General features: G+C 71.9%; 40 protein-coding genes and 3 pseudogenes (2 of these 43 cut by a window edge). 23 read left to right on the top strand and 20 right to left on the bottom strand.

The genetic code is table 11. The features are described 5' to 3' along the window. The 7 genes from OG252_RS14695 to fxsT all read left to right on the top strand — a co-directional run. Positions 1 to 445: the end of an NAD(P)-binding domain-containing protein gene (locus OG252_RS14695; RefSeq protein WP_329336521.1), read on the top strand. The gene continues 914 nt to the left of window position 1, outside the view; only the last 445 of its 1,359 coding nucleotides appear in the window; its start codon lies off the left edge, out of view; the stop codon is at positions 443 to 445. A 6-nt stretch (positions 446 to 451) separates the two neighbouring features. Next, complete coding sequence (locus OG252_RS14690) at positions 452 to 1,672, top strand: MFS transporter (RefSeq protein ID WP_329336519.1); 1,221 nt, start codon at positions 452 to 454, stop codon at positions 1,670 to 1,672. A gap of 128 nt (positions 1,673 to 1,800) precedes the next feature. After that, positions 1,801 to 3,285 (top strand): 3' terminal RNA ribose 2'-O-methyltransferase Hen1, encoded by a 1,485-nt coding sequence (locus OG252_RS14685; protein WP_266432663.1) that lies wholly within the window; start codon positions 1,801 to 1,803, stop codon positions 3,283 to 3,285. Next, positions 3,282 to 5,831 (top strand): polynucleotide kinase-phosphatase, encoded by a 2,550-nt coding sequence (locus tag OG252_RS14680; RefSeq protein WP_329336517.1) that lies wholly within the window; start codon positions 3,282 to 3,284, stop codon positions 5,829 to 5,831. The genes OG252_RS14685 and OG252_RS14680 overlap by 4 nt, the downstream gene beginning before the upstream one ends. 178 nt (positions 5,832 to 6,009) lie before the next feature. After that, complete coding sequence (locus OG252_RS14675; protein WP_266432658.1) at positions 6,010 to 7,557, top strand: VMAP-C domain-containing protein; 1,548 nt, start codon at positions 6,010 to 6,012, stop codon at positions 7,555 to 7,557. Further along, positions 7,554 to 8,660 (top strand): AAA family ATPase, encoded by a 1,107-nt coding sequence (locus tag OG252_RS14670; RefSeq protein WP_266432656.1) that lies wholly within the window; start codon positions 7,554 to 7,556, stop codon positions 8,658 to 8,660. Before OG252_RS14675 ends, OG252_RS14670 begins: the two co-directional genes overlap by 4 nt. Further along, positions 8,661 to 13,244 (top strand): FxSxx-COOH system tetratricopeptide repeat protein, encoded by a 4,584-nt coding sequence (gene fxsT, locus OG252_RS14665; protein ID WP_329336514.1) that lies wholly within the window; start codon positions 8,661 to 8,663, stop codon positions 13,242 to 13,244. A 104-nt stretch (positions 13,245 to 13,348) separates the two neighbouring features. Here the strand turns inward: fxsT and OG252_RS14660 are convergent, their stop codons facing one another. Next, positions 13,349 to 14,635, bottom strand: coding sequence for a cation:proton antiporter (locus tag OG252_RS14660; RefSeq protein ID WP_329336513.1), 1,287 nt, complete (start codon positions 14,633 to 14,635; stop codon positions 13,349 to 13,351). Positions 14,636 to 14,786: 151 nt separating this feature from the next. On the opposite strand from OG252_RS14660, the gene OG252_RS14655 reads away from it, so the two are divergent. The 4 genes from OG252_RS14655 (at position 14,787) to OG252_RS14640 (ending at position 19,447) form a co-directional block, all read left to right on the top strand. Beyond that, positions 14,787 to 15,977 (top strand): hypothetical protein, encoded by a 1,191-nt coding sequence (locus tag OG252_RS14655; RefSeq protein WP_329336511.1) that lies wholly within the window; start codon positions 14,787 to 14,789, stop codon positions 15,975 to 15,977. Continuing rightward, entirely contained in the window at positions 15,974 to 17,101 is a 1,128-nt protein-coding gene (locus tag OG252_RS14650) for an effector-associated domain 2-containing protein (protein ID WP_329336509.1), read from the top strand. Before OG252_RS14655 ends, OG252_RS14650 begins: the two co-directional genes overlap by 4 nt. Positions 17,102 to 17,207: 106 nt before the next feature. Next, on the top strand, positions 17,208 to 17,444 hold the full coding sequence (locus OG252_RS14645; RefSeq protein WP_266432645.1) for a hypothetical protein: 237 nt from the start codon (positions 17,208 to 17,210) through the stop codon (positions 17,442 to 17,444). Positions 17,445 to 17,536: 92 nt separating this feature from the next. Then, on the top strand, positions 17,537 to 19,447 hold the full coding sequence (locus tag OG252_RS14640; RefSeq protein ID WP_266432642.1) for an aKG-HExxH-type peptide beta-hydroxylase: 1,911 nt from the start codon (positions 17,537 to 17,539) through the stop codon (positions 19,445 to 19,447). A gap of 19 nt (positions 19,448 to 19,466) precedes the next feature. On the opposite strand, the gene OG252_RS14635 is transcribed toward OG252_RS14640, so the two are convergent. Both OG252_RS14635 and OG252_RS14630 read right to left on the bottom strand, forming a co-directional pair. Beyond that, complete coding sequence (locus OG252_RS14635; RefSeq protein WP_329336506.1) at positions 19,467 to 20,366, bottom strand: hypothetical protein; 900 nt, start codon at positions 20,364 to 20,366, stop codon at positions 19,467 to 19,469. Continuing rightward, the gene (locus OG252_RS14630; protein ID WP_266432640.1) at positions 20,363 to 21,400 is read right to left on the bottom strand and encodes an SPFH domain-containing protein; all 1,038 of its coding nucleotides are present in this window, start codon (positions 21,398 to 21,400) and stop codon (positions 20,363 to 20,365) included. Before OG252_RS14630 ends, OG252_RS14635 begins: the two co-directional genes overlap by 4 nt. Before the next feature lie 132 nt (positions 21,401 to 21,532). Here OG252_RS14630 and OG252_RS14625 point away from each other — a divergent pair, with 132 nt between their 5' ends. Further along, positions 21,533 to 22,756 (top strand): arginine deiminase, encoded by a 1,224-nt coding sequence (locus tag OG252_RS14625; RefSeq protein WP_329336503.1) that lies wholly within the window; start codon positions 21,533 to 21,535, stop codon positions 22,754 to 22,756. A gap of 85 nt (positions 22,757 to 22,841) precedes the next feature. Beyond that, complete coding sequence (gene argF, locus OG252_RS14620; protein ID WP_329336501.1) at positions 22,842 to 23,855, top strand: ornithine carbamoyltransferase; 1,014 nt, start codon at positions 22,842 to 22,844, stop codon at positions 23,853 to 23,855. 69 nt (positions 23,856 to 23,924) lie between these two features. On the opposite strand, the gene OG252_RS14615 is transcribed toward argF, so the two are convergent. After that, positions 23,925 to 24,377, bottom strand: coding sequence for an ATP-binding protein (locus OG252_RS14615; RefSeq protein WP_266432635.1), 453 nt, complete (start codon positions 24,375 to 24,377; stop codon positions 23,925 to 23,927). Between the two features lie 344 nt (positions 24,378 to 24,721). Here OG252_RS14615 and OG252_RS14610 point away from each other — a divergent pair, with 344 nt between their 5' ends. Then, positions 24,722 to 25,549, top strand: a complete 828-nt coding sequence (locus OG252_RS14610) for an enoyl-CoA hydratase family protein (RefSeq protein ID WP_329336498.1) — start codon at positions 24,722 to 24,724, stop codon at positions 25,547 to 25,549. A gap of 2 nt (positions 25,550 to 25,551) precedes the next feature. Next, positions 25,552 to 27,897: a bifunctional salicylyl-CoA 5-hydroxylase/oxidoreductase gene (locus OG252_RS14605; RefSeq protein ID WP_329336496.1), complete on the top strand. Its 2,346-nt coding sequence runs from the start codon at positions 25,552 to 25,554 to the stop codon at positions 27,895 to 27,897. Between the two features lie 31 nt (positions 27,898 to 27,928). Here the strand turns inward: OG252_RS14605 and OG252_RS14600 are convergent, their stop codons facing one another. The 5 genes from OG252_RS14600 to OG252_RS14580 form a co-directional block, all read right to left on the bottom strand. Next, positions 27,929 to 29,146, bottom strand: coding sequence for a sulfate adenylyltransferase subunit 1 (locus OG252_RS14600; RefSeq protein WP_329336494.1), 1,218 nt, complete (start codon positions 29,144 to 29,146; stop codon positions 27,929 to 27,931). Between the two features lie 2 nt (positions 29,147 to 29,148). Next, positions 29,149 to 30,057, bottom strand: a complete 909-nt coding sequence (cysD, locus tag OG252_RS14595; RefSeq protein WP_329336492.1) for a sulfate adenylyltransferase subunit CysD — start codon at positions 30,055 to 30,057, stop codon at positions 29,149 to 29,151. Beyond that, positions 30,054 to 30,605 (bottom strand): adenylyl-sulfate kinase, encoded by a 552-nt coding sequence (gene cysC / locus OG252_RS14590; RefSeq protein ID WP_266432626.1) that lies wholly within the window; start codon positions 30,603 to 30,605, stop codon positions 30,054 to 30,056. The genes cysD and cysC overlap by 4 nt, the downstream gene beginning before the upstream one ends. Before the next feature lie 133 nt (positions 30,606 to 30,738). Beyond that, entirely contained in the window at positions 30,739 to 31,551 is an 813-nt protein-coding gene (locus OG252_RS14585; protein ID WP_329336489.1) for a PaaX family transcriptional regulator, read from the bottom strand. A gap of 15 nt (positions 31,552 to 31,566) precedes the next feature. After that, on the bottom strand, positions 31,567 to 33,183 hold the full coding sequence (locus OG252_RS14580; protein WP_329336487.1) for an AMP-binding protein: 1,617 nt from the start codon (positions 33,181 to 33,183) through the stop codon (positions 31,567 to 31,569). Positions 33,184 to 33,353: 170 nt separating this feature from the next. Between OG252_RS14580 and OG252_RS14575 the strand changes: the two genes are divergently transcribed. Continuing rightward, a complete protein-coding gene (locus OG252_RS14575) occupies positions 33,354 to 34,598 on the top strand; it encodes an acyl-CoA dehydrogenase family protein (RefSeq protein ID WP_329336485.1) in 1,245 nt (414 codons plus the stop codon). Beyond that, a complete protein-coding gene (locus OG252_RS14570) occupies positions 34,595 to 34,993 on the top strand; it encodes a RidA family protein (RefSeq protein ID WP_329336483.1) in 399 nt (132 codons plus the stop codon). The genes OG252_RS14575 and OG252_RS14570 overlap by 4 nt, the downstream gene beginning before the upstream one ends. A gap of 42 nt (positions 34,994 to 35,035) precedes the next feature. Here the strand turns inward: OG252_RS14570 and OG252_RS14565 are convergent, their stop codons facing one another. Beyond that, a complete protein-coding gene (locus tag OG252_RS14565; RefSeq protein ID WP_266432615.1) occupies positions 35,036 to 35,230 on the bottom strand; it encodes a DUF5999 family protein in 195 nt (64 codons plus the stop codon). 236 nt (positions 35,231 to 35,466) lie between these two features. Here OG252_RS14565 and OG252_RS14560 point away from each other — a divergent pair, with 236 nt between their 5' ends. Continuing rightward, on the top strand, positions 35,467 to 35,895 hold the full coding sequence (locus OG252_RS14560; protein WP_329336480.1) for a DUF6299 family protein: 429 nt from the start codon (positions 35,467 to 35,469) through the stop codon (positions 35,893 to 35,895). Between the two features lie 8 nt (positions 35,896 to 35,903). On the opposite strand, the gene OG252_RS14555 is transcribed toward OG252_RS14560, so the two are convergent. Both OG252_RS14555 and OG252_RS14550 read right to left on the bottom strand, forming a co-directional pair. Continuing rightward, complete coding sequence (locus OG252_RS14555) at positions 35,904 to 36,356, bottom strand: flavodoxin family protein (protein ID WP_266448013.1); 453 nt, start codon at positions 36,354 to 36,356, stop codon at positions 35,904 to 35,906. Further along, positions 36,341 to 36,664, bottom strand: a pseudogene (locus OG252_RS14550) (IS200/IS605 family accessory protein TnpB-related protein); the annotation flags it as partial. The pseudogene OG252_RS14550 and the gene OG252_RS14555, both read right to left, overlap by 16 nt. Between OG252_RS14550 and OG252_RS14545 the strand changes: the two are divergent. After that, positions 36,608 to 36,979, top strand: coding sequence for a hypothetical protein (locus OG252_RS14545; RefSeq protein WP_329345442.1), 372 nt, complete (start codon positions 36,608 to 36,610; stop codon positions 36,977 to 36,979). The pseudogene OG252_RS14550 and the gene OG252_RS14545 sit on opposite strands and share 57 nt — an antisense overlap. Positions 36,980 to 37,056: 77 nt before the next feature. Here OG252_RS14545 and OG252_RS14540 read toward each other — a convergent pair whose 3' ends face one another. The 3 genes from OG252_RS14540 to OG252_RS14530 form a co-directional block, all read right to left on the bottom strand. Next, positions 37,057 to 38,586, bottom strand: coding sequence for a helix-turn-helix domain-containing protein (locus OG252_RS14540; RefSeq protein ID WP_329336478.1), 1,530 nt, complete (start codon positions 38,584 to 38,586; stop codon positions 37,057 to 37,059). A gap of 83 nt (positions 38,587 to 38,669) precedes the next feature. After that, entirely contained in the window at positions 38,670 to 38,870 is a 201-nt protein-coding gene (locus tag OG252_RS14535; protein WP_079164867.1) for a DUF4236 domain-containing protein, read from the bottom strand. 24 nt (positions 38,871 to 38,894) lie between these two features. Next, positions 38,895 to 39,716 (bottom strand): DUF6985 domain-containing protein, encoded by an 822-nt coding sequence (locus tag OG252_RS14530; RefSeq protein WP_329336474.1) that lies wholly within the window; start codon positions 39,714 to 39,716, stop codon positions 38,895 to 38,897. A 220-nt stretch (positions 39,717 to 39,936) separates the two neighbouring features. Here OG252_RS14530 and acnA point away from each other — a divergent pair, with 220 nt between their 5' ends. After that, positions 39,937 to 42,654, top strand: a complete 2,718-nt coding sequence (acnA, locus tag OG252_RS14525; protein ID WP_329336472.1) for an aconitate hydratase AcnA — start codon at positions 39,937 to 39,939, stop codon at positions 42,652 to 42,654. A gap of 73 nt (positions 42,655 to 42,727) precedes the next feature. On the opposite strand, the gene OG252_RS14520 is transcribed toward acnA, so the two are convergent. The 4 genes from OG252_RS14520 to OG252_RS14505 all read right to left on the bottom strand — a co-directional run bounded on the left by OG252_RS14520 (position 42,728) and on the right by OG252_RS14505 (position 52,372). Beyond that, complete coding sequence (locus OG252_RS14520; protein ID WP_329336470.1) at positions 42,728 to 43,747, bottom strand: response regulator transcription factor; 1,020 nt, start codon at positions 43,745 to 43,747, stop codon at positions 42,728 to 42,730. Positions 43,748 to 43,804: 57 nt separating this feature from the next. After that, complete coding sequence (locus tag OG252_RS14515; RefSeq protein WP_329336468.1) at positions 43,805 to 47,482, bottom strand: S8 family peptidase; 3,678 nt, start codon at positions 47,480 to 47,482, stop codon at positions 43,805 to 43,807. A 235-nt stretch (positions 47,483 to 47,717) separates the two neighbouring features. Next, the gene (locus OG252_RS14510) at positions 47,718 to 48,719 is read right to left on the bottom strand and encodes a response regulator transcription factor (RefSeq protein ID WP_329336466.1); all 1,002 of its coding nucleotides are present in this window, start codon (positions 48,717 to 48,719) and stop codon (positions 47,718 to 47,720) included. Positions 48,720 to 48,790: 71 nt separating this feature from the next. After that, entirely contained in the window at positions 48,791 to 52,372 is a 3,582-nt protein-coding gene (locus tag OG252_RS14505; RefSeq protein WP_329336464.1) for a S8 family peptidase, read from the bottom strand. A gap of 303 nt (positions 52,373 to 52,675) precedes the next feature. Between OG252_RS14505 and OG252_RS14500 the strand changes: the two are divergent. The 3 genes and pseudogenes from OG252_RS14500 to OG252_RS14485 all read left to right on the top strand — a co-directional run. Beyond that, positions 52,676 to 52,947: pseudogene (locus OG252_RS14500) on the top strand (ATP-binding protein); the annotation flags it as partial. A gap of 82 nt (positions 52,948 to 53,029) precedes the next feature. Further along, a pseudogene (locus OG252_RS14490) lies at positions 53,030 to 55,244 on the top strand (protein kinase domain-containing protein). A 207-nt stretch (positions 55,245 to 55,451) separates the two neighbouring features. After that, entirely contained in the window at positions 55,452 to 56,543 is a 1,092-nt protein-coding gene (locus OG252_RS14485; RefSeq protein ID WP_266432592.1) for a lytic polysaccharide monooxygenase auxiliary activity family 9 protein, read from the top strand. A gap of 187 nt (positions 56,544 to 56,730) precedes the next feature. Here OG252_RS14485 and OG252_RS14480 read toward each other — a convergent pair whose 3' ends face one another. Next, positions 56,731 to 57,671, bottom strand: the 3' portion of a protein-coding gene (locus OG252_RS14480; RefSeq protein ID WP_329336459.1) for an acetylxylan esterase. 58 nt of this gene lie beyond the right edge of the window; the window shows 941 of its 999 coding nt (coding positions 59–999); its start codon lies off the right edge, out of view; its stop codon occupies positions 56,731 to 56,733.

The raw sequence follows: 57,671 nt of genomic DNA, 5'->3' as shown, positions 1-57,671 counted from the left end.
GCTGACCGGCTTCCGCCCGGACCTGTCCTTCCTGTCCGAGGTCCGCCTCGGCCTGGACGAGCGCCTCCAGGCACCCACCGCGCTGGCGCCGCTCATCGACCCCAACCAGCACTCCTGCGGCACCGTCTACCCGCACGGCCACAAGGAGCTGTCCCACCCCGAGCAGGACATCTACCTGGTCGGCATGAAGTCCTACGGCCGCGCCCCCACCTTCCTCGCCATGACCGGGTACGAGCAGGTCCGCTCCGTCGCCGCGGCCATCGCCGGTGACCTCGAGTCCGCCGACCGAGTGGAGCTGACCCTGCCGGAGACCGGGGTGTGCGGCGGAGCCGGGCTCTTCGACGACCCGGCCGCCGGGCAGGCGGGCGGCGGAGGGTGCTGCGCCCCGGCGCCCGCTCTCGTGCAGATCGGTATCGGCGCCCCCGCCTCGTCCGGCGGTTGCTGACCCGCGGTGACGGACCTGCACGGCAGCGCGGTCGCGACCGGCACCGGGGACCGGTCGCGGCCGCGTGCCGCCCTTCCCGCCCTGTGCGCCACCCAGATCACCGGCTGGGGCATCGTCTACTACGCCTTCCCCGTCCTCAACGCGCGCATCACCGCCGACACCGGCTGGTCCACCACCGCCACGACCGGCGCCTTCTCCGGCGCCCTGGTCGTCTCCGCGCTCGCCGGAATACCGGTCGGCCGCATCCTGGACCGCCGGGGCCCACGTGCCGTGATGACCACCGGCTCACTGCTGGCCGTCGCCGCGGTGCTCACCCTCGCGTGGGCGCCCAACCTCGCGGTCTTCACAGCGGCCTGGCTGCTCGCCGGGACGGCGATGGCCGCCACCTTCTACCAGCCCGCGTTCGCCGCCGTCACCCGCTGGTTCGGAGAGGACCGCGTCCGCGCCCTCACGATCGTCACCCTCGCCGGCGGCCTCGCCTCCACCGCCTTCGCGCCCCTGACGGCCACCCTCGCCGAACACCTGAGCTGGCGCCTGACATACACCGTCCTGGCGGCGATCCTCGCGGCCGTCACCGTCCCCGCCCACGCCCTCGCCCTGCGCGGGCCCTGGCCGGCCGCACCGGCCCACCCCACGCACCAGCCGGGCGGCGGCAGCCGGTCGGTCGCCCGCAGCCGCCCCTTCCTCCTCCTCGCCGCCGCCTTCACCCTCAACGGCTTCGCGATGTACGCCGTCGTCGTCGCCCTCGTCCCGCTCCTCGCCGAACGCGGCGCGAGCCCCACCGCGGCGGCCTGGGCCCTGGGTCTCGGCGGCGTGGGCCAGACCCTGGGCCGAACGCTGTACCGAGGGCTCGCCCGCCGTACCGGCGTCACCACCCGCACCGTCGCCCTGATCGTCCTGGGCGGTGCGGCCACCGCGGCCCTCGCCGTCGTCCCGGGACCGTACCCGCTGCTCCTCCTCCTGGCCGTCGCCGCGGGCATGGTGCGCGGCAACCTCACCCTCCTCCAGGCCACCGCCGTGGCCGACCGCTGGGGAACGGCCGACTACGGCCGCCTGTCCGGGATCCTCGCAGCCCCCGCCGCCATCGCGGGGGCGCTCGCCCCCTTCGCCGGCGCCGCACTGGCGCACGCGTTGGGCGGCTACCCGCAGCTCTTCGTCCTGCTCGCCGGGGTGTCCCTGGCCGCCGCCGCCCTGGCCGCGGGATCGGGGATCCGGCGCGGCACGTGACGAACAGGGTCGCGTGAAAAATCCTGAGTGTGCGCAGGGAGCGGCCGATGTACGTTGTGCGGACGCGACCGCGAGGTCCGACACGACGAAACCCCCCAGCTCAGAAGGTATTTCGAGGTGTAACCACCGTGTTCCTGACGATCAGTACCACCGGCACCGCCGAACGCCCCGCCACCGACCTCGGCTTCCTGCTGCACAAGCATCCCGAGAAGGCGCAGGCGTTCTCCACGTCCTACGGCACGGCGCACGTCCTCTACCCCGAGGCGGATGCCGAGCGCTGCACCGCGGCGCTGCTGCTGGAGGTCGACGCGGTGGCACTGGTCAGGCGCGGCAAGGGCAAGGGACGCGGCGGCGCCCCCGACGCGGCACTCGCGCAGTACGTCAACGACCGCCCGTACGCCGCCTCCTCGCTGCTCGCCGTGGCGCTGAGCGGCGTCTTCTCCAGCGCGATGCGGGGCGTGTGCAACGCCAGGCCCGAAGCGGCCGAGCAGACCAGGCCGTTGCGCATCGAGGTGCCCGCCCTTCCGGCCAGAGGCGGCCCGGAACTCGTACGACGCCTCTTCGAGCCGCTCGGCTGGGCGGTGACCGTCGAACCGGTGGCGCTGGACGCCGAGTTCCCGGAGTGGGGCGACTCGCGGTACGTACGCCTCGTCCTGGAATCCTCGGAGCTCACTCTCGCCGCGGCCCTGCGTCACCTGTACGTCCTGCTGCCCGTCCTCGACGACGCCAAGCACTACTGGGTGGCCCCCGACGAGGTGGACAAGCTGCTGCGGGCCGGTGAGGGCTGGCTGCCCGAGCACCCGGAGCAGAAGCTGATCACCAGCCGCTATCTGTCGCGCCGCTGGTCGCTGACCCGGCAGGCGATGGAACGGCTGGAGCTCGTGCGGCTGGCCGAGACCGACGACAGCGAGGTCGAAGAGATCGACAACGCGGTCGAGGCGGAGGCCGAGACCGAGGAGAAGCCGACCCCGCTCGCCGTACAGCGCCGGGACGCGATCGTCGCCGCGCTCCAGGCGGCCGGCGCCGCCCGGGTGCTCGACCTCGGCTGCGGGCAGGGCCAGTTGGTGCAGGCGCTGCTCAAGGACCCGAAGTTCACCGAGATCGTCGGCACCGACGTGTCCATGCGGGCGCTGACCGTCGCCTCCCGGCGTCTCAAGCTGGACCGCATGGGGGAGCGGCAGGCCTCGCGCGTCCAGCTCTTCCAGAGCTCGCTGGCGTACACCGACAACCGGCTCAAGGGGTACGACGCCGCCGTGCTGAGCGAGGTGATCGAGCACCTCGACCTGCCGCGGCTGCCCGCCCTGGAGTACGCGGTGTTCGGCTCGGCCCGTCCGCGCACCGTGCTGGTGACGACCCCGAACGTCGAGTACAACGTGCGCTGGGAGAGCCTCCCAGCCGGACACGTCCGGCACGGCGACCACCGCTTCGAGTGGACGCGCGCGGAGTTCCGGGCATGGGCGGAGGCGGTGGGCGAACGGCACGGCTACGGCGTGGAGTTCATACCGGTCGGCCCCGACGACCCGGAGGTCGGACCGCCGACTCAGATGGCCATATTCGTACAGCAGAACGCGACCGACAAGAACGCGACCGAGAAGGAGGCGAAGGCAGCATGACCGATACGCAGCAGCAGACCAAGGGACGCGTCCTCCCCGTCACCGACCTCTCCCTCGTCGTTCTCGTCGGCGCCTCCGGCTCCGGCAAGTCCACCTTCGCCCATCGGCACTTCAAGCCGACCGAGATCATCTCCTCCGACTTCTGCCGCGGCCTGGTCTCCGACGACGAGAACGACCAGAGCGCGACGAGGGACGCCTTCGACGTCCTGCACTACATCGCGGGCAAGCGCCTCGCCGCGGGCCGCCGTACGGTCGTGGACGCCACCAGCGTGCAGCAGGACTCCCGCCGGCAGCTGATCGACCTCGCCAAGCAGTACGACGTGCTGCCCATCGCCATCGTGCTCGACGTGCCGGAGGAGGTGTGCGCCGAGCGCAACACGGCCCGCGTCGACCGCGCCGACATGCCGCGCCGGGTCATCGGACGCCACATCCGCGAACTGCGCCGGTCCGTCCGGCACTTGGAGCGCGAGGGCTTCCGGAAGGTGCACATCCTCCGGGGTGTCGAGGACATCGACAACGCCACCGTCGTCACCGAGAAGCGCTTCAACGACCTGACCCACCTCACCGGCCCCTTCGACATCGTCGGCGACATCCACGGCTGCGCCTCCGAACTGGAGACCCTGCTGGGCAAGTTGGGCTACACCGACGGCGTCCACCCCGAGGGCCGCACCGCGGTCTTCGTCGGCGACCTCGTCGACCGCGGCCCGGACAGCCCGGGCGTGCTGCGCCGCGTGATGTCGATGGTGAAGTCGGGCAACGCCCTGTGCGTACCGGGCAACCACGAGAACAAGTACGGCCGTTACCTCAAGGGCCGCAAGGTCCAGCACACCCACGGGCTCGCCGAGACCATCGAGCAGATGGAGGGCGAGAGCGAGGAGTTCGCCGCCGAGGTCCGTGAGTTCATCGACGGGCTCGTCAGCCACTACGTCCTCGACGGCGGCCGGCTGGTCGTCTGCCACGCCGGCCTGCCCGAGAAGTACCACGGCCGCACCTCCGGCCGGGTCCGCTCGCACGCCCTGTACGGCGACACCACCGGAGAGACCGACGAGTTCGGGCTGCCGGTGCGCTACCCGTGGGCGGAGGACTACCGGGGCCGGGCGGCCGTGGTCTACGGCCACACCCCGGTACCCGAGGCCACGTGGCTCAACAACACCATCTGCCTGGACACCGGCGCCGTCTTCGGCGGCAAGCTCACCGCGCTGCGCTGGCCGGAGCGCGAACTGGTCGACGTACCGGCGGAGCAGATGTGGTACGAGCCGACGAAACCGCTGCGCAGCGAGGCCCCGGGCGGGCACGACGGACGCCCGCTCGACCTCGCCGACGTGCACGGGCGCCGGGTCGTGGAGACACGGCACGCGGGCAGGGTGTCGGTCCGGGAGGAGAACGCGGCGGCGGCACTGGAGGTCATGAGCCGCTTCGCGGTGGACCCGCGGCTGCTGCCGTACCTCCCGCCGACCATGGCGCCCACCGCCACCTCGCACATCGAGGGCTACCTGGAGCACCCGGCCGAGGCGTTCGCCCAGTACCAGGAGGACGGCGTCGAGCGGGTCGTGTGCGAGGAGAAGCACATGGGCTCGCGGGCGGTGGCCCTGGTGTGCCGGGACGCGGACGCCGCGCGGAAGCACTTCGGGGTGGACGGGCCGACCGGGTCCCTCTACACCCGCACCGGCCGCCCGTTCTTCGACGACGAGTCCGTCACCGAGGAGATCCTCGGCCGCCTGCGCAAGGCGATCGACGAGGCCGGCGTGTGGATCGAACTCGACACAGATTGGCTCCTGTTGGACGCCGAGCTGATGCCGTGGTCGCTGAAGGCGTCCGGTCTGCTCCGCAGTCAGTACGCGGCTGTCGGCGCCGCCTCCGGCGCTGTCTTCCCGGGTGCGCTGACCGCCCTGGAGGGCGCGGCGGCCCGCGGCGTCGACGTGGCGGACCTGCTGGCCCGCCAGCGCGAACGCGCCGACGCCGCCTCGAAGTTCACGGACGCCTACCGGCGCTACTGCTGGACCACGGACGGCCTGGACGGCGTCCGCCTGGCACCGTTCCAGATCCTCGCCGTACAGGGCCGCAGCCTCGCCGCCCTGCCGCACGACGAGCAGCTGGCCCTGCTGGACCGGCTCGTGGAGCACGACAGCAGCGGCCTGCTCCAGACCACCCGACGCCTCTACGTCGACACCGGCGACCCGGAGTCGGTGCGGGCGGGCGTCGACTGGTGGCTGGAGATGACCGGACGCGGCGGCGAGGGCATGGTCGTCAAGCCGGTCGGCGCGGTGGTACGCAGTGAAGCGGGCCGTCTGGTGCAGCCCGGCATCAAGTGCCGCGGCCGCGAATACCTGCGGATCATCTACGGCCCGGAGTACACCCGTCCGGACCACCTCGCCCGGCTCCGCCACAGGTTCCTCAACCACAAGCGGTCGCTGGCGATCCGCGAGTACGCGCTCGGCCTCGAGGCGCTCGACCGGCTGGCCGAGGGCGAGCCGCTGTGGCGGGTGCACGAGGCCGTGTTCGGGGTGCTGGCGCTGGAGTCGGAGCCGGTGGACCCGAGGCTGTAGTCGACGACAGGGTCCGGTGGGACCCGTCAGGGTCGGTTTTCGGCCGAGTCTCCCAACTGGGGGGCGCTCGGCCGGACTTCGCCTCCGGCGGCCCCACTTGTCCCTGGTTAACCGCCAGTTGCCGTGCTAACTTCGCAGGTCGGTCAGGCAGGCGTACCGGCTTCATGGGGGACAGTCGGTGGAGACAGGCGCGGGGTTGGGCAAGCCCATCGACGATCGCGCGCGCCCGCGCGGACTTCAGCTCCTCCAGGACCTGACCGACGGCCTGTGCGAGCTGAGCTGCACGGAGGACTCCGAGAGCCGCCGCCAGTTCGCCGCGCTCCTCGGGCAGTACCTCGGCCGGCCGGTCGACGTACGCGGTGTCCGACAGCGTGATGACGTGGTGGCGCTGGTGCGGGTCGCGTTGAACGTGGCGGGCGGGGAGCGCGTACTCGTCGGGGTGGTCCGTCTCCTCGAAGGAAACCCCGCGGGCGACGAACTCGACCGGCTGATCGACCCCTTCCCGGCCGCCGCCCCCGAGACGCCGCTCGGCCCGCCCGGCCCGCTCAGCCGCGACGACGAGAGCAGCGCCCGTGCCGTCCTGGCCAAGGGCGAGATCTCCGCGAGCCGGCTGCGGGACGACCTGGTCGGGGAGCTCAACGGCCTCGACCTGCCCACCAGGCTCTTACCGGATCAGCTCTTCACCCACGTCCTGGAGTGGAACACCCAGCCGGACGGCCTGCCGCCCGCCGTGCTCCTCCTGGACCGGGCGGCCCGGCTCGCCCTCGCCCCCGGTCATCGCGCCGCCCTGTCCGGCTGGGCCGACGACTGGGCCCGCCGCGCCGGTCTGACCCAGGAGCTGGAGCGGCGCAGGGCCGCGCGCGCCGGCGTGGCGAGCGACCCCGACATCCCGCGCTGTCTGATCGTCGCCGTCGAACCCGCGCAGGACGGCTCCGGCGAGGTCGTCGTGCGCCCCTGGCTCAACACCGTCCCCGGTCACTGGAACCCCCAGCCCGGCGAACCGGCCGTCACCACCCTCGGCGGCCTCGGCAGCGCCGTCGAACAGGCCCTCGAGCAGGGCTCCCGGCTCTGGTCGGTGCCCCCCGAACCGGGCGCGGGCGGACGCGTGCAGCCGCCGCCGTACATCGAGTTCGTCCTGCCGTACGACCTCCTCAACCACGATGTGGCCGGGCTGACGCACCGGATCGGCGACGGGCGGCCGCTGCCGCTCGGGCTGAAGTACGGGGTTCACCTGCGCAGCCTGGAGCGCATGCGCAGCAACGACGTGCTGGTCAGGGAGCAGTGGCGGGAGCGCTGGCGCACCCTGCGGGAGCACGGGGTCACGGTGCACGGCTGGAGTGAACCGGATGGTGGGCGCCTGGACGCATGGCAGGCCGTGCTGGCTGGGGAGAACAGACATACGGCCGTGGTGCTGGACGCCCCGGCCGACCGCTTTGCCCTGGAGGCGCTCAAGGCCGCCATCGCGGAGGGGATCGGACTCGCGGTCTGGGACCGCCGAGGGGTTTTCGACGAGGAACGCCGGGAGGTGGTGACCGCCGTGTTCGCCGCCGTGCCGACGCCCGCGCAGATCCCGACCGCCATCCACCGACTGCGCCAGAAGGCCGCGTCGCACACCCAGGGGCCGAGCCGGCTCCTCGGCCGGCACATCGGCTTCTTCTGGGACGACCCCACCCGACTCGTAGACATCGACCCCGGCGATCTCGCCGGCGAGGAGGCACCGGCATGAGCGCGCACGAGCAGACGTCCCCGAACGGCTGGCGCGTCTTTCACGCCACGGGCAGCGCCCCGGCCGTCCCGCCCCGGCTGCCCGAGCCGCCGCCCTGGCGCCGGTTCCGCGGCGAACCGCTCCAGCCCACCCCGCCCGACGACCCCGAGGCCGCGCTGCGCCGCCTGGGCCCCGGCGACATCACCCCGCAGCTCGGCCCGGACGAGATCGACACCGTCAACGCCGCCCTGCTGTTGCGCCGGCCCCTGCTGATCACCGGCCCGCCCGGCGTCGGCAAGTCCACCCTCGCCTACCTGATAGCCCGCGAACTGGGCCTGGGCCGGGTCCTGGAGTGGAACATCGTCAGCCGTACGACCCTGCGCGACGGCCTCTACGTCCATGACGCCATGGGGCGCGCCCAGGCCATCGCCGCCTGGCAGGCGGGCCTGCGCGAGGCGGGCTTCACCGCACCGTTCGACGCGCAGGCCGTCGACGGGGGTCCCCTGGAGGACGTCAACACCGCGCTCTCGACGGGCGATCGCCAACTCCCTCCGTTTCTCGGTGACTTCATCACCCTGGGTCCCCTCGGCACCGCCCTGCTGCCCTACGATCGTCCCCGTGTGCTTCTCGTCGACGAACTCGACAAGAGCGACATCGACCTGCCGAACGACCTGTTGCACGTCCTGGAGAACGGAAGCTATGACGTCCCGGAGCTGGTGCGCGACGCCGCGGACACCGCGCGCGTCCACACCAGCGACCCCGGCGGGCACGCCCTCGTGCGCGGTGGCCGGGTCGAAGCCCGGGAGTTCCCGGTCGTGGTGATCACCAGCAACGGGGAACGCGAATTCCCCGCGGCCTTCCGCCGGCGCTGCCTGCCGCTGGAGATGCGCACCCCCAGCCGGGAGCAACTCCTGGCCATGGTCGAACGGCACCTCGAAGGGCGCCCGCAGGGCACCGAAGACCTGGTCGACCTGTTCGTTCAGCGGGTCCAGGCCGGCGGAACCCACTCTCTGGACCAGCTACTCAACGCTGTCCAGATGACTACCGCGGGTGGTTTCCAGGCGGATGGTGACGGGCGTAAGCTCGTGGAAATGCTGCTCCGCGACCTCGCGAAGGGCCGCTGAATGACCGGCTTTCCCAGGGAGCGCGCGTCCGGGCTCGGCGACGGAGGTCCCGTATCGGGGTCGTCGCCCCCTTCGGCGTTCTCCGAGTCCGTCGAGTACCTGCGAGAGCACGGAGCGACGTTCTCCGCCGCCCTGGACCAGGACGCGCCGGCCCGCCCGCCCCACGCCGAGGAGCAGTCCGCGCCGCGCTGGCAGGAGGTCGCCGACGCCGTCTGGCTCGCCGCCCACTGGTCCCACCACGACCGCCCGGCCGGGGAAGACGCGGCGCAGAGCCCCGACACCCCGCCCACGACCCCACCGCCGGCTCGCGAGGACACCGCCGTACGAGACCCCGAGGCGCCCGCGGCCGGCGAGGCCGGGCCCGCCGCCGATGCCGTACGACCACCGCGGCGCTCGCCCGCCGACGCCGGCACCCCCGGCCCGCAGACCCCGCCGCCCCGGGACCCGGCGCACCGGCCCGGTCGGCCGGACACCGACGGCGCGAGCGGCGAACTCGCCGTACTCGCCCGGCTGTTACCCGATCCCGAAGGGCCCTTCGCCCTGCACGTGGGCCGGCCGCTGCTGCCCGACGACCGCCCGCAGCAGGGGCCCGGCCGGGCCACCGCCCTGCTCGCCCGCGCCCTGCACCGGCTCGCCCGGCGCATCCCCTCCCGCGACACCCTGGAGCTCGACGAGGAGACCACCGCCGAGCAGGGACTGGCCGACGGCATGTGGCTGCCGTTCCTGCGGCCCGCCCGCACCTCCGCCTTCGACCTCGTCCTCCTCATGGACGACGCGCCCACCATGCGCATCTGGGAGGAGGCCGCCGCCCACCTCGCCCGGGCCGCCGAGCACAGCGGCGCCTTCCGGGGGGTGCGCACGGTCCGGGTGAACGTGCCGCGCACCGGCACCGCCACCCTGCGCTGGGGCACCGGCCGGGCCGCCGCGGACCCCGCCGAACTCCTCGACGGACGCGGCGGCCGCATCTTCCTCGTCGTCACCGACGGCCTCGCCCACGGCTGGGCCGCGCCCGCCGCCGACGAGCTGCTCGGCCGCCTCGCCCACGCCGGCCCCACCGCACTCGTCCACCTGCTGCCGCCGCACCTGCGCCACCGCTCCTCGCTCTACCCCTACCAGGCGGTCCTGGAGGCCGGCGGCTTCGGCGCCGCCAACGACGGCCTCGCCCACTGGGCGCCGCCCGGCGGCCCCGACCCGCTGCGCCCGCTGCCCGCCGCGGGCGACGGCTCGGTGCCGGTGCCCGTGCTGTCCCTGAAGGCCGGCTCCCTCGCCGCCTGGGCCGACCTCGTCACCTCGGAGCGCGGAGTACGCCGCGCCCTGCCCGTCGTCCTGGCCGGCACCCTCACCAAGGGCTCCCCCGCGCCCGGACTGCGCGCCCCGCGCTTCCCGCGCGCCGCCACCGCCGCCGTACGCCGGTTCTTCACGCTGGCCACCCCCGCCGCACGCCGGCTCGCCACCCAACTCGCGGCGATCCCTTTCGAGTTCGACCTGGTGGAACAGCTGCGGCGGCGCACCATGCCGGAGACCGGTCCCGACCACCTCGCCGAGATCCTCATGGGCGGGCTGATCGACTGGGACAGCGGCGGCGAGGGCCGGCCCGAGTTCGCCGACGGGGTGCGCGAGGCACTGCTCGCCACCACCACCCGCAGCCAACTCGCTCGCACCGTCAGTGTGGTGGGCGAGCTGCCCGCCGCCGGCGCGCGCGGCCTCGCCCTGCGCGCCGCCCTGCGGGACCCGGCCGGCGCCACCCTGCCCGACCCCGCCGAGCACGGCTGGGTGCGCAGCGAACTGGCCGTGATGCGCGCGCTGTCGGGACCGTACTCCGAACGCGCCAGGCGCATCGAACCCAACCTCGCCAGGCTCGGGACCGGTGCCGCCGAACGGGTGCCTGCCCGTTTGCCCGCGGGCTCACTCCCTGAGGTGAACCACCCGGGCGGCGGGGGATCATCCGGCTCCGGGGATGGGACGGATCCAGCTAACGTCCCCGACGGACCTGGAGAGCCCCCCGTGCAGAGCCTGGTAACCGACGCGAACCAACACGAAGCCCCGGAGGCTGAGCAGCTCATGCAGAGCACCACGACCGCAACACCGGCTCTTCTGGTGAACGTTCCCCTCAGGAACACGTCGTTCGTCGGCCGCCAGACGCTGCTGAGGTCCGTGGAGGAGCAGCTCAGCGCCCAGGACACCGCGGCCGTGCTGCCGCACGCACTGCACGGCCTCGGCGGCGTCGGCAAGTCCCAGCTCGCGCTGGAGTACATCTACACCCACCAGCACGACTACAAGGTGGTCTGCTGGATCCCCGCCGAGCGCGAGAGCCTCATCCTGGCCGCCCTCGCCACCCTGGCCGCCCAGCTGGGCGTCGCCCCGACCGGACAGGACAGCCTGGGCGCCCCGGCCGCCAACACCGCCGTGCCCGCCGTACTGGAGGCACTGCGCACCGGAGCGCCGTACGACAACTGGCTGCTCGTCTTCGACAACGCGGAGGACGTCGAGGCGGTGCGCAACTACTTCCCCACCAACGGGCCCGGCAAGGTCATCGTCACCTCCCGGAACCGGGCCTGGGAACGGGTCGCCACCCCGCTGCCGGTGAACGTGTTCGAGCGCGAGGAGTCCATCGAGCTCCTCCAGAAACGCTCGCCCGACCTGAGCGTCGAGGACGCCGACCGGCTCGCCGAGGCCCTCGGCGACCTGCCGCTGGCCGTGGAGCAGGCGGGCGCCTGGCGCGCGGTCACCGGCATGCTCGTCGACGAGTACCTCGACCTGCTCGACCAGCGCAGCCCCGAGATCCTCGAACTCGACCCCAACCCCGACTACCCGGTCTCCGTCGCCGCCGCCTGGGACATCTCGCTGGAGCGGATCCAGCAGAACAACCCCGGCGCCCGGCAGCTCCTCGACGTCTGCGCCAGCATGGCCCCCGAGCCCATTCCGCGGTCCATGCTGCGCGGCAGCCGGGGCGTCAGCATCACCTCCGAGATCGACCCGCTGCTGCGCGAGTCGATCCGCCTGAACCGCGCGGTGCGCGACCTCAGTCAGTTCTCGCTGATCAAGGTGGACCCGCGCTCCGACACCCTGCAGATGCACCGCCTGCTGCAGACCGTGCTCCTGGCCAAGCTGAGCGCCGACGAGCGGCAGCGGATGCGGGACGCCGCCCACCAGCTGCTGTCGGCCGCCAAGCCGGGCGCCTACGGGTCCTCCCTGGAGTGGCGTGCCTACCAGGCACTGCTGCCGCACGTGCTCACCTCGCAGGCGGTCACCAGCACCGACCAGTGGGTGCGCGAACTCGTCTACGACACCGTGTGGTTCCTCTACTACTGGGGCGACCACGAAGGCGCCGCCGACCTCGGCCGGCAGGCCTGGAGCGCCTGGCTCGCCACCTCCGGCGAGGAGGACATCCACGTCGTCCGGATGTCGAAGAGCTTCTCGTTCCTGCTGCGCCAGATCGGGCAGGTCCCCGAGTCGGTCCCGCTCGCCGAGAAGGCCCTGGAGGTCTCCCGCCGGATGCAGGTCGAGCCGGAGGAGCTGATCGACTCCCTGTGCGAGATGGCCGACGCCCGCCGCTACCAGGGCCGCTTCCAGGAGGCGCGGGACCTCGGCAAGGAGGCCACCGAGCTGGGCCGGTCCCTGTTCGGCTCCGACGACCCCGCCACACTGCGGGCCACCCACAGCTGGGGCGTCGACCTGCGGCTGTGCGGACAGTTCAGGGAGGCGCTGCCGCTGGACCAGGAGAACGCGCGGCTTCGAGACCTGCTGTTCGGCCCGGCCAGCTTCTTCACCCTCAACACCCTCAACGGCCTGTCCATCGACATGCGGGAGAGCGGCGACTACCCCGGCGCCCGCGACTTCCAGGAGGACGTCCACCGGCGGGCGCGCACCGCGTTCGGCGAGGAACACCCGCTCACCCTGCGCATCGCCCGCAACCTCGCGGTGTGCCGGCGCCGCGACGGGGCGCTCGCCGAGGCGGCCAAGCTCGCCGAGGAGACCCTGCGGCGCTTCGTCGCCCGCTACGGCCCCGACCACTTCGACTCGCTGTCCACCGCGACCAACCTGTCCGTCGACCAGCGGCTGGCGGGTGACCTCGAAAGCTCCCGCCAGCTGGCGGACGTGACCCTGCGGCGCTACGAGCAGCGCCTCGGCGAGGACCACGCCTACACGCTGCTGGCCCGGGCCAACCTGGCCGCCACGCTCCGGGCGCTCGGGTCTCTCGACACCGCCCAGGAGCAGGAGGACGCCGCGGCCGCCCGGCTGGCCGAGACGGTCGGCGACCACCACGTCCTCACCCTGACCGTCGCCCTCGGCCAGGCCAACACGGCGTACGCACGTCTCGACTTCGAGCGGGCGCACGAGATCGACCGGGCCAATCTGCCGCTGCTCGCCGAGGTGGCGGGCGAGGAACACCCGCTGACCCTCTCCTGCACGGCCAACCTCGCCCTGGACCTGCGGGGCCTGGGCCGCGGCCCGGAGGCGGACGAGCTCCAGCGCAAGGCGGTGGACGGCTTCACCCGCATCCTGCGCGCCGACCACCCGTGGCTGCTGGCGGCCCGTCAGCGGCGGCGGATCGAGTGCGACATGGCGCCGATGCCGCTGTAGCCTCCCGCGGTCGGGCGGTGGTGTGGGAGTGGGCGCGGGTTGTGGTGACGCTGCCGGCCGGTGGGGGCTGGTCGCGCAGTTCCCCGCGCCCCTTCGGGGGCGCCTCAGCCCATGTCTGCCACGGGTACGGGGGGCGAATGGGCCGGTCGGGGGCGTTCGGCCAGGTGGCGGGTCAGGAGGAGTAGGGGCTGGGTGAGGAGGGTCGTGGTCAGGGCCATGAAGACCAGGACCGTGTAGAGCGGCTCGCTCAGCAGCCCCGCCTGGAGGCCCGCGTTCAGGGCGATCAGTTCGGTGAGGCCGCGGGCGCTCAGCAGGACTCCGACGGTCCGTGCGTCGTCCCGGTCCAGTCCGCCCAGCCGCGCGGCCACCGTCCCGCTGCCAATCTTCGTGGTGACGGCCAGCACCGTCACCACCAGCAGGGCGACCCATCCCGTGGCGTCCATGGTGTCGAGCGCGACGGACTGCCCGGAGACCACGAAGAAGAAGGGCAACAGCAGCGAGCTGACGTCGTGCAACGGCCGCACCAGCTCCGGATCCAGGGTGCCGCCCTTCTCCCGGGGCACGACGACCCCCGCGAGCAGCGCGCCGAAGATGACGTGCAGTCCGAGGGAGTGGGTGACCCAGGCCGACCCGAGGGCGAAACCGATCAGTAACGCCAGTCGCAGTGAGGGTTCCATCCGCGTCCGCGGCCCCCACAGCAGCAGTCGCAGCAGCGGCCGGGCCGCCACCAGCATCAACGCGGTGAAGCCGGCCGCGAGCAGCGCCCGCCACGGCCAGCCCAGGGCGTGCCCGTCGCCGGCGCCGTCCATCATCGTCCCGGCCAGTACGGTCCACCCGATCACGTCGAGCAGACCGGCCGCCGACACGGCCACGACACCGGGCACCGTACGGGCCAGGCCGTTCTCCCGCACTATGGCCGTCAGCACCGGCACGGCCGTTATCGACAGGGCGACCCCGGCGAACACCACCATCGCGGGGGAGAGGTCCCGCGGCATGCCCAGGTCCCGCAACTGCTCCTGGAACAGCAGCGCACAGCCGCTGCCCACCGCCATCGGCACCACGAAGGCCGCCAGCGCCACCGTCACCGCCGTGCGCGCCCGCGAGCCGAGGACCTTCAGATCCAGTTCGTACCCCACTGCGAACAGGAAGACCACCAGGGCGAACTGCGCGAAGCCGGTGAGCGCCGGGCCGATGCCGTCGGGGAACAGGCTGTCGTACGCGTCCGGTGCGAGGCTGCCGAGCAGGGACGGGCCGAGCGCTATGCCCGCCGTCAACTGGCCGACGATGTAGGGCTGTTTCAGCTTGCGCGCCAGCCAGCCGGCCGCGTGTGCGGCCACCAGGATCAGGGCCGAGGCCCCCACGAAATGCATGACCATCGCGTCAGGGCTCATGGCATCCCCCTGGTGTCCAGTTGTCGGGGCCGTTGTCCGGCCGCAGGAGGGTCTTCGCATGTGTGCTCGACCCCAACCGCCTTATGATACTGGTAACTTGACGGCGTAACGGGAGTCGTACACAACGCTGCACCGGTGTCACGGGGGGCACATGACGGCGGTCGTCTTCATTCATGGCACAGGAGTGCGCGAACCCGGCTTCTCGGAGCTCGCGGGGCGCGTGGCGGCCGGGCTGACCGCCCTGCGCGACGGACTGCGCATCGTGCCGTACTACTGGGGAGGCGCACACGGCGCCACGCTCGCCGCGGGCGGGGCGAGTCTCCCGGCGCAGGCGGGGACCGGGGGTACGGCCCGAGGGCTCGGTCTCGAACTCGCCGACATTCCGGCCGCCGCCGATGACGACACCGCGGCCGCCTGGGCCGCCCTCTATGCCGACCCGTACGCCGAGCTCGCCCTCGCCGCGGCCGGCAGCGAGCCGGTCGTGGAGCGTCCGCCGGGTTCCGTACCGCCGGAACAGAAGCTCCAGGCCCAGCTGGCCGCACTCGCCGCCCAGGGGGACGCGCCCGCCGCCGAGTTGGGTCCCGGGCTCGCCCGCGCCGCCACCGACCTGGCCGCCCATCCGCTGCTCGGCCCCGCCGCCGACGCCCTCGACCCCGGTGACCTGGCGGTTCTCGCCGCCCGCAGCCTGGCCGCCCGCCTCATCGCCGACGCCCTGGACGCCGACGCACCGCTCGTCCCGGTCGGCGACACCAGGGACGCCGTCGTCGACCGGCTCGCCGAAGCCCTCGGCGCACCGCCCCGGGGTACGGAACGCGGGCTGCGCTCCCTGCTGCTGCGGGCCGCCGGTTCCGCCGCGTCCCGTGCCGTCGTACGCCGCCGCCGCGCCCTCACCGAGGCCGCCCACCCCGCCGCCGGGGACATCCTGCGCTACCTCAGCCGCGGCGAGGCGGTCCGCGCGGAACTGCGTACGCTCGTCGCGGGCCTGGAGCCGCCCGTCGCGCTGGTCTGCCACAGCCTCGGCGGAATCATCGCCCTGGACACGCTGATCTCCGCCCCGCTGCCCCAGGTCCGCCTCCTGGTGACGGCCGGCTCCCAGGGGCCCTTCCTGTACGAGTCCGGCTCCCTGCCCACCCTCGAACACCCCGCCCCGCTGCCGCCGCACGTCCCGGACTGGCTGAACCTGTACGACCCCCGCGACCTGCTCTCCTACCTCGGCGCGGGCCTCTTCCCGGGGCGCGTCACCGACATCGCCGTCGACAGCCGCCAGCCCTTCCCGGCCTCCCACAGCGCCTACTGGACCAACCCGGCGGTGTACCGGCACATCGTGGACCGCCTGCCGTGACGGGTCTCGGCCCGGTCGTGGATCCCGCCCGGGTGCACGCCCTGATCGTCGGTGTCGAGAGATACGACGCCGGATCCGGCTGGGACCTGCCGGGGCCGGCCCGGGACGCTGTCGCGTTCCACCGGCTGCTGCGCGACGCCGGGGTGCCGGCGGACCGGCTCCGGCTGCACCTGGCGCCCCTGCCGCCGTACGTCCCCGATCTCCCGTACGAACCCGCCGACCACGCCACCCTGCGCCGCGTCCTGGTGCGGGAACTCCCCCTGGTGCAGGGGGACGTCCTCTGGGTGTGGTGGGGCGGGCACGGAGTCCTCGACCGGGCCGGTCGGCTGCGGCTGTTCTGCGCCGACGCGACCACCGTCGACAAGCTGGGCATCGACCTGGACTCGGCGCTCGCCCGGTACGCAGGCGACGCGGTGCCCGCCTTCGCCGAGCAGCTGTGGATCGTGGACGCCTGCGAGACCTTCGAGGAGAGTCTCGGCTTCCGGGAGGCCCTGCCGCCCGACGCGCTGCCCGTGGGGCGGCGCAACCTCGCCCATCGGCAGACCCTGCTGCGGGCCGCCGGGCGCGGCCGGGCCGCGGCCAACGACCCCGAGCGCGGCACGGGCCTCTTCTCCGAGGTGCTGCTCGCCCTGCTGGCCGACCGCGCGGCCGCTCTGCCCGCCCCGCCCGATCCGGAGGAACTGTTTCCGGCCGTACGGACACGTATCGCGGCCCTCAGGGAAGCGGGCCGTACTCTGCAGTATCCCGAGATCCGGCTGCAGAGCCCCGAACGCACCGAGATCGTTCCCGTGGCAGGCCAGGCCCCCGAGCGGCGCCCGCTCTCGCCGCTGCTGCGGGCCGTGGAGGCGCTGCTCGCCTACCCGTTGATGGCCGACCCCACCGAACGGCAGACGGTGGTCGCCGCGTTGAACCCGCGTGTCACGGCGATGCTGCCCCGTCACACCAAGGCCCGCACGGATGCCGCCGGCATACTCAACGGGCTCGCCCGGCACCACCCGGAAGCCCTGGGCGAGCTGCTCGACGCCGTCGTGTCGCTCGACGACGACCCCGGGCGCAGAGACGAACTCGACGCGGCGCTGCGGGAATTCGAGGCATCAATGAGACGCCGAAGCGATCGGAAATGATCGAGTGGCGTGATCGTACGGTTTTCGACCCGGGCATGTATGGCCATGATGGAAAAGGACACGGGCACGGGGCATCGCGTGCCACCGTGCGAGAAGGGGGAGCATCTTGGACCAGCCGCCCGCACTGCGCCATCCCGCGGCCACCGCTCGTGCGTCGGGCGCCGCTCGGCACGCCGACGTCTGGGAGTCGGATCTGGCGGACCTCGCGGCGCTGCCCTTGACCGCCGTGGACGGTCTCGTTCCGCTCCACCCGAACGCCCGCCTTCTCAAGGAGGTCCTGCGTGCCCGCAGCAGCATGCGGGCCGGAGGCGAGGGGGGAAGCGGGGGCGCCCGGGCCGAATAGCCGGCCCGCCCCGACGGCCCAGCCCTGACGAGGCCCCGTGCGCCCGTCGGGGTACCCGCATGCCCGCACCCGCGACCGGAGGTCCCCCGCCCATGAGCAGTGCGCAGCGCCCCGCCCCGTTCCGCATGCCCGAGCGGCTGTTCGCGGAACTGGCCGCGGGCGGCGGCTCCGCGGCGGCCGTCGCCTTCCTCGAACGCGGCGAACGGGCCCGCCGGTTACTGCTCCTGCGCACCCTCCTGGACCGCCTCGACACCCTGGCCACACCTCTGACCCCGGCCGCCGAGGCCTGGCACGTCCTGAAGGACGCGGCCGTCCGGGCACCCGAGCCGGTCGACCGGCTGCTGCTCGCCCCCGCGACCGGCGGCTGGCTCGCCCACGTCCTGCGCCGGGCCCACGGCACCGCGTCCGGACCAGCCCTGTGGGCGGAGGCCGGCCACCTGTGCGCCCTGGCGGTGACAGCGTCCCTGCACGCCGGCACGGTCGCGGAACTCCGGGTCCCGCTGGTGGACGGGGCGCTGTCCCTGCCCGGGTTGGGGCTGGCCCGACTGCCCGGTGCCGCAGGGGACTTGACGATCGGGACGGCTCGCACCAGCGGGGGAGAGCTGACACTTGCGGGGCCGGGGCACGACGGGGGAACGACGTCCGTGACGATCCGGCCGGGGACAGCGCCGCTGAGGAGCGGGGCCGAGCGGATCGGGGAGGCCGGCGCCTCGGAGCCGGTTCCGATGACGGGGTTACGCGCGGCAGCGCGGGCGGAGCGCGCCGGAGCGGCCGGCGCCGATCCGGCGGGGGCGATGCCTCGTGGTGGGGGCCAGCGGGACGACCTGGAACCGCAGGACGATCTGGAAGCCCTCCCCGTGGCCATGACCGAGGCCGCGGCCTCCTCCTGGCTGCCCCTGCGCACCCTCACCCATTCGACGCCCACCGGTACCGTCGCCATCCCGCTCGACGACCTCGACCCCTACCGCGACCTGGACGACCCCCTGCCGCCGGCCCGGCTCGACGCCGCCGAGGCGGCGGAGTGGCAGCGGGTGTTCGAGGAGGCCGTCGCCGTGCTCGCCGCGCCCGGCGGTGTCGGGCCCGGGCGGCTCGACCCGGCATGGATCCGGGCGGTCGTGCCGTGGGGCCGCACGAGCACGCTCCCTCCCGCCCCGCCGACCGTCCAGGCCTCCGCCTCCAGCGGCGACTCCTTCGGCGCGATGGTGATCGCCCGCCCGTCCTCCGCGCGCGCCCTCGCCGAGACGCTGGTCCACGAGTTCCAGCACAGCAAGCTGGCCGCCCTCCTTCACCTCTTCCCCCTCCTCGACGACGACCGGGCCGAGCGCTACTACGCCCCGTGGCGCCCCGACCCCCGCCACCTCACCGGCCTGCTGCACGGCGCGTACGCCTTCACGGGCGTCGCGGGCTTCTGGCGCGACCGCATGGCAGCCGCGCGGGACGACCGGGCGGCCGTAGGGGAGGCGAGCGTCGAGGAGGAGGCCGGTTACCACTTCGCGTTGCGTCGCCTGCAGAGCCGGCTCGTCGTGCGCACCCTGCTGGCCGAGGGGCGTCTCACCGCTCAGGGGCGTGCCCTGGTCTCGGGCCTGGCGCGCACGCTGGACGGCTGGCTGCGGGAGCCGGTCCCCGCGTCCGCCCTCGCCCGTGCCCGTACGGCCGCCGCCCTGCACCGCACCGAGTGGCGGCTGCGCAACGTGGCTCCGACGGACGGTGCGGCGCACCCGGCGGACAGTCCCCGCTTCCGACCCGACCGCACCTCGTGGCCGGACGTGCGCACTAACGCCTTCGCGGTCCGCCCCGCCGCCCCGCACACCGCCGACGAGCACCTCGCCGCCGGCGACCCGGCCGCCGCGCTCGCCCGGTACGCCGACGAACTGGCCGCCGACCCCGCCGAACCGCACGCCCTCGCGGGCTGGATCGTCGCCCGCGCCACCCTCGACCCCGGCCGCGCGGCCCGCCGTATGCTGGCCCGCCCCGAGTTGCTCCAGCCCCAGCCCAGCGGCTGACCCGGTCCGCCGGGTTCCCTCACCCCACCAACCGCAACCGCTCCCCGCACACCCCCACCCGCACCGACTGCCCCCAGGTCAGCTCCACCGCATCCGTCTCCATCCCGTCGCCGAAGGCGATGAGCCGCTCCGACTCGACGGTGAGGGACAGACGGTCCGACGCGGTGAGTTCCCCGGCCACCAGTGACGTGCCGGTGGCCGGGGACGGCCAGGCCTCGCGCACGAACCACAGCAGGCGCGCCTGGGTGGGCGAGGGCAGCGGCCAGTGGCCGCCGCGCTCCTGCCACAGCGACCGGATCCACCCGGTCGCCCCGGTGCCGGTGCCCACCAGCACCCCGGACGAGGCCTGGGCCTCGACGACACCCCCGTCGCCCTCCAGGCCCAGGCGGTATCTGACTGTCTGGTGCCCGACGGCTCCCAGACAGATCTCGTTGAGCGCGACGACCCGCTGGGTGTCGTCGGCGACGGCCTCGACCATGGTGCGCTCCTCGACGCCGACGGAGCGGGCGAGAACGGCCGGCAGCAGTGCCGCCGCGTCCCTGGGGCGGTGCCGGACCAGTACGCCGGGGTTGCGTCCGGGGTCGGTGTCGATGCTCACCACGGGCTGTCCCGCGAGGTACTTGGCGACGTTCGCCACCAGACCGTCCTGCCCCACCACGACCACCACGTCCTCGGGCGCGAACAGGAACCGGTCCAAGTCGGCTCGCTCCACCCGCGCCTGACGCCAGGTCAGCGGCACCGCCGAGCCGACCTCGGCCAGCGCCTGCCGCGTCCGGCGGTGCCGTTCGGCGAGCTCGGCGAGGTCCCGGCCCCGGGAGGACAGGAAGAAGGCGGCCTGCCCGTGGGTGCCGTGCCGGGCCACCAACTCCTCGTACTCCGTGGTGCGATGGACGACGACGATCCGCGGCGCCAGGCTCACGCCCGCTCCCGCGCACCCAGCTTGGCCAGCAGCCCGGTCAGCACGTCCGGCGACACCGTCAGGCTCTCGACGCGCGGCAGGTTCTCCGCGATCCGGGTCCCCGTGAGCGCGTGCAGCGTCGCCACGTCCACCTCCGCGTGCACCCGCAGCCACGCGGCCTGCGCCTGGGCCCGCGCCTCGCCGACCTCGCGCGCCCCTTCCGCCTCCGCACGGGACAGCCGTACGGCACGGGCCGCCTCGGCCTCCGCGAGCCGCACCGTCCGTGCCGCCTCCGCCTGCGCCCGTACGGCGTCCGCCGCCGCGTGCTCCTCGGCCTCCCGCCGGGCGTTCGTGCCGTGCTGGTCGACCAACTGCTCCTCACGCCGGGCGAGTTCGATCTTGCTGGCCAGCTCGTTCTCCGCGATGGCGCGTTCCCGTTCCACCGCGACGGCCCTTCGTTCGTACGTCGCCCGGTCCGCCTCCTGCTGGATCTGCTCGCGGGCCGGGGTGCGCAGCGCGCGCTCCACCTCCGGCTCCGGCCGCAGCGCCACCACGCGTACGGCGACCACCTCGATGCCGGTCGCGGGCAGCCGCGGTTCGGAGTCCAGGCCGGCCGCGATCCGCTCGCGTACCGAGGTCACGCCGTCGACCAGCGCGGCCGCCAGCGGCGTACGCGCCAGGACGTCCAGGGCGTGCTGCTGGGCCGTCTCGGTGAGCAGCGTGCCGAGCTGCTCCAGCGGCGTGCCCCGCCACACGCCGGTGTCCGGGTCGATGGAGAAGTCGAGGCGGGCGGCGGCGAGACCCGGGTCGCCGATCCGGTAGGTGACCGTGGCCTGCACCGCCACGTCCTGGAAGTCGGAGGTGCGGGCGTGGAACGTCATCGCCAGTTCCCGGTCGTCGACCGGCACCTCCGACAGCGCGGCGGTCAGCGACCGGAACCAGAAGCTCAGGCCCGGCCCGTCGTGCAGCAGCCGGCCCGCGCGGTGGTGCCGTATGTGCGCCGTCGGTGCGCCGCGCAGGTGGCGCAGGCCGAGGCGCCGGGTGATGTCAGCCATGAAGATCCCCTCGCTTTTCGTCTGGACGACGATAACTGGCGGGTGCGATTATCGTCAAGAGGACGAAAACAAGTGGACGCAGAAACACGTGAGCGACGGGTCAAGACGCCCTGCGATGGTCAGGATGGAGGCATGGGAATGCATGTCGACTCCGAGGCCGGGCGGCTGCGCCGCGTCATCCTGCACCGGCCGGATCTCGAGCTCAAAAGGCTCACCCCCAGCAACAAGACCGCCCTGCTCTTCGACGACGTGCTGTGGGTGCGCCGGGCGCGCGCCGAGCACGACGGGTTCGCCGACGTGCTGCGCGACCGCGGCGTCGCCGTCCACCTCTTCGGCGACCTGCTCGGCGAGGCGCTGGAGATCCCCGCGGCCAGGGCCCTCGTCCTTGACCGGGTCTTCGACGAGAAGGAGTACGGGGTGCTCGCCACCGATCACCTCCGGGCCGCCTTCGAGACCCTGCCCGCCCGCGACCTGGCCGAGGTGCTGGTCGGCGGCATGACCAAGCGGGAGTTCCTGGAAGCGCACGCGGAGCCGACCTCCGTGCGCTTCCACGTCATGGAGCTCGACGACTTCCTGCTCGGCCCGCTGCCCAACCACCTCTTCACCCGTGACACCTCCGCCTGGATCTACGACGGCGTCTCCATCAACGCCATGCGCTGGCCGGCCCGGCAGCGCGAGACCGTGCACTTCGAGGCGATCTACCGGCACCACCCGCTCTTCCGGGACGAGATGTTCAACGTCTGGTCGCAGGGGCAGGCCGACTACCCGTCGACCATCGAGGGCGGGGACGTCCTCGTCATCGGCAACGGGGCGGTGCTCATCGGCATGAGCGAGCGGACCACCCCCCAGGCCGTCGAGATGCTCGCGCACAAGCTGTTCGACGCGGGCTCCGCGCAGACGATCGTGGCCCTCGACATGCCCAAGCGACGCGCCTTCATGCACCTCGACACCGTGATGACGATGGTCGACGGCGACACCTTCACCCAGTACGCCGGGCTCGGCATGCTCCGCTCGTACACCATCGAACCGGGTGTCGGCGACAAGGAGCTCAAGGTCACCGACCACCCGCCGGAGCACATGCACCGCGCGATCGCCGCGGCGCTCGGCCTCAGCGAGATCCGTGTCCTGACCGCCACCCAGGACGTGCACGCGGCTGAGCGCGAGCAGTGGGACGACGGCTGCAACGTCCTGGCCGTCGAACCGGGCGTCGTGGTCGCCTACGAGCGCAACGCCACGACCAACACCCACCTGCGCAAACAGGGCATCGAGGTGATCGAGATCCCGGGCAGCGAGCTGGGGCGGGGCAGGGGCGGGCCGCGGTGCATGAGCTGCCCCGTCGAGCGCGAGGCTGTATAGAGGGCTGTATAGAGGGCTGTATAGAAATGTCACTCGTCGTATAGACTTCCAGCGTACTTGTTCTCATATCCCTGGAGCGCCCACCATGGCGACAGTCCCGACCACCCTCGCCGGCCGCCACTTCCTCAAGGAGCTCGACTTCACCGAGCAGGAGTTCCGCGGCCTGATCGAGCTGGCCGCCGAGCTGAAGGCCGCCAAGAAGGCCGGGACCGAGACGCGGTACCTGCGGGGCCGGAACATCGCCCTGATCTTCGAGAAGACCTCGACGCGCACGCGCTGCGCGTTCGAGGTCGCCGCCGCCGACCAGGGCGCCTCGACGACGTACCTCGACCCCTCCGGCTCCCAGATCGGCCACAAGGAGTCCGTGAAGGACACCGCGCGGGTGCTGGGCCGGATGTACGACGCGATCGAGTACCGCGGGGACAGCCAGGCCAAGGTCGAGGAGCTCGCCGCGTATGCCGGCGTGCCCGTCTACAACGGCCTCACCGACGAGTGGCACCCCACCCAGATGCTCGCCGACGTGCTGACCATGACCGAGCACTGCAGCAAGGACCTCGTCGACGACGGTTTCGTCCTCGCCTACCTCGGCGACGCCCGGTTCAACATGGGCAACTCCTACCTGGTCACCGGCGCGCTGCTTGGCCTGGACATCCGTATCGTCGCGCCCAAGGAGTACTGGCCCGCCGACGAGGTCGTCGACCGGGCCCGCAAGCTGGCCGAGGACAGCGGGGCGGCCATCCTGCTCACCGAGTCCGTCGAGGAGGGCGTCGCGGGCGCCGACTTCGTCGCCACCGACGTCTGGGTCTCCATGGGCGAGCCCAAGGAGGTCTGGGACGAGCGGATCACCGCCCTCGCCCCGTACGCCGTGACCATGGACGTCCTGCGCGCCACCGGCAACCCGGACGTCAAGTTCCTGCACTGCCTGCCGGCCTTCCACGACCTGGGCACCAAGGTCGGCCAGGAGATCTACGAGACCCACGGCCTCACGTCCCTCGAGGTGACCGACGAGGTCTTCGAGTCGCCGCACTCGGTCGTCTTCGACGAGGCCGAGAACCGGATGCACACCATCAAGGCGGTCATGGTGGCCACCCTGGCCTGAACAGGCTGAACAGGCTGAACAGGCTGAACAGGCGAACAGGCTGAACGGGCCCGGGCAGACGTCAGCCGGTCACACCGGACGCCGCTGAGGCGGCACCGTCGGCAGCCTGAACCACACCGCCTTGCCGGACTCGGTGGGGCGGTGACCGCAGGACGAGCTGAGGGCGCGGATCAGCAGCAGACCACGCCCGTGCTCCTGCCAGGGGTCCGGCTCGGCCGCCGCCGGGCGCGTGAGGTTGCCGGGCGGCGCCGGATCGGGGTCGTGCACCTCGACCTGGCAGCCGCTCGGCAGCAGCTCCACCACCAGCTCTATCGGCGCGTCCCCCGCGGTGTGCTCCACGGCGTTCGCCACCAGCTCCGCCGTCAGCAGTTCCGCGGTGTCGCTGTCGGCCCCGTGCTCCAGCTCGGCCAGCGCGGTGCGCACCAGGGCGCGGGCCACCGGCACGGCCGCGGCGGAGTGCGGCAGCGCGATGCGCCAGGAGGCGGAGGCTGCGGGGCGTTCGTACAAGGTGGTTCCGTTCATGAGCAGGCTGTCCTGCTTTCAGCCTTATGAATGGTACGGCGCCGCCCGACAGAGGAGTCCGACGGGCACCGTGCGGGACCTTCGGCCCCGTTACATGCGGCTTACCCGGATGAACGGCGGGCCTCGCGCGGTTGCTCCCGCCGTTACGGGTGTGTCGACGAGTCGTGACGGATGTGACGGCCCCGGGTCAGATCCGGAGTCATGTCCCGACCGCCCGACCGCCGACCGCCCGCCCGAACCGCGACGTATCGCGCACTCGTGACGACAGTCACGGATGAGTGATAGCTTCGAAGGACAGAGCTCCGTGAGGCAGTGCCCGCCACCGAACGAGGAGGCCGCACCTCGTGAGTCCCTTCACCGGCTCCGCCGCCCGCACCCCCCACTGGCAACACCTCCGCGTCGACCTCACCGACGGCGTCGCCACCGTCACCCTCGCCCGCCCCGACAAGCTCAACGCGCTGACCTTCGGTGCCTACGCCGACCTGCGCGACCTGCTCGCCGAACTGTCCCGGGAGCGGTCCGTGCGCGCCCTGGTGCTGGCGGGGGAGGGGCGCGGCTTCTGCTCCGGCGGTGACGTCGACGAGATCATCGGCGCCACCCTGGCCATGGACACCGCCCAGCTCCTCGACTTCAACCGGATGACCGGCCAGGTGGTGCGGGCCGTACGGGAGTGCCCGTTCCCCGTGATCGCGGCGGTGCACGGAGTGGCGGCGGGCGCCGGCGCGGTGCTCGCCCTGGCCGCGGACTTCCGGGTCGCCGACCCCTCGGCCCGCTTCGCCTTCCTCTTCACCCGCGTCGGCCTCTCCGGCGGTGACATGGGCGCCGCCTACCTGCTGCCCCGCGTCGTGGGCCTCGGCCACGCCACCCGCCTCCTCATGCTCGGCGAGCCGGTCCGCGCCCCCGAGGCCGAGCGCATCGGCCTGATCGGCGAAATGACCGAGGAGGGCCGCGCCGACGAGGCCGCCCAGTCCCTGGCCCACCGCCTGGCCGAGGGCCCGGCACTGGCGTACGCCCAGACGAAGGCGCTCCTGACAGCCGAGCTGGACATGCCGCTGGCCGCGAGCATCGAGCTGGACGCCTCCACCCAGGCCCTGCTGATGAACGGCGAGGACTACGCGGAGTTCCACGCGGCGTTCAAGGAAAAGCGCCCCCCGAAATGGCAGGGGCGGTAACCATGCCGACCAAAGGGGCGCGGGGAACTGCGCGCTCAGCCCCCACCGGCCCGCAGCCGCCCCAGACGACCAACCACCCCCACCGCATCGCAATCATCGGCGGCGGCCCCGGCGGCCTCTACGCCGCAGCCCTGCTGAAACGTCTCCGCCCCCACCGCGAAGTCACGGTCTGGGAACGCAACGCCCCCGACGACACCTTCGGCTTCGGAGTGGTCCTCTCCGACGAGACCCTCGGCGGCATAGAACACGCCGACCCGAACGTCTACGCGGCCCTGCAACAGCACTTCACCCGCTGGGACGACATAGACATCGTCCACCGAGGCACCCGCCACACCTCCGGAGGACACGGTTTCGCCGCCCTCGGCCGCAAACGCCTCCTCGAAATCCTGCACGACCGGTGCCGCGACCTCGGCGTAGAGCTCCGCTTCCACTCCGAGGCGCCCCACCCGGCCCGGCTGGCCGGGGCGTACGACCTCGTCATCGCCGCCGACGGAGTCCACAGCACCACCCGCGAGGCGTACGCCCAGATGTTCCGGCCCCAGGTGACCGCCCACCGCTGCCGTTACATCTGGCTCGCCGCCGACTTCGCCCTCGACGCCTTCCGCTTCGAGATCGCCGAGACCGAGCACGGCGTGATGCAGCTGCACGGCTACCCGTACGCGGCCGACGCCTCCACCGTGATCGTCGAGATGCGGGAGGAGGTCTGGCGGGCGGCGGGCTTCGAGGAGCTCGACGCGCAGGAGTCGATCGAGCACTGCGCCAAGATCTTCGCGGACGCGCTGGGCGGCCGGCCGCTCAGGTCCAACAACTCCGCCTGGAGCACCTTCCGTACGGTGGTCAACGAGCGCTGGTCGCACGGCAACGTGGTCCTGCTCGGCGACGCTGCCCACACCGCGCACTTCTCCATCGGCTCGGGCACCAAGCTGGCCGTCGAGGACGCCCTCGCGCTGGCCGCCTGTCTGGAGGAACAGGACTCCCTGCAAGGGGCGTTGGCGGCATACGAAGAGGAACGGCGCCCCGTCGTCGCGTCGACCCAGCGCGCGGCCCGCGCCAGCCTGGAGTGGTTCGAGAACCTCGCTCTCCACCTCGACCAGCCGCCCCGCCAGTTCGCCTTCAACCTGCTCACCCGCAGCCGCCGCGTCACCCACGACAACCTCCGCCTGCGCGACCCCCGCTTCACGGAGGCCGTCGAGCGCGAGTTCGGCTGCCCGCCCGGCACGCCCCCGATGTTCACCCCGCTCCGGCTGCGCGGCCTGACCCTGCGCAACCGGGTCGTCGTCTCCCCCATGGACATGTACTCGGCCACCGACGGCCTCCCCGGCGACTTCCACCTCGTCCATCTGGGCGCACGGGCCCTCGGCGGCGCCGGCCTGGTGATGACCGAGATGGTGTGCGTGTCCCCCGAGGGCCGGATCACGCCCGGCTGCACCGGCCTCTACACCGGCAAGCAGGCCGAGGCCTGGAAACGGATCACCGAGTTCGTGCACGCGCGGGCGCCCGGCACCGCGATCGGCGTGCAGCTCGGCCACAGCGGACGCAAGGGCTCGACCAAGCTCATGTGGGAGGGCATCGACGAACCGCTGGACGACGGCAACTGGCCGCTCGTGGCCGCGTCCCCGATCCCCTACAAGCCGCACAGCCAGACCCCGCGCGAGCTGTCCCGTGCCCAACTCACCGATCTGCGCGAGCAGTTCACGTCCGCCGCCTGGCGGGCCGCCCGGGCCGGGTTCGACCTGCTCGAACTGCACTGCGCGCACGGCTACCTGCTCTCCGGCTTCCTCTCCCCGCTGACCAACCGCCGCACCGACGCCTACGGCGGCTCGCTCGCGAAACGGCTCCGCTTCCCGCTGGAGGTCTTCGACGCCGTACGGGGCGTGTGGCCGCAGGAGAAGCCCCTGACCGTCCGCATCTCCGCCACCGACTGGGCCAAGGGCGGGAACACGGCCGAGGACGCCGTGGAGATCGCCCGTGCCTTCGCCGCGCACGGCGCCGACGCGATCGACGTGTCGACCGGGCAGGTCGTGGCCGACGAACGGCCGGAGTACGGGCGGTCGTACCAGACGCCGTACGCGGACCGCATCCGCCACGCCACCGGCATCCCGGTGATGGCGGTCGGCGCGATCTCCTCCTGGGACGACGTCAACTCCCTGATCCTGGCCGGGCGCACGGACCTGTGCGCCCTCGCCCGCCCGCACCTCTACGACCCGCACTGGACCCTGCACGCGGCGGCCGAGCAGGGCTACGACGGACCGGGCGTCGCCTGGCCGGCCCCGTACCGGGCGGGCAGCCGCCGCCCGCAGACGGGGCGGACGGATGCGCCGAAACCCCGGCTCACGCTGGGGACTTGAGGGCGCACATCCTGCTTGTAAGAGAGGCGTTCTACAGCTCGACCATCCCCGCGGTCAGCGTCGCGCCGTCCGCCGGGTCGATCAGGAGGAACGCGCCGGTGCGCCGGGAGACCGCGTAGTCGTCCAGGGCCAGTGGCTCGGCGGTGCGCAGGGTGACCCGGCCCAGGTCGTTCGCCGTCAGCTCGGCGGCTCCGCCGAGGTCCTCGACGACCGCCTTGACGGTCCGGGTGGTGTGCCTGACCAGCACGCGGTCACCGACCCTCAGCGGGCGGTCGGTCAGGTGGCACACGGCCGCCCGGACCTCCTGGGTGAGCGCCGGGACGTCGGCCCCCGCGGTGATCATGTCGCCGCGCGAGACGTCCCGCTGGTCGGCCAGCCGCACGCCGATCGACTGCGGCGCGTACGCCACCTGAGCGGCGACGCCGAGCACGTCGATGCCGGTGATCTCGGAGGTCTCGCCGGACGGATGGACGGTGACCCGGTCGCCGACCCGGAGTGAGCCCGACACCAACTGGCCCGCGTAGTAGCGGACTTCGCCGTCGCGGATCACGTACTGGACCGGGAAGCGGGTGGGTGCGTCCGTGGCCTCGGTGCAGACGGGGACGTTCTCCAGGAACTCCAGCAGCACCGGGCCCTCGTACCAGTCCATGCGTGCGGACCGGTCCACGACGTTGTCGCCGACGAGCGCCGAGACCGGGATCGGTGTGAAGCCGGGGAGTCCCAGTTCCGCCGCGTGGCCCGCGAAGTCCTCGACGATCCGGTCGAACTCCTTCTCCTCGTACCCGACCAGGTCCATCTTGTTCACGGCGAGCACGACGTGCGGCACGCGCAGCAGCGCGGCGACGGCGGCGTGCCGACGGGTCTGCTCGACCACGCCGTTGCGGGCGTCGACCAGGACGATCGCCAGCTCGGCGGTGGAGGCGCCGGTGACCATGTTGCGGGTGTACTGCACATGGCCCGGGGTGTCGGCGAGGATGAACCGGCGCCGGGGCGTGGCGAAGTAGCGGTAGGCCACGTCGATGGTGATGCCCTGCTCGCGTTCGGCACGCAGGCCGTCGGTGAGGAGCGCGAGGTCAGGGGTGTCCTGGCCGCGGCTGCGGGAGGCGTGCTCGACGGCCTCCAGCTGGTCGGTGAGGACCGACTTGGAGTCGTGCAACAGCCGTCCGACGAGCGTGGACTTGCCGTCGTCCACGGAGCCGGCGGTGGCGAACCGCAGGGTGTCGATGGTGGTACCGATCGTGCCGGTCATGATTAGAAGTACCCCTCGCGCTTGCGGTCTTCCATCGCGGCCTCGGACATCTTGTCGTCGGCGCGCGTGGCGCCCCGCTCGGTGAGCCGGGAGGCGGCGATCTCGGCGATCACCTTCTCGATGGTGTCGGCGTCGGAGTCGACCGCGCCGGTGCAGGACATGTCGCCGACCGTGCGGTAGCGGACCTGCCGCTTCTCGACGGTATCGGTGTCCTTCGGGCCGCCCCACTCGCCGGGGGTCAGCCACATTCCGCCCCGCTGGAACACCTCGCGGTGATGGGCGAAGTAGATCTGCGGCAGCTCGATCTCCTCGCGGGCGATGTACTGCCACACGTCCAGCTCGGTCCAGTTGGACAGCGGGAAGACGCGGACATGCTCGCCGGGGGCGTGGCGGCCGTTGTAGAGGTTCCACAGCTCGGGCCGCTGGCGGCGCGGGTCCCACTGGGAGAACTCGTCCCGCAGCGAGAACACCCGCTCCTTGGCCCGGGCCTTCTCCTCGTCGCGACGGCCGCCGCCGAACACGGCGTCGAACTTCTCGGCCTGGATCTTCTCCGTCAGCGGAAGCGTCTGCAGCGGGTTGCGAGTCCCGTCGGGACGTTCGCGCAGCACACCCCGGTCGATGTACTCCTGTACGGAGGCCACATGGAGCCGCAACCCATGCCTGTCGACCGTACGGTCCCGGTACTCGAGGACCTCGGGGAAGTTGTGACCGGTGTCCACGTGCAGCAGCGAGAAGGGCACCGCGGCGGGGGCGAACGCCTTCAGCGCCAGGTGCAGCATGACGATGGAGTCCTTGCCGCCGGAGAACAGGACCACCGGCCGCTCGAACTCACCCGCCACCTCACGGAAGATGTGCACCGCCTCGGACTCCAGCGCGTCCAGGTGCGACAGCGTGAACGCGGTCGTCGTCACACCAGCCCCCGCTCCGCCAGCACCGCGTACACCGCGGCCGCCGACTCCCGCGGGGTCTGGTCCTGCGTCGGCAGCACGAGCGCCGGGTCCGTCGGTGGCTCGTACGGGTCGTCGACGCCGGTCAGCCCGGTCAGCCGGCCCGCGGCCTGACGGGCGTACAGCCCCTTCACGTCCCGCTCGCTGCACACCTCGACCGGGGTCGCCACATGCACCTCGATGTACGGCGTCCCGCTCGCCTCGTGCCGCCCCCGGACGGCCTCGCGGCTGTCGGCGTACGGGGCGATCACCGGGACGACGGAGAGCACGCCGTTGCGCGCGAGCACCTCGGACACCAGCCCGATGCGCTGCACGTTCGTGTTGCGGTCCGCGCGGGAGAAGCCGAGGCCCGCGGAGAGGAAGCGGCGGATCTCGTCGCCGTCGAGGACCTCCACGCGATGTCCCTCGGCCTTCAGCCGGTCGCCGAGGTGACGGGCGATGGTCGTCTTGCCCGCGCTCGGCAGCCCCGTCAGCCAGACGGTGGCTCCCTGAGCCCTTGCCGTGGTGGTCATGCGCAACGGTCCTCTTCCCTCTTGCCTACGACCCCAGGGACGGTAGGTAAGAAACTTGAGAAGAGGGACAGAGGAACCTGAGGGTTCCCTTAGGGGCCGGTGATGTGTGTGAGGTCACACGCCGGTGAAGCGCTCATACGCCCGCGAAGGCGGCCCCCGCGTCCCGCAGCCGCTCGTGCAGCCCCCGGAACACCGCGGCCGAGCGGGCGCCCGGCCAGTCCGGGGGGAGCAGGCCCGCGGGCAGCCCGGGATCGGCGTAGGGGAGGTGGCGCCAGGTGTCCAGGGCGAGGAGGTAGTCGTGGTACGCCTCCTCGGCCGGGGTGTCCGTCCGTCGCTCCCAGTCGTGCAGCACGCGCGCGTGCCGGTCGAGGAACGCCTCGTGCTCCTTGGCGATCGCCGCCAGGTCCCACCAGCGGGCGACCGCCTCCGCGGTCGGCGCGAAGCCGAGGTGCTCGCCGCGGAAGAAGTCGACGTACGGGTCGAGCCGCAGCCGCTGGAGGGTGTGCCGGCTCTCCTCGTACAGCCGCGCCGGGGCGATCCACACGCCGGGCGCGGCGGTGCCGAAGCCGAGCCCGGCCAGGCGTGAGCGCAGCACATGCCGCTTCTGCCGCTCGGACTCCGGAACGGAGAACACGGCGAGCACCCAGCCCTCGTCCTCCGGCGGTGTGACGGCGTAGATGCGGCGGTCGCCGTCGTCGAGCAACTGGCGGGCGTCCGGCGACAGTTCGTACCCCGCCGCGCCCTGTGCCGTACGGGCCGGCAGGAGCAGCCCGCGGCGTTTGAGCCGGGACACGGAGGAGCGTACGGAGGGGGCGTCGACGCCGACCGCGGCCAGCAGTCGGATCAGCTCGGCGACGGGTACGGGGCCGGGCATGAAGCGGCCGTACGCGCCGTAGAGCGTGACGATGAGAGACCGTGGTGCATGCTGGTCGGACACGTTGATCATCTTAGGTCGTCGGCATCACTGCTGGTCACCATCGGTGTCACCTGCGTCGCCGGAGGCGGCGCGCAGCCGGAACCGCTGCAGCTTGCCGGTCGCCGTGCGCGGCAGCGCGTCCAGGAGGACGACCTCGCGCGGGCATTTGTAGGGCGCCAGTTCGGACCGGACGAAGGCGCGCAGTGCCTCGGTGTCGCGCGAGGCGCCCTCCTTGAGGACGGCGTAGGCCACCACGACCTCCCCGCGCGCCTCGTCGGGCCGCCCCACGACCGCCGCCTCCAGCACGTCCGGGTGGCGCAGCAGTGCCTCCTCGACCTCCGGTCCGGCGATGTTGTACCCGGCCGAGATGATCATGTCGTCCGCGCGGGCGACGTACCGGAAGTAGCCGTCGGGCTCGCGGACATACGTGTCGCCGGTGACGTTCCAGCCGTCGCGCACGTACTCCCGCTGCCGCGGGTCGGCGAGATACCGGCAGCCGACCGGCCCGCGCACCGCCAGCAGCCCGGGCTCGCCGTCGGGCACCGGCGCGCCGCTCTCGTCCTGCACGCGCGCCTGCCACCCCGGTACGGGCACCCCCGTCGTCCCCGGCCTGATGTGCTCGTCGGCCGCCGAGATGAAGATGTGCAGCAGCTCGGTGGCGCCGATGCCGTTGATGACGCGCAGCCCGGTCCGCTCGTGCCAGGCCCGCCAGGTGGCGGCAGGCAGGTTCTCGCCGGCGGAGACGCAGCGGCGCAGGGAGGAGACGTCGTACGCGTCGACCTCGTCGAGCATCGCGCGGTAGGCGGTCGGCGCGGTGAACAGGACCGACACCCGGTGCTCGGCGATCGCGGGCAGCAGCTGCCGGGGACCGGCCTGTTCGAGGAGCAGGGCGCTGGCCCCGGCGCGCATCGGGAAGACCACCAGTCCGCCGAGGCCGAAGGTGAAGCCGAGCGGCGGGCTGCCGGTGAAGACGTCCTCGGGGTGTGGCCTGAGCACATGGCGGGCGAAGGTGTCGGCGATCGCCAGCACGTCCCGGTGGAAGTGCATGCAGCCCTTGGGGAGGCCGGTGGTCCCGGAGGTGAACGCGATCAGCGCGACGTCGTCGGCCGCGGTGTCCACGGCGGTGTACGGCTCCCCGGGCGCCGCCCGGTTCAGCAGGTCGTCGGGGGCGTCACCGCCGTACGTGGTGATCCTGAGCCCCGGTATCTCGGCCTTGGCGAGGTCGTCGACGGCCCGGATGTCGCACAGGGCGTGGTCTATTCGGGCGATCTCGCACATCGTGGCCAGCTCGTGCGGGCGCTGCTGGGCCAGCACGGTGACGGCGACCGCGCCGGCCTTCAGCACCGCCAGCCAGCAGGCGGCCAGCCAGGGGGTGGTGGGGCCGCGCAGCAGGACGCGGTTGCCGGGGACGACACCGAGGTCACGGCTGAGGAGGTGCGCGATGCGGTCGACGCGGGTGCGGAGGTCGCTGTACGTCCAGGTGCCGCCCGCCGGGGTGTGGAACACCGGTCGGTCCGCGGCCGGCCCGGAAAGGAGTTCGGCGGCACAGTTCAGCCGATCGGGGTAGTCCAGCTCCGGCAGGTCGAAGCGGAGCCCGGGCCACTGGTCCGGGGGCGGGAGATGGTCGCGGGCGAAGGTGTCGACGTGCGCCGAGGGGTTCATGGCGGTTCGCCCCCTTGCCTTGTGGGCGTGGGTGGTGGGCGTGGACGGCATCCCTGGTGGGCATCTCTGGTGGGCTCGCGCATCGAGCGTATCGTGTTGGTGACGACAGTCAACGGTGCGCGATACCGTCGGGGAGTGGCCGCAGGGCTGCGGGGGAGAGAGGACCGGCAATGCCCGCATTCTCACTCGAACCATCACAGATCGCCTGGTGTGCGGAGCTGCGCACCCTGGCCGCGGACCGGCTGCGCCCCCTCGCGGAGAAGGGCGAACCGGGCCACGTCAATCGTCCCCTGGTCGCGGAACTCGGCCAACAGGGCCTGCTGTCCCGTCTGTTCACCTCCGGCGCCCTCGACCTCTGTCTGATGCGGGAGTCCCTCGCCCACGCCTGCACCGAGGCGGAGACCGCGCTCGCCCTCCAGGGCCTGGGCGCCCACCCGGTCCACGCCCACGGCACCCCGGCCCAGCGGGACCGCTGGCTGCCCCGGGTCACCGACGGCACGGCGGTGGCGGCCTTCGCGCTGAGCGAGCCGGGGGCGGGCTCGGACGCGGCGGCGCTGTCGCTGACCGCCCGGCCGGACGGCTCGCCGACCGCTCGGCCGGACGGCCCCGCCGGTGCCGAATCGTCGTCCGACACCCTCGCGGCCGGCCCCTCCGGCGCCGGGGCGCCCGCCGACGCGCTCGCCGCCGACCCCGATGGCCCCGCCCGCTGGCGGCTCACCGGGGAGAAGTGCTGGATCTCCAACGCGCCGGAGGCCGACTTCTACACCGTCTTCGCCCGCACCACCCCCGGCGCCGGCGCCCGTGGCGTCACCGCCTTCCTCGTGCCCGCCGACCGCCCCGGCCTCACCGGCACGGCCCTCGACCTGCTCTCGCCGCACCCCATCGGCGCCCTCGACTTCGACGCGGTGCCGGTGACCGCCGACGACGTGCTCGGCGAGGTCGACCGCGGCTTCCGGGTCGCCATGGGCACCCTCAACCTGTTCCGCCCCAGCGTCGGCGCCTTCGCGGTCGGCATGGCCCAGGCGGCCCTGGACGCCGCCCTCGCGCACACCGCCCAACGGGACGCGTTCGGCGGCAAGTTGAGGGACCTGCAGACGGTCGCCCACCAGGTCGCCGAGATGGCCCTGCGCACCGAGGCGGCCCGCCTCATGGTGTACGCGGCGGCGACGGCGTACGACGCGGGCGCACCGGACGTCCCGAAGCGCGCGGCGATGGCGAAGCTGCTCGCCACCGAGACCGCGCAGTACGTCGTCGACGCGGCCGTCCAACTGCACGGCGCCCGCGCCCTGCGCCGCGGCCACCTGCTCGAACACCTCTACCGCGAGGTACGCGCCCCACGCATCTACGAGGGGGCCAGCGAGGTCCAACGGGGCATCATCGCCAAGGAGTTGTACGCGAACCAGGAGGCCCTGTGAGCGCCGAGCGCATCAACCCGCCCGAACTCTCCCCGCCCGCTGGCTTCTCCCACGCGGTCGTCGCCACCGGGACGCGCGTGGTGTTCCTGGCGGGCCAGACCGCTCTCGACACCTACGGCAAGGTCGTCGGCGACACCCTCGCCGAGCAGTTCGAGCGAGCCCTCGCCAATCTCCTCACCGCCCTGACCGCCGCCGGCGGCACCCCCGCCGACCTCGCCCGCGTCACGGTGTACGCCACGGACATCGCCACGTACCGCACCCACGCTCCCGAACTCGGGCGTATCTGGTGCCGGTTGGCGGGCCGGGACTACCCGGCGATGGCGGTCGTCGAGGTCGTACGCCTGTGGGACGACCAGGCGATGGTGGAGCTGGACGGTTTCGCGGTGCTGCCCTGACCGAGCGTGAACCGCTCCCGCAAGGAAGCGATCAAGCAGCGATCAGGCAGCGATCGTCAGCCGCTCGACGGGCACCCGGTGCGGGGCGACGATCCGGCCGTCCGGCAGCAGTTCGCCGGTGTCGTCGAACACGATCGCGCCGTCGCACAGCAGGTTCCAGCCCTGCTCGGGGTGGGCGGCGACGATGTGCGGGGTGTGGTCGTCGGTTGCGGGGCACGAAGGCTGGTGGGAACGCATGGCGCACCTCCACGTCGGTTGGACCATCGGGTCCGGTCCTATGGATAGACCATCCTCCCGCCGCGAACTCATCGGAACGGCCCGCCCCGAAGCGTGACAACACGCGGACACCACGGGGACAACACGCGGACCGTTCCGCGACCGCCGGTGCGGACTCGCCACCGAAGGGGTGACGGTCACGGCTGCGGGGGCTCCTGCCCGGTACCAGTGGAGCCCCCACTTCAGGAGGTCTTCCCATGTCCTTGCGCCCTGCCCTCGCCGCCGTCGCCGGTGCCGCGCTGCTCCTGCTGACCGCCCCCGTCGGGGCGGCGACCGCGGACCCGTTCGAGATCGTGACGGTCGACCCGACGGGCCGCATCGCGTCCGACGGCACCGTGACCCTGTCCGGCACCTACCGCTGCACCGGCAGCACGGGCCCGGTGTACGTCAGCTCGTCCGTCGGCCAGGGCTCCCTGTCCGTCCGCCACGGCATCGGCGGCACCCGCGCGGTGTGCGACGGGCTGGAGCACGCCTGGTCGAACACCGGCAAGCCGTGGCGGAGTTCCCTCGAACCCGGCGCGGCGCAGGTCGAGGCCACCCTGATGGAGCTGCGCCCGCAGGGCGGTCTGCCGCTGCCCCGCTTCCACGCGGCCCAGCGGCAGGAGGTCACCCTGATCGAGGGCTGACCGCCGCGTCAGTCCATCAGCCCCGCGGCGACGGTGGCGCCCAGCTCCCAGCAGGCCTCGACGTCCGCCTTGCCGGGCTCGCCCGTCACGGTGACGGCCTCGGCGGCACGCCGCCAGCCGAGGCCGGTCGTGATCGCCTCGATGCCGCGGACCGCTCCGGTGACGTCGTTGCCGCCGTGCACGTAGTAGCCGAACGGGCGGCCCTGCGTGGCGTCCAGACACGGGTAGTAGACCTGGTCGAAGAAGTGCTTCAGCGCGCCGGACATGTAGCCGAGGTTCGCCGGCGTACCGAGCAGGAACCCGTCGGCCTCCAGCACGTCGGACGCCGTCGCGGCCAGCGCGGCCCGCCGCACGACGCGGACTCCCTCGATCTCCGGGTCCGTCGCACCGGCGACGACGGCCTCGAACAGCGCCTGGCAGTTCGGCGAGGGCGTGTGATGCACGATCAGCAAAGTAGCCACCATTCCCTAAGACTGAGCGGGAGTGTGTCCTGTTGCCAGGACTGCTGCTCAGCCGGGTGCGCCGAACGGTGTTGGGCACCCTGGCCGCCCGCTTTCGCTCCACCACCGGGCGGCGCGCATCCGGTGCGCGATCCGGGAGGGTGGGGGCGAGTTCCCTCACGCCGTAGGGCCTCCGGTCGGGCCTGGGCGGTCCGAGGCCCACCACGATCACTCTGGTCGGGGTGGGGCGGTGCCGTCCGTCGCCTGATCGGATGTCCGAGGGCGCGTCGCCCGACCGCGATGCTCGCCGCATCGTGCCGGGAAACCTTCACGGGCATGGCCTCGGCGCTGCTCAACACCGCGCAGCAGATCGGCGCGCGCTCGGACTCGCGGTCCTGTCGACGATCTCCACCTCGGCCGCGAACGACAAGCTGCCCGAGGCGGCCGCGTCCTTCTACCGGGGCCTGGCCACCGAGGACTTCCCGCTGGTCGCGAAGGCGGGCGAGGCCCTCACCCACGGCTACACGATGGCCTTCGTGGCCGCGGCCGTCACGTTCCTGGCGGGCCTGGCGGTCATGTTCCTGGCCGTCAACGCGGGCAGGCAGCAGCCCATCGAGGGCGCGCCGCCCGTCCACCTGGGCTGACCGCTCAGCGCACGCGAAGCGGCCGCGATGCCATCCGGCGTCGCGGCCGGTTCGTGCTGTCGGCGGCGGTGGCCCGCTCAGATGTCCCGGAACGTCTCGATCTGCGCCCCGACCGAGTTGAGCCGCTCGGCCAGATCCTCGTAGCCCCGGTTGATGACGTACACGTTCCGCAGCACGGACGTGCCCTCGGCCGCCATCATCGCCAGCAGGACGACCACGGCGGGCCGCAGGGCCGGCGGGCACATCATCTCGGCGGCGCGCCAGCGGGTCGGGCCCTCGACCAGGACCCGGTGGGGGTCCAGGAGTTGCAGGCGGCCGCCCAGGCGGTTGAGGTCCGTCAGGTAGATGGCGCGGTTGTCGTAGACCCAGTCGTGGATCAGGGTCTTGCCCGACGCGGCGGCCGCGATGGCCGCGAAGAAGGGGACGTTGTCGATGTTCACACCGGGGAACGGCATCGGGTGGATCTTGTCGATCGGCGCCTCCAGCTTGGAGGGCCGGACGGTGAGGTCCACCAGGCGGGTGCGGCCGTTGTCGGCGGGGTACTCCGGCGTGCGGTCGTGGTCGAGGCCCATCTCCTCCAGGACCGCGAGCTCGATCTCCAGGAACTCGATGGGCACCCGGCGCACCGTCAGTTCCGACTCCGTGACGACCGCGGCGGCCAGCAGGCTCATCGCCTCGACCGGGTCCTCGGAGGGGGAGTAGTCGACGTCGGTGTTGATGTCCGGCACGCCGTGCACGGTGAGCGTGGTGGTGCCGATGCCCTCCACCTTGACGCCCAGCGCCTCCAGGAAGAAGCACAGGTCCTGGACCATGTAGTTGGAGGAGGCGTTGCGGATGATGGTGACGCCGTCGTACCGGGCGGCGGCCAGCAGCGCGTTCTCGGTGACCGTGTCCCCGCGCTCGGTCAGCACGATCGGCCGGCCGGGCCGTACGGAACGGTCGACCACCGCGTGGTACTGGCCCTCGGTCGCCGCGATGTCCAGCCCGAACCGGCGCAGCGCGATCATGTGCGGCTCGATGGTCCGCGTACCGAGGTCGCAGCCGCCGGCGTACGGCAGCTTGAAGCGGTCCATGCGGTGCAGCAGCGGACCGAGGAACATGATGATGGACCGCGTGCGTACGGCGGCGTCCGCGTCGATCGCCGCCATGTTCAGCTCGGTCGGCGGGACGAGTTCCAGGTCGACGCCGTCGTTGATCCAGCGGGTGCGTACGCCGATGGAGTTGAGCACCTCCAGCAGGCGGTACACCTCCTCGATGCGCGCGACCCGGCGCAGCACTGTGCGCCCCTGGTTGAGCAGCGAGGCGCACAGCAGGGCCACACACGCGTTCTTGCTCGTCTTCACGTCGATGGCGCCGGACAGCCGACGACCGCCGACCACGCGCAGGTGCATCGGGCCCGCATAGCCCAGAGAGACGATTTCGCTGTCCAGTGCTTCACCGATGCGAGCGATCATCTCAAGGCTGATGTTCTGGTTGCCGCGCTCGATGCGATTGACGGCACTCTGACTGGTGCCGAGCGCTTCGGCAAGTTGTGACTGTGTCCAGCCCCGGTGCTGCCGGGCGTCACGGATGAGCTTGCCGATGCGTACGAGGTAGTCGTCTGCCATGAGCTTGAGGCTATCTCAGATATGAGATGGTGCCTCTCGAGGGGGGCCGTTCGGGTGATGACGGCGAGAGACCTGAGGGTTCGTCAACGGCGCTTGGCCGTACGAGTGCGGCGCCATCCGAAAGGTCCGGGCAAATCCACTGATGTCGTACGTCGTCCTGTGCTGCTGCTCGTGTGCCGCGGCCCGTGGCGGCCACCACCGGTGGTGATGGACCAGGAGCGCCGGTTGATGTTCAGGCGTACGCCCGGCAGGATCCGGAAGCTCTTGCGGAAGGTGAGGGGCATGTGGGCCTCCCTTCAGGATCGGTGTCAGTTGCTCCCAACCTCTGTCGGATACCCCGACTTGGCGAACTGATGGCCGTACTGCACCGCCTCCTCGAAGGTGACCGACGTCAGCGGCTCCGTGCCGTACGGCGGTACCGCCGGACCGACGACGTACCGGTGCCGTGTGACGCGACCGTCCTCGTCGCGCAGTTGGAGGACCCCCGGCTCCGGGCAACTCCAGGTCAGGCGTGTGACGTACTCCCCGCCGAGGTTGGCCAGCGAGCTCCACCCCTCGCCGTTGGCGCGGAGCTCCACCTCGGACGACTCCATGACGCCGTGGTCGAAGGGGGCGCTGTCCCAGTGGCCGATGAGTGATTCGTCAAGGCCCGCCCGCGGGTCCGTGGCGTCCCGCTCGGCGAGCCGGCGCAGGAGGGCGGTGTCGGCCCCGCCGGCGTCGACGACACGCGGGCCGTGCATGAGGATGCCCAGCCCGTGTTCCTCGTCCCACGGGCAGGAGAGTTCGATGCCCACGTAGGGGATGCCGTCCCGGGAGACGGAGTGGACGTGGAGGGCGCTGACACGGACCGCGTCGGCCAGGTCGGACGCGGTCGCCAGGTCCTCCGGCTCCAGGGTGTGGACGGCGTGGGCGCTCAGGGCGGGCCGGGCCGCGGCGAGCAGGGCCGGCAGCCGGTCGACCGTCCATGCGGCCGACGCGATCTCGGCGTCGTCCGGCGGGTGCTCCTCCCGCCCCTCCGGCGCGTAATAGAGGGGGACGAGCGTTCCCGCGGTGGCGGCCCAGGTGTCCGGCGGCAGCGGCACGCGGGTCGTCCAGGCGAACTCGTCCCAGGAGAAATCGGCTCGGTTCATGGTCGCAGGAGGACATCACAGGGAGGCCGGGCATGACCAACCGGGCCCCATGTACTAGAGTTATCTCGACATCGAGATATCTGCCGAGGCGTGCCGCAGTCGCACATCGTCATCGGTCTGGCGGTAAGGCGTGCCTAACTTAGCCTTACCTTAGCGGATCGGCCAAGAGGGCGTGGCGGCAGGATGCGGTGGTAAGCGCACAGAAATGAAGGAGACTGTCGTGTCGGCGAACAGCTTCGACGCCCGCAGCACGCTGCAGGTGGGCGACGAGTCGTACGAGATCTTCCGGCTGGACAAGGTGGAGGGCTCGGCCCGCCTGCCGTACAGCCTCAAGGTCCTGCTCGAGAACCTGCTCCGCACGGAGGACGGCGCGAACATCACCGCCGACCACATCCGCGCCATCGGCGGCTGGGACTCGCAGGGCCAGCCCTCTCAGGAGATCCAGTTCACGCCGGCCCGCGTGATCATGCAGGACTTCACCGGTGTGCCCTGTGTCGTGGACCTGGCCACCATGCGTGAGGCCGTCAAGGAGCTCGGCGGCGACCCGGCGAAGGTCAACCCGCTCTCCCCGGCCGAGCTGGTCATCGACCACTCCGTCATCGCCGACAAGTTCGGCACCAACGAGGCCTTCGCGCAGAACGTCGAGCTGGAGTACGGCCGCAACCGCGAGCGCTACCAGTTCCTGCGCTGGGGCCAGACCGCCTTCGACGACTTCAAGGTCGTCCCGCCCGGCACCGGCATCGTCCACCAGGTGAACATCGAGCACCTGGCCCGTACCGTCATGGTCCGCAACGGCCAGGCGTACCCCGACACCCTCGTCGGCACCGACTCGCACACCACGATGGTCAACGGCCTCGGTGTGCTGGGCTGGGGCGTCGGCGGTATCGAGGCCGAGGCCGCGATGCTGGGCCAGCCGGTCTCGATGCTCATCCCGCGTGTCGTCGGCTTCAAGCTGACCGGTGAGCTCACGCCCGGCACCACCGCCACCGACCTGGTGCTGACCATCACCGAGATGCTGCGCAAGCACGGCGTCGTCGGCAAGTTCGTCGAGTTCTACGGCGAGGGCGTGTCCGCCACCTCGCTCGCGAACCGCGCCACCATCGGCAACATGTCGCCGGAGTTCGGCTCCACCGCCGCGATCTTCCCGATCGACGACGAGACCATCAAGTACCTGAAGCTCACCGGCCGCTCGGAGCAGCAGCTCGCGCTCGTCGAGGCGTACGCCAAGGAGCAGGGCCTCTGGCTGGACCCGAAGGCCGAGCCGGACTTCTCCGAGAAGCTGGAGCTCGACCTGTCGACGGTCGTCCCGTCGATCGCCGGCCCGAAGCGCCCGCAGGACCGCATCGTCCTCGCCAACGCGGCCGAGCAGTTCAAGACGGACGTCCGCAACTACGTCGACAGTGTCGACGAGGCGGGCCAGGAGTCCTTCCCGGCCTCGGACTCCCCGGCCATGGCGCCCAACGGCGCTCCGTCCAACCCGGTCACCGTGACCGCCCCCGACGGCTCGACGTACGAGATCGACCACGGTGCGGTGACGGTCGCGGCCATCACCTCCTGCACCAACACCTCCAACCCGTACGTCATGGTCGCCGCCGCGCTCGTCGCGAAGAAGGCCGTGGAGAAGGGCCTGACCCGCAAGCCGTGGGTCAAGACCACCCTCGCCCCGGGCTCCAAGGTCGTCACCGACTACTTCGACAAGGCCGGGCTCACCCCCTACCTCGACAAGGTCGGCTTCAACCTCGTCGGCTACGGCTGCACCACCTGCATCGGCAACTCCGGCCCGCTGCCGGAGGAGGTCTCCAAGGCCGTCAACGACCACGACCTCGCGGTCACCTCGGTCCTCTCCGGCAACCGGAACTTCGAGGGCCGGATCAACCCCGACGTCAAGATGAACTACCTGGCGTCCCCGCCGCTGGTCGTCGCGTACGCCCTCGCCGGCTCCATGAAGGTGGACATCACCAAGGACGCCCTGGGCATCGACCAGGACGGCAACCCGGTCTACCTGAAGGACATCTGGCCCTCCGAGGCCGAGGTCAACGACGTCGTGGCGAACGCCATCGGCGAGGACATGTTCAACAAGTCCTACTCCGACGTCTTCGCGGGCGACGCCCAGTGGCAGGCGCTGCCGATCCCGACCGGCAACACCTTCGAGTGGGACCCGCAGTCCACCTACGTCCGCAAGCCCCCGTACTTCGAGGGCATGACGATGGAGACCACCCCGGTCTCCGACATCACGGGCGCCCGTGTCCTCGCCAAGCTGGGCGACTCGGTCACCACCGACCACATCTCCCCGGCCGGTGCGATCAAGGCCGACACCCCGGCCGGCAAGTACCTCACCGAGCACGGTGTGGAGCGTCGTGACTTCAACAGCTACGGCTCGCGCCGAGGCAACCACGAGGTCATGATCCGCGGCACCTTCGCCAACATCCGCCTGCGCAACCAGATCGCGCCGGGCACCGAGGGCGGCTACACGCGCGACTTCACCCAGCCGGACGCGCCCGTGTCGTTCATCTACGACGCCTCGCGCAACTACATCGAGCAGGGCACCCCGCTGGCCATCCTGGCCGGCAAGGAGTACGGCTCCGGCTCGTCCCGCGACTGGGCCGCCAAGGGCACCGCGCTCCTCGGCGTCAAGGCCGTCATCGCCGAGTCGTACGAGCGCATCCACCGCTCGAACCTCATCGGCATGGGCGTCCTGCCGCTCCAGTTCCCGGAGGGCGCCTCGGCCGCCTCCCTCGGCCTGACCGGCGAGGAGACCTTCTCCTTCACCGGCGTCGAGGAGCTCAACAACGGCACCACGCCGCGCACGGTCAAGGTCACCACCGACACCGGTGTCGAGTTCGACGCGGTCGTCCGCATCGACACCCCCGGCGAGGCGGACTACTACCGCAACGGCGGCATCATGCAGTACGTGCTGCGCAGCCTGATTCGCCAGTAGGCCGTCCGGTACGGCAGTTGAGGGGCCGCATCCCTGGAAGGACACAGGGGCGCGGCCCCTTCGCGTCACACCGTCACACCCACCCGCGCTGCGCCGCCCGTGCCCCCAGCTGGAAACGGCTGGCCGCGCCCAGCCGCTCCTGCAGTTCGCTCACCCGTCGACGCAGCGTCCGCAGGCTCACCCCCAGGTGCCGGGCCACCGCCTCGTCCTTCATTCCGGCGGCGAGCAACCTCGTCAACGCCCGCTCGCCCTCGGTGAGTTCGCCGTCGGTGACCGGCTGACCGAGCGGCGTCGCCTGCTGCCAGGCCAGCTCGAAGAGCTTCTGCAGCGCTTCGGTCACCGCCGAGTGCCGTACCACCGCCGCGCAGTAGCCGCCGGCGGCGGAGGCGGTCAGCGGCAGCATCGCCGTGCGGCCGTCGACCACCAGCAGTTTGATCGGCACGGTGGGCAACACCCGGGCCTGCTCGCCGAGTTCGACCATCTTCCAGGCGTGGTAGAGCACGTCCGGGTCCTCCAGGGCGGTGGCCGCGTACACCGTGCGGTAGACGACGCCACGGCTCAGCAGATCCGCCTGGAGGTCCAACTGCGGGGTGCGCGGGGCGAGATACGGGGGCGTGTCGAAGACGCACACCTCGTGTTCGGCGCGCGCGTACAGCTCCTCCAGGCGCGCCGCGTTGGCGCCCTCGCCCGACACGACGTCGACCAGGCGCGACGGTTCCTCGCGCAGCAGCCCCGCCTCGTACGCCGTCGCCATCTCGTCGGCGGTGGCGGCGAGCAGCTCCGACTCGGTCTCGCGTCGCCGGATCAGGGCCCGGATCGCCACGCGCGGATCGACGGCCCGTAACCCGCCCGTGGAGTCGGGCGGCTGGAGCAGACCGAGCGTGAGCAGCCGCTCGCAGGCCTCGCGCACCCGGGCCGGGGACGCGCCGGTGAGCCGTGCCCAGCCGACCGCGCCCGCGTCGGGTTGATGGAGAACCGCCTGGTACAGCAGCTCGTCGAAGGCGGAGACCCCCACCGCGGCCCAGGGGCTCGCGGCAGGGGTCTGTCTGAGTGCCGGCTGTCTGATTGCCGAGTCGTATGCCGTGTTCACCATGGCTCGGCACGCTAGAGGATCTTTGTTAAGGCTGCCGCACCGCTTTTGGCGGCGCTCCTACTTCAGGCCATACGCCCGCAGGACGGTCTGATCGACCTGGTTTCCGGCACCGTCGGCGGCCTGCACGCGCAGCGACACGGACTCCGCGCCCTTCGGGTGCCTGATCTCGGCCTTGCCGTTCCGGACCTTCGCCTCCTTCCAGGACGTTCCGTCGTCGTACGAGACCCAGGCCTTGAGGGCCTTGGCCTTGACGCTCCCCACCTGATCCCGGACGGAGAGGCGCAGATCCAACTCCCGCTTGGCTTCAGCGCGGTTGAGGAGGTCGAGCCCGTCCAGGTCGTACTCGACGGAGAGCAGGGGCAACGCCGTCACCTCGTCGGTGTGTGCCGAGGCGAAGGACCATTCGGTGTGGGTGCTCGTCGAGTACGGCGTCCAGTCGGCCTTGCGCTGCGTGTCGAGCACGAAGCGGTACGAGGACTTCGCCGCCGGAACGTCGAAGACGCCGTACCCGCCGAGCGTCGAGTCGCCGACCAGCTGCCCGTCCGCGTAGAGCTTGCCCTGCGCGGTGTCGTTGACGTCTCTGACGTACCCGTAGTGACCGGGCGTCGAGTCGCTCAACTCCGGTACCTGGAGGGTGAGTTTGTCGCCGGTGCGCTCAGAGAGGCCGTACTCGCTGCTCGTGGCCGGGCGCACCACCTGGCGCAGCCAGTCCTCGCTCGGCTGGGTGCCCGCCTTGGCGTAGGTCCGCAAGGTGTTCCACTGGCCCCCGTACGACTCCCAGGACGGGTAGACGGTGTGCCAGACGCGGGTGTCCGGGCTGACGTTGAAGTACTCGGTGCGTTCCTGGCCGAGTTGCATGTAGTCGCTGGACTCGACCCCGAACAGCTGCCAGGGACGGAAGGTGTAGACGGTGTCGGCTCCCAACTCGCCTGCCCTGCCCGCGTAGTAACGGCTCGTCACCTTCGCCGTGGTGGAGCGGTCCAGGGTGTACGTCTGGTCCGGCGAGATCGCTCCGGACTGGGGGAGGGTCACGTTGTAGACGTACGGGCTGACCTCTGTGCCGCCCAGCTTGAGCGTGACCTTCTTGCCGCTCTTCAGCAGGGTGGTGAGCTTCTCGCCGTCCTCGCCGGTGGCGACCATCACCGGCATCGTCGCCCTGTCCACGGCCGTGAGCCAGTGGCCGGCCTTCTTGCGGTACGCGATCAGATAACTCGCGCCCGCCTCGGCCGCGTTGGCCATCGCCTCGTCCGGCCCCCACGTGTCGGCGGCGACCCCGACCACCACAGCCTTGCCCTTGACGTCGAGCCCCTCGAAATCGGTCGCCGTGCCGGCGCCCGCGTCCACCGCCTGCACCTTCCGGGCACCGGTGATCTTCACCGGGAAGTCGTTGTACGTGTTCGCGTAGTCGAGCGGCAGCGCGTACTTCTCGGGACTTGTGACGCTCGCCGTCAACTCCTTCGCGTACAGACGGAACTTGGAGTAGAACTCAAGGGATCCCTCGGTGACCTTCTCGGTCGGCGCCACATAGATGTGCTCGGTCCAGGGGCCCTGGCTGTACGTCAACCCCCAGGAGCTCCCGGGCCCTTCGCGGTGCCAGGAGGTACTGAAGCCCTGGTGCTCGGCGTCCTCCTTGGTCTTCGGCTTGATCTCCACCGCCTTGCGGGCGTCGAGCGTGACCTCGGTGTCCCCGTCGACCTTGATCTCGGGGTCGCCGACGACCGACGTGCCGACGGCCACGCCGCCCGCGTCCTTGTCGGGGATCCAGGTGGCGATGGAGTACGTACCGGCCGGGACCTCCCAGGTCCCGGTGGCGCCCAGGGAGCCGTAGGCGTTGGCGTAGGCGCCGTTCAGCTCCTGCAACGTGTAGAGCGACCCCCCGGTGGTCGGCTTGCCGTCGCGGCCCACCAGGGAGACCTTCAGGTCGTACTTCTTCGGCTGCTTCTCGAAGCCGACACCCGTCGTGACCAGGATGCCGTCGGCGGCCGCGGTGATGTGGCCCGCGTACCGACCCTGGGCCTGCTTCGCCGGGTCGACGCCGACCGGGACGGTGGCGCTGCCCTTCGCGGGCACGGTCACGGTGCCGGCCCCCAGGGTGACGTCGGTGAGGGAGGACGAGAGCTTCAACTCCACCGGCGCGTCAGTGGTGTTGGTGTACGTGATGTCCCTGCTGTCGACCTCCGTGTCGCCGTCCTCGTACTTGCCGAAGCTGAGTGTCGAGGTACCGAAGACGTTCTGCTTGACCGCCCGCACGGCGTCGACGCGGCCGTCGCCCTGCTCGAACACGGAGTTGTCGGCGTTCGTCTTCGCGGTACTGGCCAGGGCCTGCTTGATCTGCTCGCCCGTCCAGTCCGGATGGGCCTGCGCGACCAGCGCCGCCGCGCCCGCCACGTGCGGGGTCGCCATCGAGGTGCCGTTCGCCGCCGTGTAGTTGTCGTCGAGCGGCGTGCCCATGGAGGTACCGGAGGCGCGGGCCGCCGTGATGCCGACGCCGGGCGCGGTGATCTCCGGCTTGACCGCCAGGTCGCCGCGGCGCGGGCCACGGCTCGAGAACGAGGCGAGCTTGTCGGACTTGTCGACCGCGCCGACCGTGAGCGCCGAGTCGGCGATGCCCGGCGTACCGACGGTCTGCTCCCGCGGGCCCGAGTTGCCCGAGGCGATCACGAAGAGGGTGCCGGTCGACGCGGACAGCTCGTCCACCGTCTCGCTCATCGGGTCCGAGGGGCCGGAGGCCGTACCGCCGAGGGACATGGAGACGATGTCGGCGCCGGAGTCCGCCGCCCACTGCATGCCGGCGATGATCCACGACGTCTGGCCGGAGCCCGCGTTGTTGAGGACCTTGCCGACCATCAGCTCCGCGCCCGGCGCCACGCCCTTGAGCTTGCCGTCGGAGGCGGCACCTGAGCCGGCGATCGTGGACGCGACATGGGTGCCGTGACCGTGGCCGTCCTGTACCTCCTGATCGGGCACGAAGGTCTTCGATTCCCCGATCTTGCCCGCGAGGTCCGGGTGTCCGGCGTCCACGCCCGTGTCCAGGACGGCGACCTTGACGCCCTTGCCGTCGTAGCCGGCCTGCCAGACCTCGGGGGCGCCGATCTGCGGGACACTGACGTCGAGGGACGCCTTGACCTTGGCGTCCAGCCAGAGCTTGTCGAGGCCGCCGTCGAGCTGCCTGGCCGCCTTGGCCGTGGGATCGGCGGCCGTCTTCTCGGCGTCGGGGGCGATGTCCGCCCAGAACCGCTCGGCGGTGGACTTCTTCGCGGTGAGCGCGGCGCCGTGGATGCCGGGAAGGGACAGCGTCCTGCGCGCGCCCTCGGGGGTGGTGTTCCCCTGGCGGTAGGTGGCGATCAGCGGGATGGCGCCGGTCTTCGAGTCCGCGTACCCCTGCTTGACGAGCTGGGTGACGTTGAACAGGGCCGGGTCGAGGCGGCCCGCCTGGAGCAATGGGATCGCGTCGTTCGGTACGACGCTGACCTCGCCGTTCTCCTCGCTCGACAGGAACGTGGCGGACTCGCGGCCCTTGCCGCGCCGGACGTCGACGGCGGACTTGCCGCCTGCGGCGGTGGTGAGGGTGACCGTGTCGCCGGTGATGAGGGTGACGGTCTGCGTGCTCGTGGTGCCGGGCTTGGTGGCCGACTTGGTGACCTGGGACGCGGGATCGGCCACTGAGGGCGTGATGGCCCCCGTGAGCAGACCGCCCGCGGCTGCCACGGCCCAGAGGGCGTGGAGTCTTCGCATGTGTGGACTTCCTCCCCTGAACACTGAAATCGCTTCCGTCCTGGTAAGCGGAAGCCAGTGATCAGGGTGGGCGTTGTGGGGAATGCGGCTCAAGGGATTCCTGTGGCCGGGGCGTGCCAATGCCCCCTTCGGCCACGGCTGTTGACGGTCAGCCTGACCGCAATTGATCCGCAAGTAGGCGCTCTTGTAAGGAAGTTGGGCCGCACCTCCACACGGGGGTGCGGCCCCTTCGCGATCAGAGCCAGCCGCGTTGCGAGGCCCGCACCCCCAGCTGGAACCGGCTCGCCGCCCCCAGCCGCTCCTGCAGCTCACTCACCCGCCGCCGCAGGGTCCGCAGGCTCACCCCCAGATGGCGGGCCACCGCCTCGTCCTTCATCCCGGCCGCCAGCAGCCTGATCAACGTCTGTTCGCCCTCGGTGAGTTCACCGTCGCCGACCGGCTGGCCGAGCGGTGTCGCCTGCTGCCATGCCATCTCGAAAAGCTTCTGCAGGGCTTCGGTCACCGCCGAGTGCCACACCACGACGGCGCAGTAGCCGCCCGCCGCGGAGGAGGTCAGCGGGAGCATCGCCCGACGCCCGTCGACCACCAGCAGTTTGACCGGCACGGAGGGCAACACCCGGGCCTGCTCACCGAGTTCGACCATCTCCCAAGTGCGGGAGAGGACGTTCGGATCTTCCAGGGCGGGCGCCGCGTAGATCCCGCGGGAGACGATCCCGCGGCTGAGCAGATCGGCCTGGAGACCCAGCTGACGGACGGGCGGTGCGAGATACGGAGGTGTGTCGAAGAGGCACACCTCGTGCTCGGCGCGCGCGTACATCTCGTCCAGGCGGGCGGCGATGGCACCCTCGCCGGAAGCGACCTCGATCAGCCGGGACGGCTCCTCGCGCAGCAGCCCGGCCTCGTACGCGGTAGCCATCTCCTCGGCGGTGGCGGCGAGCAGTTCGGACACCGTCTCGCGCCGTCTGATCAGCCCGCGGACCGCCACTCTCGGGTCGATCGCGCGTAATCCCCCCATGGAGTCCGGCGGTTGGAGCAGCCCGACCGCGAGCAGCTGGTTGCAGGATTCGCGCACCTGGGCCGGGGAGGCGCCGGTCAGGAGCGCCCAGCCGGCCGCGCCGGCATCGGGCTGGTGGAGGATCGCCTGGTATACCAGCTCGTCGAAGGCGGAGACCCCCACCGCGGCCCAGGGGCTCGCGGCAGGGGTCTGGTCTGCCGTGTCGTATGCCGTGTTCACCATGGCTCGGAACGGTAGGCAATGTTTGTTAAGGCTGTTGGTACCGGCCTGGGATGCCGTCTACTTCAGGCCGTCTACTTCAGGCCGAACGCCCGCACCACGGTCTGGTCGACCGCGTTGCCGTCCCGGTCGGCGGCCCGAACGCGCAGCGACACGAACCCGGCGCCGTTCTTCGGGTGCTTGAGCTCCGCCTTGCCGTGCCGGACCTTCACCTCCTTCCAGGTCGTGCCGTCGTCGTAGGAGACCCACGCCTTCAGCTGACCGGTCGTGATGCTCTTGTGCTGGTCCCGGACGGAGAGTCCGAGCTCCGACCTCCCCTTGGACTCGACCCGGTTCAGGAGGTCCAGCCCGTCCACGTCGTAATCGACGGAGAGCAGCGGCAGCGCCGTCTGCTGTTCCGTGCGCGCCGAGGCGAAGGACCATTCGGTGTGGGTGCTCGTGGAGTACGTCGCCCAGTCGGCCGTACGCCGGGCGTCGAGCACGAAGCGGTACGCGGTCGTCGCCGCCGGGACGTCGAAGGTTCCTGAGCCGCGCACGGAGTCGCCGATCAGCTTCCCGTCCGCGTACAGCGCGCCCTTCGCGGTGTCCTGGGCATTGTCCACGTACCCGTAGTGACCGGGTGCGGCATCGCTCAACTCCGGTACTTTGAGGGTGAGTTTGTCGCCGGTGCGCTGGGAGACGCCGTACTGCTCACTGGACGCCGGGCGCACGACCTGGCGCAGCCAGTCCTCGTCGGGTACCCGGCCCGCCTTGTCGAAGGTCCGCAGGGTGTTCCACTGGGACAGGGGCGCATTCACGTCGGGGTAGACGGCGTGCCAGACACGGGTGTCGGGGGCGACGTTGTAGTACTCGGTGCGCTCCGTGCCGAGTGGCGTCTTGTAGCTGGCCTCGACGGCGGCGGACTGCGAGGGGCGGTACCGGTAGACGGCGTCCTTGCCGACCTGGCCGGCCTTGCCCCCGTGGTAACGGACCTTGTGCCGCACGGTGTTGGAGCTGTTCAGGGAGTACGTCTGGTTCTCCGCGATGGCGCCGGTCTGCGGGAACATCACGTTGTAGACGTACGGGCTGACCGCGGTGCCGTCCAGCTTCAGCGTGACCTTCTTCCCGCTCTCGAGCAGTGCCCCGAGTTTCGCGCCGTCCTCGCCGGTGGCGACCATCAGCGGGATCGTCGCGCTGTCCACCCAGGAGATCCAGTACCCGGGCGTCTCGCGGTACGCGATCACGTAACCGGCCCCGGCCTTGGTCGCGTTGGCCAGCGCCTCGTCCGCCGTCTTCCCGGCCGACAGCCGGACGACCGCCACCTTGCCCTTGACGTCGAGCCCTTCGAAGTCGGCCGCGCTGCCGCTGCCGGCGGCCACCGCCCGCACCTTCCGCTCGCCGCTGAACCCCGCCGGGAGGCCCTTCTGCGTCTGTGCGTAGTCGAGGGGAAGCGCGTACTTCTCGGGACTGGTGACGCTCGCCGTCAACTCCTTGGCGGCCAGCCGGAACTTGGAGACGAACTCGAACATGCCCTCCGTGACCTTCTCGGTCGGAGTGACGTAGACGCGGTCGGTCCACCAGTTCTGAAGGTACGTCACCCTGAGGGCGGAACCCGGACCTTCCCGGTGCCAGCTGGTGGTGAACCCCTGGAACTCGGAGTCCTCCCTGGTCTTCGGCTTGATCTCGACGGCCTTGCGGGCGTCGAGGACGACCTCGGTGTCCTGGTCGACCTTGATCTCGGGATCACCGACGACCGAGGTGGCGACCTCCAGTCCGCCCGCGTCCCGCTCCGAGATCCAGGCCGCCGTGGAGTACGTGCCGGCCGGCACGTTGAGGGTGTAGCCGCTGCCGATGTACCCGGTCGTTGCCGGGTACGCGCCGTTCAGCTCCTGCAACATGAAGATCGATGGCGAGGTGGACGGCTTGCCGCCGCGGTTCACCAGCGACACCTTCAGGCGGTAGGTCTTCGGCTGCTTCTCGAAGCCGACGGCCGTGGTGACCCGGACGCCGTCGGCGCTCGCGGTGATGTGGCCCGTGTACCGGCCCTCGGCCTGGTCGGCGGGGGCGACCGTGACCGCGACGGTGGTGGTGCCGTTCGCCGGGACGGTCACGAGGCCCGTGGCCGGGGTGGCCGCGGTGAGGGACGAGGAGAGCTTCAACTCCACTGCCTTGTCAGTGGTGTTGGTGTACGTGATGTCCTTGCTGTCGGTCTCGGTGTCGCTGTCCTTGTACGTGCCGAAGCTGAGCGCCGGGGTCGCGAAGACGCCCTGCTCGACGGCCTGTACGGCGTCCACCCGGCCGTCGCCCTGCTCGAACACGGTGGTGTCCGGGCTGGTCTTCGCGGTGCTGGCGAGGGCCTGTTTGATCTGCTGGCCCGTCCAGTCCGGATGCGCCTGGGCGACCAGCGCGGCGACGCCTGAGACATGCGGAGTCGCCATCGACGTGCCGTTCGACGACGTGTAGGTGTCGTCGACGGGCGTGCCCATGGTGGTACCTGCGGCACGGGCCGCGACGATGCCCACGCCCGGCGCGGTGATCTCCGGCTTGATCGCGGAGTCACCGAGGCGCGGGCCCCGGCTGGAGAAGGAGGCCAGCTTGTCGGACTTGTCGACCGCGCCCACCGTCAGCGCGGAGTCGGCGATGCCGGGCGTGCCGATGGTCCCCTCCGCCGGGCCGGTGTTGCCGGCGGCGACCACGAAGAGGGTGCCTGTGGACGCGGACAGCTCGTCCACGGTCTCGCTCAGCACGTCGGAGGCGCCCGACGCGGTACCGCCCAGCGACATCGAGACGATCTTCGCCCCCGAGTTCGCCGCCCACTGCATGCCCTCGAGGATCCAGGAGGTCTGGCCGCGACCGTCGTTGCCCAGCACCTTGCCGACCAGCAGCTCCGCACCGGGCGCCGCGCCCTTGAGCTTGCCGTCCGAGGCCGCGCCCGAGCCGACGATCGTGGACGCCACGTGGGTGCCGTGGCCGTGACCGTCCTGCACGGCCTGGTCAGGGACGAAGGTACGCGACTCGGTGATCCTGCCCGCGAGGTCCGGGTGCCCGGTGTCCACGCCGGTGTCCAGGACCGCGACCTTGACGCCCTTGCCGTCGTAGCCGGACTGCCACACCTCGGGGGCGCCGATCTGCGGAACGCTCACATCGAGGGACGCCTCCACCTTGGCGTCCAGCCAGATCTTCTCGATGCCCTCACCGAGCAGGCGTGCGGCCTTCGAGGTCGGTTCGGTGCCCAGCGCGGGGGCGATGTCCGCCCAGAACGCGGTGGACTTCTCGGCGCTCAGTGCGGCGCCGTCGATCCCGGGCAGCGCGAGCGTGCGACGCGCGCCGTCGGGGGTCGCGCTGCCCTTGGCGTAGGTCGCGATGACCGGGGTGGCCCCGGCCTGGGCGTCGGTGTAGCCCTGCTTCATCAGCTGGGTGATGTTGAACAGGGCGGGGTCGAGGCGGCCCGCCTGGATCAGCGGGAGCGCGTCGGAGGGCAAGACGCTGATCTCGCCGTCGCGTTCGCTGGACAGGAAGGTGACGGCCTCACGGCCCTTGCCACGCTGTACGTCCACGGCGTACTTGCCGTCCGGGCTGGTCGTGAGCGACACGGTGTCGCCGGTGACGAGGGTCACGGTCTGCTGGTTCGGGGCGCCGGCCGTGGCCGCACCCCGCACGTCCGGGGCCTCGGGCATGGTAACCGGCGATCCCGGACCGGCCGCCGCGGGTGCGATGCCACCCGTGAGCATTCCCGCCGCTGCCGCCACGGCCCAGAGGGCGTGGAGTCTTCGCATGTGTGGGCTTCCTCCCCTGCACGCTGAATGAGGCTTCCGGCCTGGTGAGCGGATGCCAGTGATCAGGGTGAGCGCCGTACGGAAAGCGACTCAAGGGATTCCTGTGGCCAAGGAGTGCCAATGCCCCCTTCGGCCAGGGGAATTGGCGCTTTCGTAGGTCTTCGTCAGGTCTTGTCGTCGCACTCCCGTCGTGCGCCCGCCGCGAGGGCGTGCGACGACGGCCCGGGCATCCCACCCGCCCTGCTGCCCGGAGTCTTCGAGCGCTTCACCCGCGCCGACACCTCCCCCTCCGCACGGACGCCCGAGCGGGAGGGGCGGGGCTGGGACTGGCCGTCGCGGCGGCGATCACGTCCGCGCACGGCGGCCGTATCGACGTGCACAGTGTCCCCGGGTGCACGGAGTTCACCGTCGACCTCCCGGCAGCGGACCAGCCGGCGGGGGTGCAGGACTCCCGGAGCAGGCCGACGTCGGTCTAGGCGATCCGGCCTCCATCCCCCGCACGTGACGCAGGCACTAGTCTGATGCCGCTGAACAGCCGTGCGACACAGGGGACTTGTGATGGGCGACCGGCATACGCCGCTGAGCACCGGGGAATCGGAGCCCGTCGGGTCCATAGGCGGCTACACGCTCGTCGACCGGCTCGGCAGCGGCGGCATGGGCGTCGTCCACCTCGCCCGCGCCGCCTCCGGACGCCAGGTCGCGGTCAAGGTCGTCCACGCGCAGTACGCGCAGGACGAGGAGTTCCGGGCCCGCTTCCGCCAGGAGGTCGCGGCGGCCCGCCGGGTGAGCGGGGCGTTCACCGCCCCGGTCGTGGACGCCGATCCCGACGCCGAACTCCCGTGGATGGCCACCCTGTACGTGCCGGGCCGCACGCTGGAGGACATCGTCGCCAAGGAAGGCGCCCTGGGCGGTGCCGAGTTGCGCACGCTGGCGCTGGGCCTGGTCGAGGCGCTGCGGGACATCCACCGGGCGGGCGTGGTGCACCGGGACCTGAAACCGAGCAACGTCCTGATGGCCGAGGACGGCCCGCGCGTCATCGACTTCGGCATCTCGCGCGCCGCCGACAACCAGGCCCTCACCGTGACCGGACGGCTGATCGGCACCCCGCCCTTCATGTCCCCGGAGCAGTTCGCCTCGCCCCGGGACGTCACCGCCGCCTCGGACGTGTTCTCGCTGGGTTCGCTGCTGGTGTACGCGGCCACGGGCAAACCGTCCTTTCGAGGGCGAGAGCCCGTACATGACGGGTTATCAGGTCGTCCACGAGCGACCCGCCCTGGACGGTGTGCACGAGCCGCTGCTGGGCATCGTCGAGCACTGTCTGGACAAGGACCCGGCCGCGCGGCCCCGACTGGACGACCTGCACCGGTTGTTCGTGACTCTCCCGGACACCGCGGCCGGCGCCTCGGTGGCGGCCGGTCCGCCGACCGTGCCGGGAGGCCGGCGGGCCGCGCGGCGGCACGGTGCCACGACGGCCGTGGCAGGTCCCGCCCGCCGTGGAAGCCGGACGCGTCGACTCGTGGTCCTGGCCGCGGCCCTCGCCGTGACCGTGGTCGGCGGGTCGGTGTACCACCTGGTGTCGAGCGTCGAGACCACCGAGGGCACGCCCGTCGCGCGTACGTCCGCGTCCCTGGGCCCAGCCCTCCCCACCGGGTGGCAGCCCTGGCAGGCGAGCCTCGTCCGGGCCGTGAAGGACGAGTCCCTGATCGTCAACGTGGACAGTGTGGATTCCGGCTGTGTGGCCGGGGGACCCTCGGTGTACTGCGCGGGGACCGGCTTCACGGTCGCCCGGATCGACGCCGCCTCGGGCCGCGTCGCGTGGCGCTTCGGCAGCAGCCCCCAGTCCTCCGACCGGCCCCTCGGCGTCCGGGACGGGATCGTGTACGGGGCCGACGTGCCGGACGTGACCGAGGTGCGGTCGACGCGGCGGCTGTTCGCCCTCGACGCCGACACCGGGAAACGGCTCTGGACCCGAGAGGTCGACGCGGGCCGTACCGTCGCCCTGTTCGACGGCGGCGTCCTGGCGATGTCGGACGGGGCAGCGGAGTTCGTCGCCGTCAACGGCCGCACGGGCAAGGACCTGTGGCGGACGCCGGCGACATCGTCGGCCGGCACCGCCTGCGACGCGCTGGTCCTTGGCGGCGTCCCCTACGGCGTGTGCGCCGACGCGGACGATCCCACCCAGGGCCCGACCGGCCTGCTGCGCCTCGAACCGGCCGACGGCACGCCCCATGAACTCGACGCCCTGCCGCTGGGCGCGGTGCCGCTCGGCGCCGTCGGCGGGCAGCCGCTGTTCGCGCTGCCGCAGCAGGCGGAGTGGGAGTCGGACGACGGGCGGGACGAGGCGTACAAGACCCTGCTGAGGGTGAACCCGAGCAGCGGTGCCGCCGTCCGGACCCCGCTGGCGGGAATCCCGCGCGGCACGGCCACCCTCGTCGGCGGTGCGGTGTACTTCGTCCGGCCCGACGGGACCGTCACCGCGAACAGGGTGACCGACGGCGCCCGGCTGTGGCAGCGGGGGACGCAACTCGAGAACCTGTCGGCGCCGGTGCTGTCGACGACGTACGACCACCTCTACTTCGCCAACCGCTACGGCCGCCTCCTCGCCCTCGACCGGAAGACCGGCGTCGTGCGGTGGACCACGGACAAGCTGGACGACCCGGGTACGTCGGCGCAGGACAGGATCCCGAGCGTGCTGCTCGTGAAGGACGCGATCGTGGCCGTGGCGGGCGACACGGCCTTCTCCGTACGCCCGGACCGCGCCGGCACCCCCTGACCTCCCTTGCGCCAGCCGTTTACAAGTGCGCCACTCGGCGCTAGCTTCCCCCACAGGTGGGGTGGGAGCGCTCCCACAGGGCAGACCGGAACCTGCCCCGTGGTCGCCCCCACCCCCCGCATCCGCACACACGTCCGCGCAGGCCTATCCGCTGCGCACCCGCGCACCCACACACGGCCCGTACCTCAAGGAACGGACTGATCTGTCATGATCACGACAAAAACGGTATCGGCGGGATCCCCGCGCCGATTAGTACTCCCCACCCGCGCCAGAGCCCTCTTCCTCGTCCTCGTGGCCCTGCTCGCGACGATCCCGGCGCTCAGCCTGGTCGTCACGGCCGGCGGCGAGGCGGAGGCGCACGGCACCCCGATGAAGCCCGGCAGCCGTACCTTCCTGTGCTGGCAGGACGGCCTCACCGACACCGGTGAGATCAAGCCGGTCAACCCGGCCTGCAAGAACGCCCAGCAGGTCAGCGGCACCACGCCGTTCTACAACTGGTTCTCGGTACTGCGCTCGGACGGTGCCGGCCGCACCCGCGGCTTCGTGCCGGACGGCGAGCTGTGCAGCGGCGGCAACACCAACTTCACCGGCTTCAACGCGGCCCGCGACGACTGGCCGCTCACCCACCTCACCTCGGGCGCGACCGTCGACTTCTCGTACAACGCCTGGGCGGCGCACCCGGGTTGGTTCTACGTCTACATCACCAAGGACGGCTTCGACCCCAAGCAGACCCTCACCTGGGACGACATGGAGGCCCAGCCCTTCCTCAGTGTCGACCACCCGCCGCTCAACGGCAGCCCGGGCACGGTCGAGGCCAACTACTCCTGGAACGGCAAGCTCCCCGACGGCAAGTCGGGACGCCACCTCATCTACATGGTGTGGCAGCGCTCGGACAGCGCCGAGACCTTCTACTCCTGCTCCGACGTCGTCTTCGACGGCGGCAACGGCGAGGTCACCGGCATCCGCGACCCGGGCAACCCCACCGAGCCGGTTCCCGGTACCTGCACGGCCACCCGCAGGACGACGGGCAGTTGGAACGGCGGCTACCAGTCCGAGGTGACCGTCACCAACTCCGGCGACGTGCCGATGCTGGGCTGGATGGTCGACTGGACGCTGCCTGGCGGCCAGAAGGTCGACAGCCTGTGGAGCGGCAACGCGACCTACACCGGCCAGGCGGTGATGGTCCACAACGCCGACTGGAACGGTTCGCTGGATCCGGGGGAGAGTACGACGTTCGGCTACGTCGTCTCCGGCTCCGGCGGTGACACGGCGACGACACTTCCCTGCCGGGTCGGCTGAACCGCCGCTCGGGGCGGACCCGGTGGGCTGTGTGTGCCACCGGGTCCGCGAGCCGGCCGGGCGTGGGGGGAGAACGTCCGGTCGGGTGGGGTCGGCTTGTGGTGGGAGCAATGTCCTCGCCTGGCACGGCGACAACGTTGTCTGATGCTTTCCGTGCACGACTCTACCGCTCCGACGGCCGACGATGTCAATCCGGCCCAGGGCCGAACACCCCTGCCAGCCAGTCGAGTTGGCGGCGCACATGTACGGCGTCGCCGCCTTCATGACCGTTGTACGGATAGGCGTGGATCTCCCTGCCGGGATCCGCGCCGGCCAGCTCCCCATAGCGGTTGAACGCGGCGTACGCCCCGCTCGGCGGGCACACCGTGTCGCGCAGGCCCACGCCGAAGTGTGCCGGGGCCTGCGCGCGCCGGGCGAAGGAGATGCCCTCCAGGTAGGACAGGGTGCGGTAGGCCGCCTGTTCGGCGCCCCGGTGGACGGACAGGTACGCGGTGATCTCGCCGTACGGTGCCGCGTCGGTGAGGTCGAGGGCGCGTCGGATGCCGCACAGGAAGGGGGCCGTGACCAGGGCCGCCGCCAGGTCCGGCACCAACCCCGCGACGGCCAGGGCGAGGCCGCCGCCCTGGCTGTTGCCGACGACAGCGACGCGGCCGCCGTCCGCCCCGGGCAGCTCCCGCACCGCGGCGACCGCGCGCACCGCGTCCGTGATCAGGCGGCGGTAGTGGTGGTCCCGCGGGGCGAGCAGGCCGCGTACCGCGGGGCCGGGGCCGCCCGGGGCGCCCGCGTACGGGTCGGGGGTGTCGCCGCCGCAGCCGTACTGGTCGCCCTGGCCCCGGTTGTCCATGAGCAGGTGCGCGTATCCGGCGTTCACCCAGGTCAGCCGCTCGTGCGGGAGGCCGCGCCCGCGGCCGTACCCGGCGTACTCGACGACGGCGGGCAAGGGGGCGCGCACCCCGGCGGGCCGGCTGTACCAGGCGCGGACCGGATCGCCGGCGAAGCCGCGGAAGGTGACGTCCCAGGTCTGCGTCAGCCGCAGACCGCTGTCCACCGGGCGGGCCGACACCACCGGGTCCCGCTGTCCGGCCTCCTTCAGGGTGCCGAGCCAGAACTCGTCGAAGTCGGCGGGCT

It is taken from the genome of Streptomyces sp. NBC_01352 (genome assembly GCF_036237295.1).
Classification (GTDB): Bacteria; Actinomycetota; Actinomycetes; order Streptomycetales; family Streptomycetaceae; genus Streptomyces; species Streptomyces plumbiresistens.
Note: the sequence above shows the minus strand (reverse complement) of the source record. Positions and strands in the feature narration are given on the sequence as shown.

What these genes read in the sequence shown, in the direction of transcription:
- OG252_RS14680 (WP_329336517.1), top strand. Translation starts at nt 3,282, where the DNA reads ATGACCGATACGCAGCAGCAGACCAAGGGACGCGTCCTCCCCGTCACC.
- OG252_RS14670 (WP_266432656.1), top strand. Translation starts at nt 7,554, where the DNA reads ATGAGCGCGCACGAGCAGACGTCCCCGAACGGCTGGCGCGTCTTTCAC.
- fxsT (WP_329336514.1), top strand. Translation starts at nt 8,661, where the DNA reads ATGACCGGCTTTCCCAGGGAGCGCGCGTCCGGGCTCGGCGACGGAGGT.
- OG252_RS14660 (WP_329336513.1), bottom strand. Translation starts at nt 14,635, where the DNA reads ATGAGCCCTGACGCGATGGTCATGCATTTCGTGGGGGCCTCGGCCCTG.
- OG252_RS14655 (WP_329336511.1), top strand. Translation starts at nt 14,787, where the DNA reads ATGACGGCGGTCGTCTTCATTCATGGCACAGGAGTGCGCGAACCCGGC.
- OG252_RS14640 (WP_266432642.1), top strand. Translation starts at nt 17,537, where the DNA reads ATGAGCAGTGCGCAGCGCCCCGCCCCGTTCCGCATGCCCGAGCGGCTG.
- OG252_RS14630 (WP_266432640.1), bottom strand. Translation starts at nt 21,400, where the DNA reads ATGGCTGACATCACCCGGCGCCTCGGCCTGCGCCACCTGCGCGGCGCA.
- OG252_RS14625 (WP_329336503.1), top strand. Translation starts at nt 21,533, where the DNA reads ATGGGAATGCATGTCGACTCCGAGGCCGGGCGGCTGCGCCGCGTCATC.
- argF (WP_329336501.1), top strand. Translation starts at nt 22,842, where the DNA reads ATGGCGACAGTCCCGACCACCCTCGCCGGCCGCCACTTCCTCAAGGAG.
- OG252_RS14615 (WP_266432635.1), bottom strand. Translation starts at nt 24,377, where the DNA reads ATGAACGGAACCACCTTGTACGAACGCCCCGCAGCCTCCGCCTCCTGG.
- OG252_RS14605 (WP_329336496.1), top strand. Translation starts at nt 25,552, where the DNA reads ATGCCGACCAAAGGGGCGCGGGGAACTGCGCGCTCAGCCCCCACCGGC.
- OG252_RS14600 (WP_329336494.1), bottom strand. Translation starts at nt 29,146, where the DNA reads ATGACCGGCACGATCGGTACCACCATCGACACCCTGCGGTTCGCCACC.
- cysC (WP_266432626.1), bottom strand. Translation starts at nt 30,605, where the DNA reads ATGACCACCACGGCAAGGGCTCAGGGAGCCACCGTCTGGCTGACGGGG.
- OG252_RS14585 (WP_329336489.1), bottom strand. Translation starts at nt 31,551, where the DNA reads ATGATCAACGTGTCCGACCAGCATGCACCACGGTCTCTCATCGTCACG.
- OG252_RS14580 (WP_329336487.1), bottom strand. Translation starts at nt 33,183, where the DNA reads ATGAACCCCTCGGCGCACGTCGACACCTTCGCCCGCGACCATCTCCCG.
- OG252_RS14575 (WP_329336485.1), top strand. Translation starts at nt 33,354, where the DNA reads ATGCCCGCATTCTCACTCGAACCATCACAGATCGCCTGGTGTGCGGAG.
- OG252_RS14565 (WP_266432615.1), bottom strand. Translation starts at nt 35,230, where the DNA reads ATGCGTTCCCACCAGCCTTCGTGCCCCGCAACCGACGACCACACCCCG.
- OG252_RS14560 (WP_329336480.1), top strand. Translation starts at nt 35,467, where the DNA reads ATGTCCTTGCGCCCTGCCCTCGCCGCCGTCGCCGGTGCCGCGCTGCTC.
- OG252_RS14545 (WP_329345442.1), top strand. Translation starts at nt 36,608, where the DNA reads ATGTCCGAGGGCGCGTCGCCCGACCGCGATGCTCGCCGCATCGTGCCG.
- OG252_RS14540 (WP_329336478.1), bottom strand. Translation starts at nt 38,586, where the DNA reads ATGGCAGACGACTACCTCGTACGCATCGGCAAGCTCATCCGTGACGCC.
- OG252_RS14535 (WP_079164867.1), bottom strand. Translation starts at nt 38,870, where the DNA reads ATGCCCCTCACCTTCCGCAAGAGCTTCCGGATCCTGCCGGGCGTACGC.
- OG252_RS14530 (WP_329336474.1), bottom strand. Translation starts at nt 39,716, where the DNA reads ATGAACCGAGCCGATTTCTCCTGGGACGAGTTCGCCTGGACGACCCGC.
- OG252_RS14520 (WP_329336470.1), bottom strand. Translation starts at nt 43,747, where the DNA reads ATGGTGAACACGGCATACGACTCGGCAATCAGACAGCCGGCACTCAGA.
- OG252_RS14515 (WP_329336468.1), bottom strand. Translation starts at nt 47,482, where the DNA reads ATGCGAAGACTCCACGCCCTCTGGGCCGTGGCAGCCGCGGGCGGTCTG.
- OG252_RS14510 (WP_329336466.1), bottom strand. Translation starts at nt 48,719, where the DNA reads ATGGTGAACACGGCATACGACACGGCAGACCAGACCCCTGCCGCGAGC.
- OG252_RS14505 (WP_329336464.1), bottom strand. Translation starts at nt 52,372, where the DNA reads ATGCCCGAGGCCCCGGACGTGCGGGGTGCGGCCACGGCCGGCGCCCCG.
- OG252_RS14485 (WP_266432592.1), top strand. Translation starts at nt 55,452, where the DNA reads ATGATCACGACAAAAACGGTATCGGCGGGATCCCCGCGCCGATTAGTA.